This is a genomic window from Paracoccus alkenifer (genome assembly GCF_900108405.1).
Lineage (GTDB): Bacteria > Pseudomonadota > Alphaproteobacteria > Rhodobacterales > Rhodobacteraceae > Paracoccus > Paracoccus alkenifer.
The window spans coordinates 57,672-112,337 of sequence record NZ_FNXG01000002.1; the positions used below are offsets into that span (position 1 = coordinate 57,672).

At 67.8% G+C, this 54,666-nt stretch carries 56 protein-coding genes and 3 tRNA genes (2 of these 59 running past the window's edge); 30 read left to right on the forward strand and 29 right to left on the reverse strand.

The genetic code is table 11. From position 1 onward, the window contains the following. From BLW83_RS15810 to BLW83_RS04415, 3 genes are all read left to right on the forward strand, one after another. A protein-coding gene (locus tag BLW83_RS15810; protein WP_218139081.1) for an SDR family NAD(P)-dependent oxidoreductase crosses the window boundary here: on the forward strand, positions 1–341 show its 3' portion. It extends 73 nt beyond the left edge of the window; only the last 341 of its 414 coding nucleotides appear in the window; its start codon lies beyond the left edge, outside the window; its stop codon occupies positions 339–341. A 572-nt stretch (positions 342–913) separates the two neighbouring features. Further along, on the forward strand, positions 914–1,759 hold the full coding sequence (locus BLW83_RS04410) for an NYN domain-containing protein (RefSeq protein WP_090846052.1): 846 nt from the start codon (positions 914–916) through the stop codon (positions 1,757–1,759). A 223-nt stretch (positions 1,760–1,982) separates the two neighbouring features. Continuing rightward, positions 1,983–3,353: a plasmid recombination protein gene (locus BLW83_RS04415; protein ID WP_090846054.1), complete on the forward strand. Its 1,371-nt coding sequence runs from the start codon at positions 1,983–1,985 to the stop codon at positions 3,351–3,353. Here BLW83_RS04415 and BLW83_RS04420 read toward each other — a convergent pair whose 3' ends face one another. The 4 genes from BLW83_RS04420 to BLW83_RS04430 all read right to left on the reverse strand — a co-directional run bounded on the left by BLW83_RS04420 (position 3,354) and on the right by BLW83_RS04430 (position 6,262). Beyond that, positions 3,354–3,977 carry a helix-turn-helix domain-containing protein gene (locus BLW83_RS04420; RefSeq protein ID WP_143042744.1) on the reverse strand — a complete coding sequence of 208 codons (624 nt, stop codon included), beginning with the start codon at positions 3,975–3,977 and terminating at the stop codon, positions 3,354–3,356. A gap of 559 nt (positions 3,978–4,536) precedes the next feature. Next, positions 4,537–5,568, reverse strand: coding sequence for a site-specific integrase (locus tag BLW83_RS04425; protein WP_143042745.1), 1,032 nt, complete (start codon positions 5,566–5,568; stop codon positions 4,537–4,539). Between the two features lie 138 nt (positions 5,569–5,706). After that, positions 5,707–6,114: a hypothetical protein gene (locus BLW83_RS15400; protein ID WP_177172491.1), complete on the reverse strand. Its 408-nt coding sequence runs from the start codon at positions 6,112–6,114 to the stop codon at positions 5,707–5,709. Between the two features lie 73 nt (positions 6,115–6,187). After that, a tRNA-Gln gene (locus BLW83_RS04430) sits at positions 6,188–6,262 on the reverse strand. 123 nt (positions 6,263–6,385) lie between these two features. Here BLW83_RS04430 and BLW83_RS04435 point away from each other — a divergent pair. Continuing rightward, the gene (locus BLW83_RS04435) at positions 6,386–7,588 is read left to right on the forward strand and encodes a BaiN/RdsA family NAD(P)/FAD-dependent oxidoreductase (RefSeq protein ID WP_090846060.1); all 1,203 of its coding nucleotides are present in this window, start codon (positions 6,386–6,388) and stop codon (positions 7,586–7,588) included. Positions 7,589–7,664: 76 nt separating this feature from the next. Here the strand turns inward: BLW83_RS04435 and kdsA are convergent, their stop codons facing one another. From kdsA to BLW83_RS04450, 3 genes are all read right to left on the reverse strand, one after another. After that, the gene (gene kdsA, locus BLW83_RS04440) at positions 7,665–8,519 is read right to left on the reverse strand and encodes a 3-deoxy-8-phosphooctulonate synthase (RefSeq protein ID WP_245728633.1); all 855 of its coding nucleotides are present in this window, start codon (positions 8,517–8,519) and stop codon (positions 7,665–7,667) included. Continuing rightward, positions 8,516–10,120, reverse strand: a complete 1,605-nt coding sequence (locus BLW83_RS04445; RefSeq protein ID WP_245728634.1) for a KpsE/RkpR family capsule polysaccharide export protein — start codon at positions 10,118–10,120, stop codon at positions 8,516–8,518. The genes kdsA and BLW83_RS04445 overlap by 4 nt, the downstream gene beginning before the upstream one ends. A 145-nt stretch (positions 10,121–10,265) precedes the next feature. Further along, the gene (locus BLW83_RS04450; protein WP_090846064.1) at positions 10,266–10,919 is read right to left on the reverse strand and encodes an ABC transporter ATP-binding protein; all 654 of its coding nucleotides are present in this window, start codon (positions 10,917–10,919) and stop codon (positions 10,266–10,268) included. Between the two features lie 177 nt (positions 10,920–11,096). On the opposite strand from BLW83_RS04450, the gene BLW83_RS04455 reads away from it, so the two are divergent. After that, positions 11,097–11,714, forward strand: coding sequence for a uracil-DNA glycosylase family protein (locus BLW83_RS04455; protein ID WP_090846066.1), 618 nt, complete (start codon positions 11,097–11,099; stop codon positions 11,712–11,714). Continuing rightward, a complete protein-coding gene (locus tag BLW83_RS04460) occupies positions 11,711–12,517 on the forward strand; it encodes an SseB family protein (RefSeq protein WP_090846068.1) in 807 nt (268 codons plus the stop codon). The genes BLW83_RS04455 and BLW83_RS04460 overlap by 4 nt, the downstream gene beginning before the upstream one ends. Positions 12,518–12,595: 78 nt before the next feature. On the opposite strand, the gene BLW83_RS04465 is transcribed toward BLW83_RS04460, so the two are convergent. The 10 genes from BLW83_RS04465 to rlmB all read right to left on the reverse strand — a co-directional run bounded on the left by BLW83_RS04465 (position 12,596) and on the right by rlmB (position 23,425). Continuing rightward, complete coding sequence (locus BLW83_RS04465; RefSeq protein ID WP_090846070.1) at positions 12,596–13,516, reverse strand: 2-hydroxyacid dehydrogenase; 921 nt, start codon at positions 13,514–13,516, stop codon at positions 12,596–12,598. Then, positions 13,516–14,658 carry a rod shape-determining protein RodA gene (rodA, locus tag BLW83_RS04470; RefSeq protein WP_090846072.1) on the reverse strand — a complete coding sequence of 381 codons (1,143 nt, stop codon included), beginning with the start codon at positions 14,656–14,658 and terminating at the stop codon, positions 13,516–13,518. The genes BLW83_RS04465 and rodA overlap by 1 nt, the downstream gene beginning before the upstream one ends. Positions 14,659–14,704: 46 nt before the next feature. Beyond that, on the reverse strand, positions 14,705–16,651 hold the full coding sequence (mrdA, locus tag BLW83_RS04475) for a penicillin-binding protein 2 (RefSeq protein WP_090846074.1): 1,947 nt from the start codon (positions 16,649–16,651) through the stop codon (positions 14,705–14,707). A gap of 38 nt (positions 16,652–16,689) precedes the next feature. Beyond that, the gene (locus BLW83_RS04480; RefSeq protein ID WP_090846076.1) at positions 16,690–17,235 is read right to left on the reverse strand and encodes a hypothetical protein; all 546 of its coding nucleotides are present in this window, start codon (positions 17,233–17,235) and stop codon (positions 16,690–16,692) included. A gap of 3 nt (positions 17,236–17,238) precedes the next feature. Further along, positions 17,239–18,168 carry a rod shape-determining protein MreC gene (gene mreC / locus BLW83_RS04485; RefSeq protein WP_090846078.1) on the reverse strand — a complete coding sequence of 310 codons (930 nt, stop codon included), beginning with the start codon at positions 18,166–18,168 and terminating at the stop codon, positions 17,239–17,241. Between the two features lie 8 nt (positions 18,169–18,176). Next, on the reverse strand, positions 18,177–19,211 hold the full coding sequence (locus BLW83_RS04490) for a rod shape-determining protein (protein ID WP_090846080.1): 1,035 nt from the start codon (positions 19,209–19,211) through the stop codon (positions 18,177–18,179). A gap of 267 nt (positions 19,212–19,478) precedes the next feature. After that, a complete protein-coding gene (locus tag BLW83_RS04495) occupies positions 19,479–21,080 on the reverse strand; it encodes a 2-isopropylmalate synthase (protein WP_090846082.1) in 1,602 nt (533 codons plus the stop codon). Positions 21,081–21,386: 306 nt separating this feature from the next. Then, positions 21,387–21,824, reverse strand: coding sequence for a CoA-binding protein (locus BLW83_RS04500; RefSeq protein WP_090846084.1), 438 nt, complete (start codon positions 21,822–21,824; stop codon positions 21,387–21,389). A 196-nt stretch (positions 21,825–22,020) separates the two neighbouring features. Continuing rightward, the gene (locus BLW83_RS04505; RefSeq protein ID WP_245728635.1) at positions 22,021–22,482 is read right to left on the reverse strand and encodes a YHS domain-containing (seleno)protein; all 462 of its coding nucleotides are present in this window, start codon (positions 22,480–22,482) and stop codon (positions 22,021–22,023) included. Positions 22,483–22,615: 133 nt separating this feature from the next. Then, a complete protein-coding gene (rlmB, locus tag BLW83_RS04510; protein WP_090846086.1) occupies positions 22,616–23,425 on the reverse strand; it encodes a 23S rRNA (guanosine(2251)-2'-O)-methyltransferase RlmB in 810 nt (269 codons plus the stop codon). A 107-nt stretch (positions 23,426–23,532) separates the two neighbouring features. Here rlmB and BLW83_RS04515 point away from each other — a divergent pair. The 4 genes from BLW83_RS04515 to hisH all read left to right on the forward strand — a co-directional run bounded on the left by BLW83_RS04515 (position 23,533) and on the right by hisH (position 26,179). Further along, positions 23,533–23,616, forward strand: a tRNA-Tyr gene (locus BLW83_RS04515). A 50-nt stretch (positions 23,617–23,666) separates the two neighbouring features. Further along, a complete protein-coding gene (locus BLW83_RS04520; RefSeq protein WP_245728636.1) occupies positions 23,667–24,779 on the forward strand; it encodes a hypothetical protein in 1,113 nt (370 codons plus the stop codon). 131 nt (positions 24,780–24,910) lie between these two features. Further along, positions 24,911–25,537 (forward strand): imidazoleglycerol-phosphate dehydratase HisB, encoded by a 627-nt coding sequence (gene hisB, locus BLW83_RS04525; RefSeq protein ID WP_090846088.1) that lies wholly within the window; start codon positions 24,911–24,913, stop codon positions 25,535–25,537. 6 nt (positions 25,538–25,543) lie between these two features. After that, positions 25,544–26,179, forward strand: coding sequence for an imidazole glycerol phosphate synthase subunit HisH (hisH, locus tag BLW83_RS04530; RefSeq protein WP_090846090.1), 636 nt, complete (start codon positions 25,544–25,546; stop codon positions 26,177–26,179). A 150-nt stretch (positions 26,180–26,329) separates the two neighbouring features. Here the strand turns inward: hisH and BLW83_RS04535 are convergent, their stop codons facing one another. From BLW83_RS04535 to BLW83_RS04565, 7 genes are all read right to left on the reverse strand, one after another. Further along, entirely contained in the window at positions 26,330–26,860 is a 531-nt protein-coding gene (locus tag BLW83_RS04535; RefSeq protein WP_090846093.1) for an arsenate-mycothiol transferase ArsC, read from the reverse strand. Between the two features lie 5 nt (positions 26,861–26,865). Next, positions 26,866–27,348 (reverse strand): UPF0262 family protein, encoded by a 483-nt coding sequence (locus BLW83_RS04540; protein ID WP_090846095.1) that lies wholly within the window; start codon positions 27,346–27,348, stop codon positions 26,866–26,868. Positions 27,349–27,416: 68 nt separating this feature from the next. Then, positions 27,417–28,739 carry a histidinol dehydrogenase gene (gene hisD / locus BLW83_RS04545; protein WP_090846099.1) on the reverse strand — a complete coding sequence of 441 codons (1,323 nt, stop codon included), beginning with the start codon at positions 28,737–28,739 and terminating at the stop codon, positions 27,417–27,419. A 59-nt stretch (positions 28,740–28,798) separates the two neighbouring features. Then, a complete protein-coding gene (locus tag BLW83_RS04550; protein WP_090846101.1) occupies positions 28,799–29,302 on the reverse strand; it encodes a GNAT family N-acetyltransferase in 504 nt (167 codons plus the stop codon). Further along, a complete protein-coding gene (locus BLW83_RS04555; protein ID WP_425433935.1) occupies positions 29,292–29,774 on the reverse strand; it encodes a DUF2948 family protein in 483 nt (160 codons plus the stop codon). The genes BLW83_RS04550 and BLW83_RS04555 overlap by 11 nt, the downstream gene beginning before the upstream one ends. Beyond that, positions 29,764–31,050, reverse strand: coding sequence for a UDP-N-acetylglucosamine 1-carboxyvinyltransferase (gene murA / locus BLW83_RS04560; protein WP_090846103.1), 1,287 nt, complete (start codon positions 31,048–31,050; stop codon positions 29,764–29,766). The genes BLW83_RS04555 and murA overlap by 11 nt, the downstream gene beginning before the upstream one ends. Then, entirely contained in the window at positions 31,050–31,268 is a 219-nt protein-coding gene (locus tag BLW83_RS04565) for a hypothetical protein (protein WP_090846105.1), read from the reverse strand. The genes murA and BLW83_RS04565 overlap by 1 nt, the downstream gene beginning before the upstream one ends. A gap of 148 nt (positions 31,269–31,416) precedes the next feature. Here BLW83_RS04565 and BLW83_RS04570 point away from each other — a divergent pair. Continuing rightward, a tRNA-Thr gene (locus tag BLW83_RS04570) sits at positions 31,417–31,491 on the forward strand. On the opposite strand, the gene pdxR is transcribed toward BLW83_RS04570, so the two are convergent. Further along, on the reverse strand, positions 31,470–33,023 hold the full coding sequence (gene pdxR, locus BLW83_RS04575; protein WP_090846107.1) for a MocR-like pyridoxine biosynthesis transcription factor PdxR: 1,554 nt from the start codon (positions 33,021–33,023) through the stop codon (positions 31,470–31,472). The genes BLW83_RS04570 and pdxR overlap by 22 nt on opposite strands. Positions 33,024–33,192: 169 nt before the next feature. Between pdxR and BLW83_RS04580 the strand changes: the two genes are divergently transcribed. From BLW83_RS04580 to BLW83_RS04625, 10 genes are all read left to right on the forward strand, one after another. Further along, positions 33,193–34,206, forward strand: coding sequence for a TRAP transporter substrate-binding protein (locus tag BLW83_RS04580; protein ID WP_090846109.1), 1,014 nt, complete (start codon positions 33,193–33,195; stop codon positions 34,204–34,206). Between the two features lie 89 nt (positions 34,207–34,295). Continuing rightward, positions 34,296–34,838, forward strand: coding sequence for a TRAP transporter small permease (locus tag BLW83_RS04585; protein WP_090846111.1), 543 nt, complete (start codon positions 34,296–34,298; stop codon positions 34,836–34,838). Then, positions 34,839–36,179: a TRAP transporter large permease gene (locus BLW83_RS04590; protein WP_090846113.1), complete on the forward strand. Its 1,341-nt coding sequence runs from the start codon at positions 34,839–34,841 to the stop codon at positions 36,177–36,179. 12 nt (positions 36,180–36,191) lie between these two features. After that, positions 36,192–36,707 (forward strand): universal stress protein, encoded by a 516-nt coding sequence (locus BLW83_RS04595; protein WP_090846115.1) that lies wholly within the window; start codon positions 36,192–36,194, stop codon positions 36,705–36,707. Continuing rightward, positions 36,704–37,132 (forward strand): nuclear transport factor 2 family protein, encoded by a 429-nt coding sequence (locus BLW83_RS04600; RefSeq protein ID WP_090846117.1) that lies wholly within the window; start codon positions 36,704–36,706, stop codon positions 37,130–37,132. The genes BLW83_RS04595 and BLW83_RS04600 overlap by 4 nt, the downstream gene beginning before the upstream one ends. A 13-nt stretch (positions 37,133–37,145) precedes the next feature. Next, positions 37,146–38,534: an NAD(P)/FAD-dependent oxidoreductase gene (locus BLW83_RS04605; protein ID WP_090846118.1), complete on the forward strand. Its 1,389-nt coding sequence runs from the start codon at positions 37,146–37,148 to the stop codon at positions 38,532–38,534. Positions 38,535–38,546: 12 nt separating this feature from the next. After that, positions 38,547–40,328, forward strand: a complete 1,782-nt coding sequence (xsc, locus tag BLW83_RS04610) for a sulfoacetaldehyde acetyltransferase (protein WP_090846120.1) — start codon at positions 38,547–38,549, stop codon at positions 40,326–40,328. A 206-nt stretch (positions 40,329–40,534) separates the two neighbouring features. Then, complete coding sequence (locus BLW83_RS04615) at positions 40,535–41,548, forward strand: YeiH family protein (protein ID WP_245728637.1); 1,014 nt, start codon at positions 40,535–40,537, stop codon at positions 41,546–41,548. A 4-nt stretch (positions 41,549–41,552) separates the two neighbouring features. After that, entirely contained in the window at positions 41,553–42,515 is a 963-nt protein-coding gene (gene pta, locus BLW83_RS04620) for a phosphate acetyltransferase (RefSeq protein WP_090846136.1), read from the forward strand. A 93-nt stretch (positions 42,516–42,608) separates the two neighbouring features. Continuing rightward, positions 42,609–43,010, forward strand: coding sequence for a group III truncated hemoglobin (locus BLW83_RS04625; protein WP_090846138.1), 402 nt, complete (start codon positions 42,609–42,611; stop codon positions 43,008–43,010). Positions 43,011–43,080: 70 nt separating this feature from the next. Here the strand turns inward: BLW83_RS04625 and BLW83_RS04630 are convergent, their stop codons facing one another. Then, on the reverse strand, positions 43,081–43,767 hold the full coding sequence (locus tag BLW83_RS04630) for a M48 family metallopeptidase (protein ID WP_090846140.1): 687 nt from the start codon (positions 43,765–43,767) through the stop codon (positions 43,081–43,083). A gap of 307 nt (positions 43,768–44,074) precedes the next feature. Then, a complete protein-coding gene (locus tag BLW83_RS15670) occupies positions 44,075–44,245 on the reverse strand; it encodes a hypothetical protein (protein ID WP_177172492.1) in 171 nt (56 codons plus the stop codon). Between the two features lie 159 nt (positions 44,246–44,404). Between BLW83_RS15670 and BLW83_RS04635 the strand changes: the two genes are divergently transcribed. Both BLW83_RS04635 and BLW83_RS04640 read left to right on the forward strand, forming a co-directional pair. Next, positions 44,405–45,529 (forward strand): Ppx/GppA phosphatase family protein, encoded by a 1,125-nt coding sequence (locus BLW83_RS04635; protein ID WP_090846142.1) that lies wholly within the window; start codon positions 44,405–44,407, stop codon positions 45,527–45,529. Further along, the gene (locus tag BLW83_RS04640; RefSeq protein WP_090846144.1) at positions 45,529–46,329 is read left to right on the forward strand and encodes an RlmE family RNA methyltransferase; all 801 of its coding nucleotides are present in this window, start codon (positions 45,529–45,531) and stop codon (positions 46,327–46,329) included. The genes BLW83_RS04635 and BLW83_RS04640 overlap by 1 nt, the downstream gene beginning before the upstream one ends. A gap of 294 nt (positions 46,330–46,623) precedes the next feature. On the opposite strand, the gene BLW83_RS04645 is transcribed toward BLW83_RS04640, so the two are convergent. After that, positions 46,624–47,538: a helix-turn-helix domain-containing protein gene (locus BLW83_RS04645; protein ID WP_218139082.1), complete on the reverse strand. Its 915-nt coding sequence runs from the start codon at positions 47,536–47,538 to the stop codon at positions 46,624–46,626. A 180-nt stretch (positions 47,539–47,718) separates the two neighbouring features. After that, positions 47,719–48,663, reverse strand: coding sequence for a tRNA (adenosine(37)-N6)-dimethylallyltransferase MiaA (miaA, locus tag BLW83_RS04650; RefSeq protein WP_177172493.1), 945 nt, complete (start codon positions 48,661–48,663; stop codon positions 47,719–47,721). Between the two features lie 45 nt (positions 48,664–48,708). Between miaA and pyrH the strand changes: the two genes are divergently transcribed. From pyrH to bamA, 7 genes are all read left to right on the forward strand, one after another. Continuing rightward, positions 48,709–49,458 carry a UMP kinase gene (pyrH, locus tag BLW83_RS04655; RefSeq protein WP_090846150.1) on the forward strand — a complete coding sequence of 250 codons (750 nt, stop codon included), beginning with the start codon at positions 48,709–48,711 and terminating at the stop codon, positions 49,456–49,458. Between the two features lie 129 nt (positions 49,459–49,587). Beyond that, positions 49,588–50,151, forward strand: a complete 564-nt coding sequence (gene frr / locus BLW83_RS04660) for a ribosome recycling factor (protein WP_090846153.1) — start codon at positions 49,588–49,590, stop codon at positions 50,149–50,151. A 3-nt stretch (positions 50,152–50,154) separates the two neighbouring features. Continuing rightward, positions 50,155–50,895, forward strand: coding sequence for a polyprenyl diphosphate synthase (gene uppS / locus BLW83_RS04665; RefSeq protein WP_425433936.1), 741 nt, complete (start codon positions 50,155–50,157; stop codon positions 50,893–50,895). Further along, a complete protein-coding gene (locus tag BLW83_RS04670) occupies positions 50,892–51,695 on the forward strand; it encodes a phosphatidate cytidylyltransferase (RefSeq protein ID WP_090846155.1) in 804 nt (267 codons plus the stop codon). Before uppS ends, BLW83_RS04670 begins: the two co-directional genes overlap by 4 nt. Next, the gene (dxr, locus tag BLW83_RS04675) at positions 51,696–52,868 is read left to right on the forward strand and encodes a 1-deoxy-D-xylulose-5-phosphate reductoisomerase (RefSeq protein ID WP_090846157.1); all 1,173 of its coding nucleotides are present in this window, start codon (positions 51,696–51,698) and stop codon (positions 52,866–52,868) included. It begins immediately after the preceding gene. Next, on the forward strand, positions 52,865–54,199 hold the full coding sequence (rseP, locus tag BLW83_RS04680) for an RIP metalloprotease RseP (RefSeq protein ID WP_090846159.1): 1,335 nt from the start codon (positions 52,865–52,867) through the stop codon (positions 54,197–54,199). Before dxr ends, rseP begins: the two co-directional genes overlap by 4 nt. A 138-nt stretch (positions 54,200–54,337) precedes the next feature. Beyond that, positions 54,338–54,666: the 5' portion of an outer membrane protein assembly factor BamA gene (bamA, locus tag BLW83_RS04685; protein WP_090846161.1), read on the forward strand. The gene runs 2,041 nt beyond the window's last position; the window shows 329 of its 2,370 coding nt (coding positions 1–329); it begins with the start codon at positions 54,338–54,340; its stop codon lies off the right edge, out of view.

A 54,666-nucleotide genomic window follows, 5' to 3' on the forward strand; every position in this document is an offset into this window, starting at 1 on the left:
AGTTCGGCATCCGTGTCCACTCGATCCTCGCCGGTCTGTTCGGGACCAACTTTATCCGCAAAGGCCTGGTGGCGGACGCCGACACCATATCCGAGGCTTCCCCCTATCACCAGCCTGCCGGTCATTTCGCCCCGATCGTCGCCACCGCAATCAATGACGGCCCGTCGCCCGAACCCATCGCCGAAGCCGTCAAGGACATCATCGAGAACAAGGACAGTGATATTGACGTGCAGGTCGGAAAAGAGGCCGAGGGCTTTGTGCCGCTGGCTCGCACCCTGAGCGACCGCGCGTTCGAGGCGCAGGTTATCGAAACCTTCGGCTTGCCACCCATCAAGGGCTGAAGGCTGCGTCCCTGTGCTGCCAGTTCAATCCGAACTTGTCTCTGTTCTCCGGGAACGCGGCGACTGGCAAGCAGCGCCGAACTGCCGCCATTTGGTGAGGGCGAGGGCGCGATGTTCCTCGAAGTGGTGAAGGGCTGCGCCGTCTGGCACCGGACAACCAGCCACATCCCCCAGATGGGGCATATGCCGGGGCATTCCCGCGCAAATGCCAGCCCGGGTGTCCGGGTAAGCGGTCGAAATCCGAAAACTGGCTGGGGCGGTAGGATCCCCAGCTAAATCCTCGGAAACTCAACTAACATCAGGCGCTTCCGCGTCCCGCTCCGGCCTGCCAACCGGATACATGATGACACCGTGTAGCACTGCGGTGCGTCGATGTAAATTTCCGGCAGACTCACACATGACGCTTGACAGGTGGCGTGGGTAGCGCTACATAGCCCTTAGCCGAAGCGCGTATATGAGTGCGGAGGCGATACATAGAGGCGCCTGCGGGCGCCTCATTTACTTTGCGCATCGCCAAATGTATTGGTGCCCATCGGGGCCTTATATTATCTGGGGGATGCGAAGTGCTTTAAGTGGCTGTTTTTGTCGATGCGGGCTATTTGTTTGCCCAAGGGTCAGCACTTCTTGCCGGCCAGAAGCAGCCTCGCCAGAATATTCAACTTATTGCTGAGGAAGCGCTCTCCGCGCTCTGTCGGACTGCGGAGAGGGTTGCGCCAAACGCGCGCCTGCTGCGGATCTATTGGTATGATGGTCTGCTTCGCGGGAATCGCCCTACCGCGGAGCAGTCGACATTGGCGAATTCGCCAAGGACTAAACTTCGATTGGGCATGGTCAACAGTCAAGGACAACAAAAAGGAGTGGACTCACTCATCGTCACTGACTTGATCGACTTGGCTCGAAACAATGCCATATCGGATGCTCTTCTCTTGGCAGGTGATGAGGATCTGCGCATCGGCGTGCAAATTGCCCAAACCTTCGGGGTTCAAATTCATTTGCTTGGGATCAAACCCGCTCGCGGTTCTCAATCTCCCGATCTAATCCAAGAGTCGGACACGCATCAGGAATGGGATGAGGTGATTGTAACGCGCGTGATGAGCGTTACCCTTGGGGCGCCTACTGAGGTCGTGGCGCAGGCCGCTTCCGCTATGACAGAAGAAGGCGCCTCCGCCGAATTCTCGGACGACCTCATAAGGCAGGAAATCAATACAACGCTCGCGGCCGAATCGGAGGTTGTGCTGCATCAATATCTCACAGCCTATCGCGCCGCGCCGGGGACGGTGCCCGCAGAACTCGACCGGCCTACGCTGGGGCGCATTGGCGCCAAGGTGGGACGTAGGTTGGAGCGCGATGAGGTTCGCCATTTTCGAAAACTTTTCTGTGAGCGTCTCCAACAGGAGTGCGACAAGGTCGCCAAATAAGGTTCCCTGACGAGAGTAGCACAGAAAGCGCAGTCGCGTATTGGAGTTTGAGAGTGTGAAGTCTTTTGGTTGGGGTTTCCAAAGGGGCGGAAGGCCCCTTGGTCCCGCGGAAGGCCAGGGGGTTTCGAAAGGGGGAAAAAAGGCCGTTAGGCTTTTTCGCCCCTTCGCCGGATATCCATAACGATCCCCCTTGTGGGGTGAGTTATGGATAGTAGGTTATGCGATGGCGAAGCCACCACTTCCGGATGTTGCCAAAGGCAACCCCAAAGCAGCCTCTACGAGGCTCGAATTGCGAAGCGCCCACCGCCTTGGCGGTCAGCGCAAGCACGATCTGCGGATCGGTCGTCAGCCCGCCTATGTTGACCCTTTGCGCCGAGAGCACAACCGGGTTCTCGTGGCCCCAGCAACTCCAGCGTTGATGCGGCGCCTCTGCGCTGACCGCCGGGCCTTGCGGGACACGCAACGCGCGATGAAGCGGGATGCGGCCGTTGCGGCGTGCGGAGTCATCACCTTCGGGGCCGAGGCCGGCGGGTTGTTTGAGCGGCTCACGGCCGCGCAACAGGACGCGGCCTTCATGGACTTGTCGGAGGCGATAGCGGAGCGGCTGAACACAACCCTCCACGGCCTTGTCGTCCATCTGGATGAGACGACCATCCACGCGCATTATCAACTCGCGGCCTACAACCGGGAGGGCATTCCGCTGTCGAAGGCCACCAGACCCGCCGTAATGTCGGGGCTTCAAGACCTCACCTCCGAAATTATGGGCCGCCATTGCCCTGGGATCGAGAGGGGACACCGATACGGGGACCGGATCGCGGCGGGCGCGGCTTTCCGTGAAACGCTTCACCGCACGGTGCGGCAACTCCATCAGGATCTTCCCCGTGAGATGGACGAGAAGCGGGCGCAGGTGGCCGATGCTTCCGCGCGCGTTGACGAGATGCGGGCGAGAGTGGCCAAACTCCAAAACAAGGCGGACCTGACGGACAAAGAGACGAAGAGGCTCGCCACCTACCAGAAACGGTTGGAGGACCGGATAAAGGAGTTGGAAGACGCCAGGAGCGAAGAGATGCGGCTTGCCGGGATTGCGAGGGAGGAAGCGGAAGCGGCGGCCCGGCAGCGCGATGAGGCCCAGGGTCAGGAGACGGCCGCGCGAAACAAGGCCGCTCGGATAGAGGCGGCGATGAGGGTGTTGGCGGTAGAAATCCGCGACGAGACGATAATGCGCGACAATGCGGGCAAGGTGATTGCCGGAGACCCCTCAACTCTCAAAACCGGCTTCCCTGAATTGAAGCCCGCCGTCCAAGCAGCCGCAGATGCCATATCCGAAAAGAAGAGGATTGCCGCAAGAGCTGAACAGGACCGTCAAAAGGCGAAGAGGGCACTCGACGAAGCGAATGATGTCCTCCAGCAGGCATTGACCTTCCGGGAGGTGTTGCAGAAGACCATTGGCAGCCTGAAAACGCTTGCTTTCAGAGTCGGACTTACGGGCAAGCCTGGGGAGGCTGTTGAGAAAGCGATTGGAGAAGCTGAGGATCTAATCCGAATGACGAATCCAAAAAGCGAAAATCAGGAGCCGGAAGAGCCTGGGCTTTGATTACTCAGCAGCAATATTCTCCGCGAGATATTCCTCAAATGCGTCTACTGGCCCTTTGGCTGTTCTTGCGGCCTTGGCGCTCTTCGCGCGCCTCTTCGGAACGGGGCTCTTTTCTACGAGGACTGCGCCCAGATCTTGGACGGTCATCTCCGGCAATGCTTCCTGTCTTGGCTCTTTAAGCATTGTTCTTATCCGGCGATCAATCGTGCGGTTGAACTTGTCGGATGTGGATACGAGAGTGCGCGTTGTGAACACTGCATATTTCTTCGACTCGTGAAAGCTCTTCCAGACTTCATTGGGATTGAGCGCATAAGCGTATACGGACGTTCCCACCCGGACCCGGACCAGGTGCTTGCGATCTTCCAGCCACACGCTTGCGCGGCGGATGGTGATTTCTGCCACCTCCAGCGCCTCGGCCAGAACCTTCTGGGAGGCTACGAGGACACCGCCGTTCGGGTCCATATGGTTTGCGATAAAGGCAAAGAGACGGGCGGCATTGGCGTTCTTCGCCATCATCGTCATCATACCCTCCCATCCTTCTGGGTAGACTTGCGTGAAATGCGGATTCTTGGCTTTCTTCCGCTCGCTTTCTTGTTCTTCAAGGAAAATATCTTCTTCTGGCATATCCGCACCTCCCTGTGGGTGGGCGCACCTATGATCCGATCTGATTCGTGTCAAGAAAAAGACGAGGTAGATCAGAATCCTCTCTCTGGTGACCGAATCCGGTAAAAACACCGATCACCCCACTGATCGGTGGATCGATCACCCTATTGATCGATAGACGGATCACCCCACTGATCGGTAGTAGGCATATAAAGTATCCAATAACAAATACTTAGAGGTTTGCCTTCTCTATCTACTCTCACGGCCTCTTCGCGGCCGTTCGAGATAACCGGGGGCAAGCCCCCGACCCCCCCGCCTACGGCGTGCACAAAAGACGAATAGGGACCAGCGGGACAGAATCACCTTCACCACACCGGCGTCACAGAACGGATGCGAAGAGGCCGAAGAGGCCACGCTCGCGTGGCCGAGACCGCGCATACCTGCGCGGTCGAATCTGCCCGGCTACGCCGGGCAGATAACGTGTCGAAATTCGATCACAGATGATTGGTCTACCGATCACCAGCAAGGGGTGGGGAAGGCGTGAAAATCCGTCGAAAGTTCAAGTCCTCCTGATCGTTTCTCAAAAAACGCGTGGGAGAGTCTCTACTGCTGTTCGAAGCGCCTGGACGGGCGCGCGTGCGCCATAGCGGTCATCCTCGATATCTCCGACGAGGTGGCCAAACAACTCCGCGCGGATATGTTTCTCAACCTCGAACTCCGCCCGAAGGCCCTGAACTGCGTAATGTCGGAAAGAGTGGAAGGTCTTCCGAGGTTGTGCGCCGAGTCGGTCATTCTGGATGTTGCGCCACAAATAATCCATCGAGTCCCCGATTTGGGACGCGGCGCTCTTGCGGCGGAGGTTGTGAAAGAGGTCAGCGCGGCCCGCCGCGCGCTGACCCTGAACGAAGCCGAGAAAGCCGAGTTCGATGAGGTGCGAGTGGACGGGGACCACGCGCTCGGACTGTGGGTTTTTCAAGCCGCGCCGCGCGTTCGGGCGGATGCGGATGATGGGGACGCCCTCCGCCTCATCAATATCAGCGGTTTCCAAGCCGCAAATCTCTTCACGCCGCGCTCCCGTATAAGCAGCGATCAAGGGCACCCAGTAAAGCCAGTCCTGGACAATGATGGGGCCGGGCTTGCGGCGGCGCTTGGCGGTCTGGCAGCCCGTCCACACGGGGGCGGCGAAGATGTGCCGGACGTCGTCCGGTGTGAACGCCTCCCGGTCGTCCTTGGCGGCGCGTTTCGAGAAGTGGCGAAGGGGGGACGGGTTGACAGAAGGGTCCACCCGTAGCCCTTCCGCCTGCGCGGCTTTCAGCACCTTCCCGAGATGGACGAGGTTCCTGTTCACCGTGGCGACGGCAAGGCCAACCGGGATACTCGCTGCAGCGGCCTCGGACACGATTTGCACGATAGGCTTCTTCCGCTCTGTCGCACTCCGCCGGTAGGTAGGCGGCAACTGGTCAAGAGTGGCAACAAAATGCGCGAGGTGGTGCTGGCGCATATCGCGGACATCATCCAAGCCGGTGATTTCGCAAAACAGATCAGCGATGGCTCGCAGCTGTGTTAGCGTCTTCGCGTTGGCGCGCCCGGTGCGCGCGTGCATTGCGCTCATCCGGCTCACCACATCAGAGATCCGCGCGGAGAAGCCTGCGGCGCCGCCACGTGAGGGCGCGGGGCGCGGTCGGTGTGTAGCGGTCGCCCGCGGTGCACGTTGTGGCTGCGGGGGCGGTCCTGCGCGGCGCTCCGGCTTCTAGGGCGGTTCCGGCTCATCATCCGGTGCATCGGTGGGCGGGTCGAAAAAGAAAAAGAAAGTGGAGTCCTCCGGCAGATGGGCCGGGTCGCCGCCGGCCTGCTCGTAATCCATCGTCAACCGCTCGCGCCGAACGGCGCGGGCGATGGCTTCCCGGACAATCAACAGGTCGGCCTTTCCTCGGTCAAGGAGGTTCCAACCTAAAACCGCCGCGGTAGACGCGACGCAGGCGAGGCGCTTGGCCTCGAAAGGGTCGGCGGTGCCGAGCGGGATTTGAACCGCTTTCCCGCGATATAGCCGCCGCCAGACATAGAAGCGGCCTCGGCGAAAGACGTAATTTGCGATAGCCAATTGAGGCCCCCAGATGCGGGGTCGGCGGGCCTCGAAAACCTGATGACGCGATGTCATTGTGCTGACGCCGTGTCATCATCCCCAACGGGGCGGGGTCAACAGCCTGACGAATAATGAATTTTCAGAATTCTGGCTGGGGCGGTAGGATTCGAACCTACGGTGCGCGGTACCAAAAACCGGTGCCTTACCACTTGGCTACGCCCCAGCAGTGCGGCGCTATCTAGCCAAGGGGCCGCGGGGGTGCAAGGGGGTCGGGGCAAAAACTTGCGCCATTGCGGCGCCGGGGTTAACGCGCATCCGACACGGCACATCAGGAACGGGGCAGGGCATGGAACGGGCGGAAGTGGTCATCCTCGGCGCGGGGGGTGCGGGGCTGTTCTGCGCGGGCAGCCTTGCGGGGCGCGGGTTGCGGGTGGTGGTGCTGGATCATGCGCGCGCGCCGGGCGAAAAGATCCGCATCTCGGGCGGGGGGCGGTGCAATTTCACCAATCTCGGCACCAGCCACGAAACCTTCCTGTCGCAGGTGCCGCGGTTCTGCGCCTCGGCGCTGGCCGGTTTTCGCCCCGAGGATTTCGTGGCGCTGGTCGACCGCGCCGGCATCGCCTGGCACGAAAAGACCCAAGGCCAGCTGTTCTGCGACGGGCGCGCCAGCCAGATCGTGCAGATGCTGGTCGACCGCATGGGCGGGGCCGAACTGCGGCTGGGGGTGGCGGTCACCGCGGTGACGCGGCACGCCGAGGGGCTGCGGGTGGATACCTCGAAAGGGCCGCTGCTGGCCGCGCATGTGGTGGTGGCGACGGGGGGCAAGTCGATCCCCAGGATGGGCGCGACCGGCATCGGCTATGACATCGCCCGTGCCACCGGCCACCGGCTTACCGACACGCGGCCGGGGCTGGTGCCGCTGACCTTTGCCGAACAGGATCTTGGGCTGTCAGCGCCGCTGTCGGGGATCGGGATCGAGGCGAGGGCGGCGTTGCCCAAGGCGCCCGGCCGCCGCGCCGTCGCCTTTCAGGACCGGCTGCTGTTCACCCATCGCGGCCTGTCCGGCCCGGTGATCCTGCAAATTTCCAGCTACTGGCAACCGGGCGAGCCGCTGGCGCTGGACCTCGCCCCCGGCCACGACATTGCGGACCTGCTGAAACAGGCACGGGCCGAGGGCGGGCGCGCGCAGGCCGCCACGCTGCTGGCGCGGTATCTGCCCGACCGCCTCGCCGCCGCCATCGCGGCGGAACTGGGCATGACCGGCGCGCCGCTGGCCGCGCAGTCGGACGCGCGGATAAAGGGTTTGGCCCGCCGCATCCACGACTGGCGCATCCGCCCTGTCGGGACCGAGGGCTACCGCACCGCCGAGGTCACCGTCGGGGGCGTCGACTGCCGCGATCTCGACGCCCGTAGCCTGCGCTCGCGCCATGTGCCGGGGCTGTATTTCGTGGGTGAGGTGGTGGATGTGACCGGCTGGCTCGGCGGCTACAACTTCCAATGGGCCTGGGCCTCGGGCCACGCCGCCGCGCAGGCGATCCTGGCCGGCTGACCAGCTGCTTCTTTCTGGCTGAAATACCCTGGGGGGAGCCGGCCCGCGGCCGGCGGGGGGCAACGCCCCCATGCGACTACACCCGCAGGGGTTCCGCCTTGGCCAGCGCGTCGAACCGCATCAGACTGGCGATCAGGGCCGGCATCTGGTCCAGCGGGATCATGTTCGGCCCGTCCGAGGGGGCGCGGTCGGGATCCTCATGCGTCTCGATGAAGACGCCGGCGATGCCCAGCGACACCGCCGCCCGCGCCATCACCGGGGCGAATTCGCGCTGCCCGCCCGATGATCCGCCCTGTCCCCCCGGCTGCTGCACCGAATGGGTCGCGTCCATGATCACCGGCCAGCCGGTCCGCGCCATGATCGGCAAGGACCGCATGTCGGCCACCAGCGTGTTGTAGCCGAAACTGACCCCGCGTTCGGTCAGCAGGATGCGGTCGCTGCCGGTCGAGGCGACCTTGTCGGCCACATTCGCCATGTCCCACGGCGCCAGGAACTGGCCCTTTTTCACATTGACCACTGCGCCCGAACGCCCCGCCGCCAGCAGCAGGTCGGTCTGGCGCGACAGGAACGCCGGGATCTGGATGATGTCCACCACCTCGGCCGCGCGCACGGCCTGTGCTTCGTCATGGACATCGGTCAGCACCGGGCAGCCGATGCGCTCGCGCACGGTGGCCAGCATCGCCAGCCCCTCGTCGATACCGATGCCGCGCTTGCCCGACAGCGAGGTGCGGTTGGCCTTGTCATAGCTGGCCTTGAACACGAACCCCGCGCCGGCGTCGGCGCAGGCGCGCGCCAGCGGTTCGGCGATCGACAGCGCATGGTCCAGGGTTTCCAGCTGGCAGGGCCCGGCGATCACCACCAGCGGCAGGTCGTTGCCAAAGGTGACATTGCCCACGGCGACACGGGCCTGCGCCACGGGTGCCAAACTCACGACGACACCTGTTCGCGCAGGATCGAAACGGTCAGCGACAGCATCAGGTATATTCCCCCAAAGATCAGAAAGGCGACCAGCGTGTTCTGGAACGCCCTGGGATAGGTGGCCTCGTCCGGCGGGACCGGAGGCATCGACAGCGACAGGTAGCGCACCTGTTTGTTGGCCTCGACCCGCGCGGCCTCCATCTGCTGGGCGGCGCTGGCCAGCAGCTGCTGGCGCGTCCCCAGGTCGCTTTCGGCGATGCGCAGCTGCCCGGTGATCGCGGCCAGCGATCCGCGGGTGGTGGAATCGGTGGTCAACTGGGCGCGGGTCTCGGCGATCATCTGTTCCAGCCGGCTGATATCGCCCTGAACGCCCTGAACCCGGCTCTGGTTCGGGCGCAGGTTCGATTGCAGCTGCCCCAGCTCAAGCCGCTTTTCCGCCAGCTGCGTTTCCAGCGCGCCGATCCGCCCCATCACCGCACCGCTTTCCGCAGCCGGGTCCAGCACGCCCAGCTGTTCCTGCAATTCCTGAATTCTTGCCTGCGATTCCAGAACCTTGCGTTCGGCCTCGGCATAGTTTTCCATCGCGCCCCGCATCTGATCATCGCGCAGCCGCGCGCTCATCTGGTCGACCTGACCCTCGGCATAGGAAATCAGCGCCAGCGAGAATTGTTCCGACAGGGCGGGGTCGGGGGCAATCACCTCCATGTTGATGACGCCCTCGGTCGGGTCATAGCCGATCTTGACCGAGCGTTCATAAAGCCCATAGGCCTGTTCGTTCGTCGCGTTTTCGGGCAGGCGCAGCAGCGCGTCCACCGCCGGATCCTGAAAGGCCCGGGTAAAGCCCAGATCGTTGTCCAGCCGCAGCATCGCCGCGCGCGAGGTCAGATAGCTTTGCACCGATACGCTGTCGGGGTTGGTCGCCATGGGCGAGGCGCCCAGCAGCGCGCCGCCATCGCCGGAAAACCCGCCGTCGGCCTGCTGGATCAGAAACTGCGAATAGGTCGCATAAAGCGGGGTGGCCTGCGTGTGGTAATACCACCCCGCGATCAGCGTCGGCAGCCCGACGAAAAACGCCAGCCGCGCCAGCAGGAACCCCAGCCGCTTGCGCCGGCGCCGGGCGATATCCTGCTGGATGCGATAGATTTCGGCGGCGCGGCGTTCCTCGGTCAGCGCCTCGCGCGAGGGCAGGCCGGGCGCGCCGTCGCCCGGAGGCAGCGGCGCGATTTCCCGCCGGCGGGTGCGTGCGGGCAGGCCGGGCGCGGGCAGGGGCACGGGCGCGCGGGGCGACGGCGCGGCCTGCGCCTCGGCCCCGGCTTCGGACAGGATGCGCCCCAGTGCGCCGCGGTGGAACGGGTCGATGCCGCGCTGACGCAACAGCAGCACGGCCTCGTGTTCCGAAGCAGCCTCGATCCCGTGCATGGCGGCGATGCGCATCGCCATGCGCAGCTGGCGCGAGGTCAGGTTTTCGGCCCTTATCGCGGCCAGCGCCTGCGGATCGACGGGTTGGGCGGGATCGTGATCGGCGTTGGCGGCGTCGGCCCCCACCCCAGCGGGCGCAGCGCCCTCTGCCCCCGGAAAGCGGCGATCGCCGAACCCGTCGTCGGTATCGGGCAAGGCGCCGCCCTTGCGCAATTCGACCCGGACGGAGGGGCGCGGGGCCGCGGCGTCTGCACCCTCGGGGCGAGGGGTATCGCCCCAAGCGGCCCCGCGCGCGGCGGCGACAGGGGATTCGGATGCGCTCAGGTGAAACCGGCGGACCTTAGGTGGTGTAATCATAATACTGCTTCGCCTCATCCAGGCTGTCGAACATGTAAAGCCGCCCGTCGCGCAACACGCCCGCGCGACGGCAAAAACGTTCCAGCGTCGCCGGCTGGTGCGACACCACCACCACGGTCGAGGTCTTCAGCCGGTCGTAAAGCACGCTGCCGGCCTTGCGGTTGAATTCCACATCGGTGGTCGAGGGCATCCCCTCGTCGATCAGATAGATGTCGAATTCCAGCGCCAGCAGCAGCGCGAAGGTCAGCCGCGAGCGCATCCCCGAGCTGTAGACCCCGACCGGCTGGTCGAAATATTCGTCGATGTCGCACAGCCAGCGGCAAAAGGCCGACACGTAATCCGGGTCCAGCCCGTAGATGCGGGCGATGTAGCGCGAGTTCTCGTTTCCCGACAGCCGCGGGATCACGCCCCCCATGAATCCCAGCGGAAACGACACCCGGCAGGTGGCGCGGATATGGCCCTCGTCGGGTTTTTCCAGCCCGCACATCATGTTGATAAGCGTGGTCTTGCCGGTGCCGTTGGGGGCCAGGATGCCCAGCGATTCCCCCAGTTCGACCCGAAAGGACGCCTGGTCCAGAATGACCTTGCGCTGGGTGCCGGTCCAGAAGGACTTCGATACATTGTCGAATTCCAGCATGGTTGCAGTCGGCTTTCCGCGTCGGTGCCGGCAACCGGCAGTTGTTACTGCGGGATGGGATCGCCCGCATTTTCCGTGCCGAACATAGGCTTGTGCCCCGGTCATGTCCATTGCGCGCCGTCGGATCCTGAGAATGCAATCTGTTATCCCGGCAGGGTCGTGCCTATCTGTCACGGCATGAGCGATGTTTCCCGGCAGTTTCCAGCCTCTCAGCCGTCTGATCTGCCGGTGGCGGCCGAGCTGCGCGACTGCCGCCTGTGCGCCCAGCGTTTCGCCGCCACGGCAACCGCCCATGCGCCCCGCCCGGTGGTGTGGTTCGCCCCCGGTGCGCGGGTGCTGGTGGCCAGCCAGGCGCCGGGGATGCGGGTGCATCAGTCGGGACGGCCCTTTACCGACCGCTCGGGCGAGCGGCTGCGCGACTGGATGGGGGTGGACGAGGCCACGTTCTACGACCGCTCGCGCGTGGCGATCGTGCCGATGGGGTTCTGCTTTCCGGGCTATGACGCCAAGGGCGCGGACCTGCCGCCGCCCCGGCTTTGCGCCGAGACCTGGCGGGCGCGGATCATGCGCGATCTCGACCCGCAGGTGACGCTGCTGATCGGCGGCCATGCGATCCGCTGGCATCTTGGGCTGCGCGACGTGACTGCGGCGGTGGCGGGGTGGCGCGACCATGCGCCCCGGGTGTTCCCCTTGCCTCATCCCTCGTGGCGCAATACCGCTTGGCTGAAACGCAACCCGTGGTTTCAGGCCGAGCTGGTCCCGGAACTGCGCAAGACGCTTGCCGAGGTGCTGTGACCCCGCCCGAACCCGCCCCCGATTCCGACCTTACCGAGCTTGACCGGCTCTGCGCCGCCGTGCCCTTTCACGACGCCGACCCCGTGCAGCGGGCGGCGGTGCTGCGGCGGCTGGCCGATACGGAACTGCATGTCGCCCTGTCGGCGGACCCGGTGGACGACCGCGCCGATCTGCGGATGTTCGAGCTGCCGGGGGCCGAGGTTGCGCTGGCCTCGGACGATGCGGCGGCGCTGGCGGGGTTTCTGGGCGGGCCGGTCGCGCATCTGTCGCTGCCCGGGCGGGTGCTGGCGCGCGAACTGGCGCAGGCGGGGCGGGGGCTGCTGGTCAACCCCGGCCGCCCGTCCGAGATGCTGCTGGACGCGCCGGCGCTGGCGTGGCTGATCGCCGCGCTGGCCGAATCGCCCGCGGCGGCCGATGCCCTGCCGCGCGGCCTTGCCGCCCCCTCGCCGCAAGCCGTCGCGGTGCTGGCCGAGCCGCTGGCCACAAGGCTTGCCGACATGGCCGGCATGGTCGCCGGCGCGGCGCTGGTGGGCGTGGAATGGCAGGACGGCCGGCAGGGCCACCTGATCGCCGTGATGGGCGCCGCCGACGAACCCGCCGGCGCCGACGCCGGCCGCCGCGCCATCGCCAAGGCGCTGGCCGAGCTGGTGGCCTTTCTGCCGCCGGTCGAGGGCGGGGTGGACGTCACCTTTCAGCCCCTGCCGCTGCCCCCAGGCGCCGTGCGGATCGAGGCCACCGCCCCACCGGCCCCGTCGCCTCCGGAAAGGCCCCGCAAACCGGACGCCCCGCCCCGGCTGCGCTAGGCCCCCCGCTTCTTCCTTGTCCAAATATCCCGGGGGGCGGCGCATCGCGCGGCGGGGCAGAGCCCCATCGGCGTGTCCTCAATATCCGCGCGCGCGATCCACGAGATGTAGCAGCGGCCGGCCGTCCATGGCGCGGCGCAGGTTTTCGGCGACGACCGGGGCGGCGGTGGAGCGGCGGGTCTCGGCGGCGACATGCGGGGTCACGGTCACGCGCTGGTGGCGCCAGAACGGGTGCGCGGGCGGCAGCGGCTCGGCGCGGAACACGTCCAGCACCGCGTGCCCCAGGCGGTTGCTGTTCAGTTCGGCCAGCAGCGCGTCGTCGTCCAGCACCGTGCCGCGGCCGGGGTTCAGCAGCACCGCCCCGCGCGGCAGCATCGCCAGCCGCCGCGCATCCAGCAGCCCGCGCGTCTGCGGCGTGTCGGGCAACAGCGAGATCAGCACCTCAGCCTGTCCCAGCGCCTGCGCCAGCGCGGCCGCGCCCAGCATCCGCACGCCCGGAACCGCGCGCCCCGAGGCCGACCAGCCGGTCACGGCGAACCCCACGCCGCGCAGCGCCGCGGCGACCGCCCGGCCCAGCTCTCCCATCCCCAGGATCGTGACCTTGCGGCCGGACGCCAGCGGCGGCACCAGCGTATTGCGCCAGACGCCGTCCTGCCGGTAATGATCCATCCCCAGATGAAAGCGCATGGTCCAGCCCAGGCACCATTCCGACATGCCCTGCGCCAGTCCCGGATCGACCATCCGGCACAGCGGCTGGGTCAGGGTCTCGTTGCCCACGATCCGCTCGACCCCGGCCCACAGGCTTTGCACCAGCCGGGCGTTGGTAAAGGGGCGGAAATCCATCTCTTGCCCCCCCGCCGGATAGCCGGGCGCATAGATCACCGCGTCAAAGCCGGCCGGGTCGCCTTCGCGGCACAGCTCGATTTCCGGGCAGGCGGCGCGCAGGGCAGGGGCCCAGCGGTCCCAGGACGGCGGCGGAGCGGCAAAGAACACCCGCATCAGCGCGGCCTGTTCACATGCGCGGATTGCACGATGCCGAACGCCATCAGCAGGATCATCAGTTGTGTCCCCCCATAGCTGACCAGCGGCAGCGGTGCGCCCACCACCGGCATCAGCCCCATCACCATCCCCATGTTCACCGCGAAATACAAAAAGAACGTCCCCGCGATGCCCAGCGTCAGCAGGCTGGCGAAACGGTCGCGGTTGGTCAACGCCGAATACAGGCAAAAAGCGATGATCAGCGCGTAAAGCGACAGCAGCGTGATCGAGCCGACAAAGCCGAATTCCTCGGCCAGCGAGGTAAAGATGAAATCTGTATGCTTTTCGGGCAGGAAATTCAGCCGGCTTTGCGTGCCCTGCATGAAGCCGCGCCCCGACCAGCCCCCCGATCCCAGCGCGATCTGCGCCTGGGTGATGTTGTAGCCCGCGCCCAGCGGGTCGCTGCCGGGGTCCAGGAATGTGTCGATGCGGCGATACTGGTAATCATGGATCAGCTGCCAGTCGGTGCCGCGGCTTTTCAGCACCGCGAACACCAGCCCGGCCCCGCTGCCGATCACCACGGCGAAATACCACAGGCTGACGCCGGCCACGAACATCATCAGCGCGCCGCCCGCCACCAGCATCACCGAGGTGCCCAGGTCCGGCTGCGCCAGTACCAGCCCGGTCGGGATCAGGATCAGCAGCACCGGGATCAGCACCCACAGCGGCCGCGACACCCTGCTTAGCCCCAGCCAGTCGTAATAGGCCGCCAGCACCAGAACCAGCGCGATCTTGGTGATCTCGGAGGGTTGCAGCTTGACGGGGCCGATATCCAGCCAGCGCTGCGCCCCCATGGCGTGGTGGCCGAACACGTCCACCGCCACCAGCAGCAGCAGGCACACCACATAGGCCGCCACGGAAATCGAGCGCCAGAACCAGATCGGGGTGAACGCCAGCGCGATCATCGCCACCATGCCGACGACGAAACGTCTCATCTGCGGTTCGGCCCAGATCTCGGCCCGGCCGCCGGCAATGGAATACAGCATCAGAAAGCCGGTCGCCGCGACCGCGGCCAGCAGGAACACCAGCGGCCAGCTGAGATACAGGATCTTGCGCCAGCCGGTCGGGGTCTGTTCGGATTTATAGTCGAGATAGCCGCTCATCGTCCTGCCCGTTCCGCATCTGCCCGGATGCCGCCGCCCGCCGCCGTCACGCCCGCGCCCGCCCGTTGGTCTGCGGGGCAGGGGCCGGGGTCAGGTTCATCCGCGCGCGCATTTCCTCGATGGCGCCGCGCTGTCCCGCAGGATAGGCATCCAGCGGCGGCAGCCCTCCGGCCAGCGCGAACAGCAGGATGTCGCGGCCGATGGGGGCGGCCACGGTGCCGCCGCCGCCGCCATGCTCGACCACCACCGAAACCGCGTAGCGCGGCGCGTCAAAGGGCGCATAGCACACGAACAGCGCATGGTCGCGGCGATTCCACGGCAGCTGCTCGTTGCGGATCACGCCGCGGGCGCGTTCCGCCGCAGTGATGTTGCGCACCTGGCTGGTGCCGGTCTTGCCCGCCATGCGCCATTCCGGGGCCAGGATACGCGACCGCGCCGCGGTGCCGTGGCTGCCGTTCATCACCGCGTCCATGCCGGCGCGGGCGGTGCGCAGATTGGCCTCGCGCAGGCCAAGGTCGTTGAAATCCGTTTCCGGCACCGCGGCCCCGTTCACCGCCCGCACCAGCCGCGGCGCCACCTCGCGCCCCGTCGCCACGCGCGCGGTCATCACCGCCAGCTGCAAGGGCGAGGCCAGCACGTAGCCCTGCCCGATCGAGGCGTTGATGCTGTCGCCCACCTGCCATTCCTGATCGTGGCGGGCGCGTTTCCAGGCGCGGTCGGGGGCGATGCCTTCGGCAATCGCGGACATCGGCAGTTCGTGGCGCACGCCGATGCCAAGCCGGCGGGCCATTTCCGCCATCCGGTCGGCGCCGATCCTCTGCGCCAGCTCGTAATAATACACGTCGCAAGAGCGTTCGAGGCTGGCCACCGCCGCAACCGAGCCGTGGCCGCCCCTGCTCCAGCAGTGAAAGCGGCGGCCGGCGACGGTGGTGTGGCCGGGGCAGTAGAACCGCGAGCCGGCGTCGATCAGCCCCGATTCCAGCCCCGCCAGCAGCGGCACCATCTTGAAGGTCGAGCCGGGCGGATACACCCCCTGCACGGTCTTGTCGGCCAGCGGCCGGTGGTCGTGTTCCATCAGCGCGCGGTAATCCGGCCCGGAAATCCCCCGCACGAACAGGTTCGGGTCAAAGGTCGGGGCCGAGGCGCTGGCCAGGATATCGCCGTTCTGCACGTCGATCACCACGGCGGCGGCGCTTTCCTCGCCCAGCCGCTGCACGGCGAAATTCTGCAAGGCCGCGTCGATGGTGATCTGCACGGTTTCGCCCTGCTGGCCCTCGATCCGCTCCAGCTCGCGCATCTCGCGGCCGGCGCTGTTGACCTCGACCCGGCGGGTGCCGGCCTTGCCGCGCAGGCGTTCCTCAAGCCGGGCCTCGACCCCCAGCTTGCCCAGCTGGAATTCGGGCAGCATCAGCACCGGGTCGGGGTCTTCCATCCGCGACAGGTCGTAATCCGAAACCGGGCCGACATAGCCCAGCACATGCGCGAAATCGCCCGCCCGCGGATAGCTGCGCGACAGGCCCGATTCGGGGCTGACACCGGGCAGGGCGGGCGCGTTGACCGCGATCGAGGCGAATTGTTCCCATGACAGCCGGTCGGCCACCACCACGGGGGTGATGGCGCTGCGCTTGCCGATCTCGGCTAGGACCGCCTCGATGGCGGTGTCGGTCATCGGGATCAGCTGGCGCAGGCGGGCCAGCACCAGTTCCGGGTCGCCGGCCTCTTCGCGGGTGATGGTGGCGCGGTAATTGGCCTCGTTTCCGGCCAGCAGCACGCCGTTGCGGTCGTGGATCAGCCCGCGCGCGGGCGGCAGCAGCCGCAGCTTGATCGAGTTGCCGTCCGACAGCATCCGGAATTCATCGGCGCGGTCCAGCTGCATGGTCTTGAGCCGCCAGCCCAGCGTTGCCACCACCGCCGCCTGCACCGCACCCAGCATCAGCGCGCGACGGTTGATCGCGCGGTTGCTGTCGGTGATGTCGCGGGCGGATTTCTTCATCGCTTGGGGCTTATGGTTCGGGTTTCAGCGTGCAGGTTTCAGCGTTCGGGCCAGTTCAGTTCCGCGGGCGAGGGGCGACGCAGCCCCAGCGGGTGCAGCACTGCCACCACCAGCGGATAGGCCGCGACGGTGGCAATCAGGCGCAGTATATCCTGCCCCAAGGGCGGCAGCGGCGCCAGTGTCGGCGGGACCAGAAACAGCGTGCGCAGCGTCCGCTCGGCCAGCACCATCAGCGCCATCAGCGCCGCCACCCGCAGCCACTCGACCACAAAACCCTGCGTGCGGCCGCGATGGGCGCCGCGGCGCAGGGTCTCGGCCGCAAGCACGGTGATCGCGGCGCCAAGCCCGGGCGGGCGAAACAGCAGGATATCGGCCAGCAGCGCCACCGCACCGATGGTCAGCGGCGGCACCTGCGCCGGGCGGCGCACCACCCAGGCCAGCGTCATCGCGGTCAGCATGTCGGGGCCTGGCACGCCGATCCGCCCCGGCGCCAGCGGCAGCAGCGCCGCGACGATCAGCGCCAGCGCCAGCACCACATACAGCGACTGGCCGGCAAGCTGGCGCTGGCGGGCGGGGGACAGCATCGCCTAGTCCGCCTGCGCGCCAGCGGACTGAGCCGGCGCCGGGACCGGCGCCGCGGGTAGGCTGGGTCCGATAAGGCCCGGCTCGGGCGGGCGGATCAGCAGCCCGCTGTCGGCGATCTGTTCGGCCGGGTGGCTGCGCAGCACGCGCAGGAATTCAAGCCGCCCGTAATCCGCGGCCAGCCGCACCCGCATCCTGCGGTCCGAGGTCTGCACCGCCTGCCCGACCAGCAGCCCCGGCGGGAACAGCCCGCCGTCGCCGGATGTGATCACACGGTCGCCGGGCCGCACGTTTTCGGGGCTTTCCATGAAATCCAGATAGGGCAGGGCGGTGTTGTCGCCGGTCAGCAGCGCCTTTTGCCCCGAGGGCTGGATCGTCACCGGCAGCCGCGACGAAGGGTCGGTCAGCAGCATCACCCGGCTGGTCGTCTCGCCCACGCCGGAAATCCGCCCGACCAGCCCCAGCCCGTCCATGGTGGCCCAGCCGTCCAGAATGCCGTCGCGGGCGCCTCGGTTCAGCAGCACCGACTGGCGGAACGCGGTGCCGCTGTCGGTCAGCACCACCCCCGAGACGCTGGTCAGCGCCGGGTCCAGCCGCACGTTGTTCTGCGCCAGCAGCTTGGCGTTTTCCTGTTCCAGCTGCACCGCGGCTTCTTTCCAGGCGGTCATGCGCTGCAATTCGCGGCGCAGTTCCTGGTTTTGCGCGTAAAGCCGCCGATAGGACTGAAACCCGGAAACCATCCGGCTGGCCGCCGTCACCGGCGCCATCGCCCAGTCCAGCGAGGGCACGAAACGATCCACGAAAGCCGCGCGCATCCGTTCCGCCCGCGGGCTGTCGATGCGCCAGAACACGAACACCGCCAGCAGCGACAGCACCAGCAGCGCCACCAGCACCCGCCGGACCGGGGTCGCATAGTCATAGCTGCGGCGCGCCATTGGCCGCCTCAGCTGTCGTAGTCGATGACGTGGCGCAGCTGCTTTTCGTATTCCAGCGACTTGCCGGTGCCCAGAGCCACGCAGTTCATCGGCTGATCGGCAAGGCTGATCATCAGCCCGGTCTGTTCGCGCAGGGCCAGATCCATCTCGCCCAGCATGGCGCCGCCGCCCGACAGCATCACGCCGCGGTCCACGATGTCGGCGCCCAGATCGGGGGGCGTCGCCTCAAGCGCGATCATCACCGCCTCGCAGATCTGCTGCACCGGCTCGGCCAGCGCCTCGGCGACCATGGCCTGGGTGATCTCGACCTCTTTCGGGACGCCGTTCAGCAGGTCGCGGCCGCGCACCTGCATGGTGGCGCCGCGGCCGTCGTCGGGCATCCGGGCAGTGCCGATCGAGGTCTTGACCTTTTCGGCGGTCTGTTCGCCGATCAGCAGATTATGGTGGCGGCGCAGATAGTTGACGATGGCTTCGTCCATGCGGTCACCGCCGACGCGCACGCTGCGGGCATAGACCACATCGCCCAGCGACAGCACCGCGACCTCGGTCGTGCCGCCGCCGATGTCGACGACCATGCTGCCGGTGGGTTCGGTGATCGGCATCCCCGCGCCGATGGCCGCGGCGATGGGTTCGGCGATCAGCCCGGCCTTGCGCGCGCCCGCCGACAGCACCGACTGCCGGATCGCGCGCATCTCTACCGGAGTGGCCCCGTGCGGCACGCACACGATCACCTTGGGCTTGGAAAACGAGGTGCGCTTGAACACTTTCTTCATGAAGTGCTTGATCATCACCTCGGCGCTGTCGAAATCGGCGATGACGCCTTCGCGCATCGGGCGGATCGCCTCGATCGAGCCGGGGGTGCGGCCAAGCATCAGCTTGGCGTCCTCGCCCACGGCCAGCACCTGTTTCTTGCCGTCCTTGACGTGATAGGCCACGACCGAGGGTTCGTTCAGGATCACGCCCTTGCCCTTGACGTAGATCAGTGTGTTCGCGGTGCCCAGGTCGATCGCGATATCGGTCGAGAAAAGACCGAAGAATGCCATGTCAAATCCCTTCCGTGCCTGCCCGGTGCCGCTTGTGCCCGGTGCCGCTTGTGCTTGTGCCCGGCGATCCTGCCGGCGGGGCCGATTGCGGCTGCGCCCCCTATAGGCCCGGCGCCCCTTGGGGAAAAGCCGATTCTGGCGCCCTTGTCGGGGGCCGGACGCAGCGGACGGGCGGTCTTTCGCCGATGGCGATGCGCCCGTGCTGCCGGGCCGTGGCCGAAGGGGCCGACAAAAAAGGGGCGCATCGCTGCGCCCCCTTTGCGGTTCCTAGACCGTATACATGCTGATTGCCCTTGTGTCGGCATCGGGCGAGGTGCGTTCGCGGCGCACCTTGAGCCGGTTCAGCGCGCCCACATAAGCCTTGGCGCTGGCAAGGATCGTGTCCACGTCGGATGCCTGCCCGGTGGCGATGCGCCCGTCCTCTTCCATCCGGACGCTGACGGTGGCCTGGGCGTCGGTGCCCTCGGTCACGGCATGGACCTGGTAAAGCTGCAAGGTGGCGTGGTGTTCGAACATCGCATCGACCGCGTTGAAGGTCGCGTCCACGGGGCCGTCGCCCTGCCGGGTCTCGGTCAGCTCGGCATCGCCCACCACCATGGTCAGCGTGGCCATCGCAGGCTCGCCCCCGCCGCAGACGACGCGCAGCTTTTTCACCTGCAAATAGTCGCTGTCGGTGTTGGCGGCGCTGTCCTGCATCAGCGCGACCAGATCGTCGTCGTAGATTTCCTTTTTGCGGTCGGCCAGTTCCTTGAACCGCACAAATATATCCTTGAGCTGGTTGTCCCCCAGATCATACCCCAGATCGCCCAGCTTGGCGCGCAGCGCGGCGCGGCCGGAATGCTTGCCCATGGCGATATTGGCCTCGTTCAGGCCGATGTCGGCGGGGCGCATGATCTCGAAGGTCTCGACGTTTTTCAGCACGCCGTCCTGATGGATACCCGATTCGTGCAGAAAGGCGTTCTTGCCGACGATGGCCTTGTTGAACTGCACGGGGAAACCGGAAACCTGGCTGACCCGGCGGGAAATCCCCATGATCTTGCGGGTGTCGACGCCGGTGGTCCAGGGCATGATGTCGTGGCGCACCTTGAGCGCCATCACCACCTCTTCCAGCGCGGCGTTGCCGGCGCGCTCGCCCAGCCCGTTGATGGTGCATTCGATCTGGCGGGCGCCGGCCTCGACCGCGGCAAGGCTGTTGGCGGTCGCCATGCCCAGGTCGTTGTGGCAATGGGTGGAAAACACCACGCTGTCGGCGCCCGGCACCCGCTCGATCAGCATCCGGATCAGCGCCGCCGATTCGCGGGGCGCGGTATAGCCCACGGTGTCGGGGACGTTGATCGTGGTGGCCCCCGCCTTGATCGCGATTTCCACCACCCGGCATAGGTAATCATGTTCCGTCCGGGTCGCGTCCATCGCCGACCACTGCACGTTGTCGCACAGGTTGCGGGCATGGGTCACGGTCTGGTGGATGCGGTCCGCCATCTGGTCCATGTCCAGATTCGGGATCGCCCGATGCAGCGGCGAGGTGCCGATAAAGGTGTGGATACGCGGGCGGCGGGCGTGTTTCACCGCCTCCCAGCAGCGGTCGATGTCGGGGATCTGGGCGCGGGCCAGCCCGCAGATCACTGCGCTTTGCGCCTGTTTCGCGATTTCGCTGACGGCGGCAAAGTCGCCCTCAGAGGCGATGGGAAAGCCCGCCTCGATGATGTCCACGCCCATTTCGTCCAGCATCTGGGCGATTTCCAGCTTTTCGGCATGGGACATGGTGGCGCCGGGGGATTGTTCCCCGTCGCGCAGCGTGGTGTCGAAAATCAGCACCCGGTCGGAATCGCGGGCTGTCGTGGTGGCGGTGGTTGCGCTGGCAGAGGTCATGTCGCGTCTCTTGAATACTGTTGCTTCTGGGGTGGCCGGGCGCTGTGCCAGACTGAGCGGCGGCCCGGCGGACCCGCTCAGCGCAGCGTAAGAAGCAGCAGACCGCGGAGTTTCATCACCAGACGCCCGCCCGGCAGCGGGCAGGCGGCACGCGCAGACGCGCCCGGGCGATGGCCGGGGGCAGGGGGCGTGGCATGGTGCAGGGTCCGCGTCATGCGGCGACTATAACCCGAGTTTCATTCTTGAAAAGGGGGCGCGGGTGGAAAATCGGGGCAATACAGGCTTGCCCCGGATCGCGGTTGCGGATCAGGCCCCCTTGGGGCCGGCGGCGCCGACGCGGGGGAATTCGATCTTGGGGCACCGATCCTGCACCACGGTCTTGCCCGCCGCGCGGGCCTTGTCCGCGGCCTGATCGTGCATCACCCCGATCTGCATCCAGATGGTTTTCAGCCCCGGCAGCGCGGCCAGCGCCTCGTCCACCACCGCGGGCACGGATTCCGAGCGGCGGAAGATATCGACCATGTTAACCGCGGCATCGGCGGGAATGTCGGAAAGCGTGGCATAGGTGGTCTCGCCCAGGATCTGCTCGCCGGCGTGGCCGGGGTTCACCGGGATGATTCGATAGCCCAGATTTTGCAGGTAATGCGCGACCTCGTGGCTGGGACGCTCGGGCTTGGGCGACAGCCCCACCACGGCGATGTTGCGGGTTTGCGCGGCGATACGGGCGATATCGGGCTGGGTCATGCTGGTCTCCTCATCAGGGGTTCAGACAGAAAAAAGCGCCCGGTCGGGGACCGGGCGCAAGTCGCGGAACGAGGGACAGTGATCTGAACAAGACCGTTCCGTGGCCCTGTTCATGATGTAAATGTGCATCACTGCCCTTGGGTTCCATACGCATACACGCAAAAGTGAGGATTTTCCCGCGGCGTCCATCCGGCCCTCAGCGCGACTGGCGTTTCCACGCCCGCGCCGCAAGCCCGAGGATCGCGGGATCCTTGCGCAGGCGTTCGCGGGCCGAGGCCGAGCCGGCCAGATAGACCGTCCCGTTCAGCACCACGAAATGCTGCGGCTCGCCGGGGTGGCGTTCGCCCTCGGACAGCGCAACGGGGCAGTTGCCGCCGAAAGCGGGCGCATAGGCGCCGGGATTCGCCTCGAACGCGGCGCGGTTGGCGTCATTGGAAAACCGCCACTCGCGCCCCTTCCAGTGGGTCGAGATCGCCGCATCGCCCCCCACCGGCCGGCCCGCGTCGCGCAGGCTGACCGGATCCATGCCGCCCAGAGCCTGCGCCATCGCCGGTCCCGACAGCAGGCCCCACAGTGCCAGCGCCGCCAGCGCATGGCCGCGGGCCGCTGGACGGCGAAATGCGGCCAGGCGGGCCAGAATGCTTGTATCTCGAATCATCGCGTCCGTGCGGGCAAGGGGGGCTGCTGGCATCATGCGATCCTGTGTCGCATCACCGCCCGCCCCGTGCAACGGGTGGGCCAGAAAGATCGCCCCAAAGTGACCGCCAGTGTTCCGCCCGTGCCCCGCATGTTCACGCCCGGGTCGCCGCATACAGCGCCACTGCCGCCGCGTTCGACACGTTCAGCGACCCGAAATCCGCCGCAAACGGGATGCGCACCACCTGATCGCAGGTCTCGCGCGTGCGTTCGCGCAGCCCCGGCCCCTCGGCGCCCAGCACCAGGCAGATGGCGCGGCCGGGCAGGGCGGCCAGTGCCTCGGGAAGGGTGGCGGTGCCCTCGCCGTCAAGCCCCAGCACGGTGTAGCCCATCGACTGCAACTCGATCAGCGCATCGGCCAGGTTGACCACCCGCAGATAGGGCTGGCGTTCCAGCGCCCCCGAGGCGGTCTTGGCCAGCGCCCCGGTTTCCGGCGCGGCGTGGCGGGCGGTAGCGATGACCGCGCGGGCGCCGAACACCTCGGCCGAGCGCAGGATCGCGCCGACGTTATGGGGGTCGGTCACCCGGTCCAGCGCCACGATCAGCGGGCGCGAGCCCTCGGCCCCGGCTGTCGCGATGTCGGCCAGCCGGCCCCAGTCCAGCGGCCTGACCTCGACCGCGGCGCCCTGATGGACGGAATCGGGCGCCAGCGGCACCTCGCGGTCAAAGACGCGGGCGTCGACGATTTCCGGCTCCATCCCCGAGGCCGCGATGGCGTCCCCCAGCCGGTCGGCGGCGTTTTTCGTCACCACCAGCCGCAGCCGGCTGCGGGCGGGGTTGGCCAGCGCGTCGCGCACCGCGTGCAGTCCGAACAGCCAGACGGTTTCGGCGGCCGCGGCGCGGCGCGCGCGTTCCTTGTCGATCACCCATGCGGGCTTGCGGGTCTTTTTGGGCGGGGTGGTCATCGGTTCTCCTGTCACCTGCCTGATTGCGCCGGGCCGGCGCGGGGCGCAAGAGGCGGCGGGAAAGCGCTTGACCCTGCGGTGGGGCGGGGATAATCACCCCGGACGTCGGGCGACGTGCTGCAAGGTGCGGCAGCGGACTGTAACTCCGCCGGGGAGACCCATGCCTGGTTCGATTCCAGGGTCGCCCACCATTTTCCCCCACAAGGTCGATGGTGTTCGCCGCACAAGCGCAGGACGGCTGATGAACGACGCCCCGCATATCCCCCCACCGACCCGCGGTCAGGCCGAACGCGCCGCCCGCAAGGCGCAGCGCATGGCCGAGCGGCTGGCCCGCAGGGCGGCGCGGAATGCGGGCCGCGCGCCCGTTGCCCCTGAATTCGACATCTTGATCGTGGCGCAGCGCGGCGGCATCGACCGCGAGGCCGCGATTCTTGCCGCCAGCCTGCGCCTGAACACACCCGGTTTCCGCGGCCGGCTGATCGTGGCGGAACCCCAGCCCGGCGGTGCATGGGCGGGCACCGATCCGCGCATGTCGCCCCTTGCGCGTGAGGCGCTGGTCGCGCTGGGGGCCGAGATCCGGCCGCTGCACGCGCGCAGCTTTGGCCGCAGCTATCCGCATGGCAACAAGATCGAGGCGCTGGCGCTGCTCGACCCGGGCCGCCCGTTCCTGTTTCTGGACAGCGACACGCTGGTGACCGGCGATCTGGATGCGGTGGCGTTCGATTTCGCGCGGCCCTCGGCCTCGATGCGGCGCGAGGGCAGCTGGCCCGTGCCGCCGCCCTATCATCACGGCTACGATTCGATCTGGCGGTCGCTTTATGATCGTTTCGGGCTGGATATGGACGGCTCGCTCGACCTGTCGCAGCCGCCGGACCACTGGGAAAGGTTCCTCTATTTCAACGCCGGCTGGTTTTTCGGCGCCGATCCGGCGCAATTCCACCGCCGCTTTCACGACTGGGCGGTGGCGGTGCGCGCCGACCCGGGCGAGGCGCTGGCCTGCCAGTCGCTGGACCCGTGGCTGGATCAGGTGGTGCTGCCGCTGGTGATCCACAGCCTTGGCGGCGGGCGGCCGGGGCCGGAACTGGACGGGCTGGACGGCGACGTCACCTGGCACTGGCGCAACCCGGCCCTGCTTTACGCGCAGGCGCCCGACCCCGCGCTGACGACCTTTGAAACCGTTGCCGCGCTGCCGGAAATCGCCCCGCTGCTGGAGGGTTGGGAAGCGGCGGAACGGCTGCTGACCGGCGGCGAGGGGCGCCGCCTTGTCCGCCCCCTCGGTGCCGCCCACCCGCCGCAGGCCCCCGAACGCGCACTGCGCAAGCGCCTGAAACGCGCCGGGCTGTGGCTGACCTGAGGATTCGGGCGGTCCCAAATATCCCGGGGAGGGGCCAAAGGCCCCGGGGCAGAGCCCCAGCCGCACCCGCGCCGTTGCACCCGCGCCGCCATTTGCGCTAAGCGGGGCCGTTCCCAGCGAATGAGGCGCCCATGTCCGACACCGCCCCCGTTTCCGCCCGCCCCGTTTCCGCCCGTCACGCCGCGGTTGCGCGCAAGACCGCCGAGACCGACATCCACGTCAAGGTTGATCTGGACGGCTCGGGCCGTTCCGACAGCCGGAGCGGGGTCGGATTCTTCGACCACATGATCGACCAGCTGGCCCGGCATTCGCTGATCGACATCGAGCTGAAAGCAGATGGCGACCTGCATATCGACGACCACCACACGGTCGAGGATTGCGGCATCGCGCTGGGGCAGGCGCTGGCGCGCGCGCTGGGGGACAAGCGCGGCATCCGCCGTTATGGCAGCTTTCATCTGGCGATGGACGATGCGCAGGTCCGCGCGGTGCTGGACCTGTCGGGGCGGCCGTTTCTGGTCTGGAACCTGCCGTTCCCGGCGCAAAAGATCGGCAGTTTCGACACCGAGCTGGTGCGCGAATTCTTTCAGGCCCTGTCCACCCATGGCGGCATCACCCTGCATGTCGACCTGATCCACGGTTTCAACGCCCATCACATCGCCGAGGCGACCTTCAAGGCGGTGGCGCGGGCGCTGCGCGAGGCGGTCGAGCCGGACCCGCGGATCGGCGATGCGCTGCCCTCGACCAAGGGGGCGCTGTAGCACCCGATGCGCGTGGCGCTGATCGACTACGGCAGCGGCAACCTGCATTCGGCGGCCAAGGCCGTGGCGCTGGCCGGGCGCGATCTTGGCGCAACTGTGGCGGTGACCGCCGATCCGGTCGAGGTTGCAGGCGCCGACCGCATCGTGCTGCCGGGGGACGGGGCGTTCCCCGCCTGCCGCGCCGCCTTTGACGCGGTGCCGGGGCTGGCCGAGGCGCTTGAGGGCGCCGTGATCCGCCGCGGCGTGCCGTTTCTGGGCATCTGCGTGGGGATGCAGATGCTGGCCGACGAGGGGCTGGAATATCGCCCCACCCCCGGTTTCGGCTGGATCCATGGCCGGGTCGAGCGCATCACCCCCGCCGACCCCGCGTTGAAGGTTCCGCATATGGGCTGGAACGCGCTGCGGCTCCATCACCCGCATCCGGTGCTGGCAGGGGTGGCGCAGGGGGCGCACGCTTATTTCGTCCACAGCTGGCAGTTCAATGTTGCGCGGGCGCAGGATCTGGTGGCCTCGGTCGATCACGGCGGGCCGGTCACGGCGGTGGTGGCGCGCGACAATATCGTGGGGTTGCAGTTTCACCCCGAAAAATCCGGGGCGCTTGGGTTGCGGATCCTGCGCAATTTTCTGGGCTGGGCGGGGTGAAAGGGGGGGCTTTGCCCCCGGCCTGCGGCCACTGCCGTGGCCTTGCTTGCTGAAAACAGTCCACCGGACTGTTTTCCGGGCGCTCGCAAGCCCCCAGGATATTTCTCGACAGAAGATCGGACGCACCGAGGATCGGACGCTGGGTCTGCGTCAGGGCTGGGGGCGCTGGTCCTGCGGCAGGGCGCGGCGGACGGTGTCGATGCCGTCGGGTTCGGTGGGCGGGCCGAAGCGGTCGAGCATCCGGGTCAGGATCTGGTTGCGCGACTGCCGGTAAAGCCCCAGCTTTTCCGTGCGCGATTCGGCCAGCCCCGTGGGGTCCATGATCGGCCAGTATTCCACGTCGAGATGGCTGTGCCGGGTCAGCTCCAGCGCCTGATGCTTGCTGGCCGGCGACAATGCCACCACCAGATCGAACTGCCCCAGGTCGTCGCCCCAGTCGCGCATGTCGTCAAAACTGCGAGTGCGGTGGCGCGACAGCTCGATCCCCAATTCCTGGCAGACGGCGATGGTGAAGCCGTCGATTTCCATGTCGTTGTGCACACCCGCCGACTGCACATAGGCGCTGCGCCCGTAAAGCTTTTTCATCAGCCCCTCGGCCATGGGCGAGCGGATGGCGTTGTGGTCGCAGCAGAACAGCACCGACCCGGGAAAGCTGGCCGGAATGGTCTTGCCGGGCAGCATCCGGGTCAGTCCGATACCAGCGCGCAGAGCAGGGTGAAAAGCCGGCGCGAGGTGTCGATGTCGATCTCGGCCTTGCCTTCCAGCCGTTCCTGCAACGTCCTTGCGCCTTCGTTGTGGATGCCGCGCCGCGCCATGTCGATGGCCTCGATCTGGGCCGGGGGCAGGCGTTTCACCGCGTCGAAATAGCTTTGACAGATCTGGAAATAATCCTTGACCACCTGCCGGAACGGACCCATCGACAGGTGGAACTCGGCCACTTTTTCGCCCAGTTCCGAGCTGAGGTCGAACACCAGCCGCCGGTCGCGCACCGCCAGTTGCAGCGCATAGGGACCGGTCGGCGCGGCGTTGCCGGCGCGTCCGGGCAGGGCCAGGCTGTTGTCCTCGAGCAGGTCGAAGATGGCGACGCGGCGTTCCTGCTCCATCTCGGGGGTGGGCGGGGGCAGGGCGGAATCGTCGATCTCGACCCGGACAAGACGATCGGTGGACATCTTCGCTGTTCCTGTTCTGGCCGGACCACAGCCGGCGTGGGTCAAGATTCCCGCAAGCGGGCGATCATTCAAGCGTCAAAACCGTCTTTGCCGCGGTTGAGCGATTCCAGCCGCGCCTCGATCGAGCGGGCGTGCGCGGACAGCCCTTCGGACAGCGCCAGCCGCACCGCGGCCGGGCCGATGGCGGCAAGCGCGCCGGGCGACAGCGCCGAGACGGTGCTGCGCTTGACGAAATCCATCACCGACAGCCCCGACGAGAACCGCGCCGAGCGTGCCGTGGGCAGCACATGGTTCGGCCCCGAGACGTAATCGCCCGCGGCCTCGGGCGTCCACGCGCCAAGGAAGATCGCGCCGGCGTGGCGGACCTGTGCCGCCAGCGCGGCGGGATCGTCCACGCACAGCTCCAGATGCTCGGGGGCGATGCGGTCGGACAGCGCCGCGGCCTCGGACAGGTCGCGGGTCAGGATGATGGTGCCGTGGTCGCGCCAGCTGGCCCCGGCGATTGCGGCGCGGGGCAGGGTGGGCAGGATACGGTCCACCGCCTCGGCGACCGCCTCGGCCAGCGCCGGGTCGGGGGTGATCAGGATCGCCTGCGCGTCGGCGTCGTGTTCGGCCTGCGCCAGCAGGTCCAGCGCCAGCCAGTCGGGGTTCTGCGCGCCCGCGGCGATGATCAGCACCTCGGACGGGCCGGCGATGCTGTCGATGCCGACGCGACCGAACACCTGCCGCTTGGCCGCCGCCACATAGGCGTTGCCGGGGCCGGTGATCTTGTCCACCGCCCGGATGGATTGGGTGCCGTAAGCCAGCGCCGCGATGGCCTGCGCGCCGCCGATGCGCCAGATTTCGTCCACGCCGGCGATGCGGCAGGCCAGCAGCACCAGCGGGTTGATCTCTCCGCCCGGCGTCGGCACGCAGACCGCCAGCCGTTCCACCCCGGCCACGCGGGCGGGAATCGCGTTCATCAGCACCGAGGACGGATAGCTGGCCTGCCCCCCCGGCACATACAGCCCTGCGGCCGAAACCGGAGTCCAGCGCCAGCCCAGCGTGGCGCCGGTGTCATCCGTCCATTCCGCATCCTGCGGCAACTGGCGTTGGTGATAGGCGCGGATGCGGGCGGCGGCGAGTTCCAGCGCCTGGCGGTCATCCGCCGAGACCTGCGCGCAGGCGGCGTCGATTTCCGCGGCGGAAAACCGCAGCCCGGCGGTGGTCAGGTCGTTGTGGTCAAAGCGGTTGGTCAGTTCGACCAGCGCCGCATCGCCACGGGCGCGGACATCGGCGATGATCGTGGCCACCACCTGCCCGACATCGGCGGAATCCTCGCGCTTGGCGGACAGCATGGCGGCAAAGCCGCGCTCGAAATCCGGGTCGGCGGTGTTCAGCGTGACGGGCATGGTGCGGGTTTCCGAAAACTGGGGCGGTTGGGCGCTGTTACCCTGCGGCCCCCTGTTGCTCAAGCAGCCAGACGGGGGGCGAGGTCCAGCGCCAGCTCGATTTCGTCCAGCCCCAGCGGGTTGCGCAGGGGCGGCGTGGCGGTCGGCGCAAAGCCCAGCCGGCGGTAAAAGCGCAGCGCGCGCAGGTTGGTCGCGACCACATCCAGCTGGATGCGGTGGTGCCCCTGCGCCGCAGCCTGCGCGATCAACTGGCGCACCAGCGGCGCGGCCAGTCCCGCGCCGCGTGCCGAGGGCTGCGCATAGACGCCCATCAGCGTTGCGGTGTCGGGGGAATCAAGGGCCTCCCACCGTCCGACGGCCAGCGGCTGCCCCTGCGCCCAGCCGGCGGCCCAGCAATCCGCCCGCTCCAGCACGGCGCGGAAATCACATTCGGGACGGTCGATCCATTCCGCCCAGTCGCTGGCGAACAGCCCCTGCAATTCCGCCAGCGCGCCCCGCATGATGCGGTGCCAGGGGCCGGCGTCGGCCGGGGTCAGCCGCCACAGCAGCAGCCTAGGGTTCATGCCGGGGCAGATCCGCCGAGGCGGCGCGATGCGGCCGCGCCACGTCGCGCAGATCGACCGACAGGCATTCCGCGTCGATCACCACCGAGCCGTCGCCGGCGAATGCCAGCACCAGCCGCCCGGTGCCGTCCTCGCCCGGCTGCCAGTCCAGCGACAGCAGCGACAGCACCGTTTCGGGGTCGCCGCGGTCGATGCCGTCATGGCGCACCCGCAGCACATCCGAGATCACCAAGAGCGCCCGCACCCGTTCATATGGGCGCGATTCGAGGCGGGCGGAATCGGCGTCTTCCCACCGGAAACGGTTCAGCAGCAGGCTGAAGCGGCGCGATTTCGGGTCATAGCCCATGTCGGCGACGCTGAGCACCGCATCCTGCGCCAGCGCGGCCAGCACGGCCAGATCGTCCCCGTCCTCGGCCCTGATCGCCAGCGCCGCATCCGGCCCCGCATCTGCAAAACGCGCGTCATTCACCATGGGCAGGCTGCTCCTTGATGCGTTCGATATCTGCGCCGACACCGCGCAGCTTGCGCACGACCTTCTCATAGCCGCGGTCGAGATGGTAGACGCGGCTGACGATGGTTTCGCCCTCGGCCGCAAGCCCCGCAAGGATCAGGCTGACGCTGGCGCGCAGGTCGGTGGCCATCACCGGGGCGCCGCGCAGCCTGTCCACGCCGGTGACGCGGGCGTGGCCGCCGTGAACCTCGATCCGGGCGCCCATCCGCGCCAGTTCCGGCGCGTGCATGAAGCGGTTTTCAAAGATGGTTTCTTCCAGCTCGCTGACGCCATCGGCAGTGCAAAGCAGCGCCATCATCTGCGCCTGAAGGTCGGTGGGAAAACCCGGAAAGGGCTCGGTCACCACGTTCACCGCATTCACCCGGCCGTTCTTGCGCGAAACGGTCAGGCCGCGGTCGGATTCGGTGACGCTGATCCCGGCCTGATCCAGCGTTTCGCAAAAGGATTCCACCAGCTCGATGCGGCCGCCCAGACAGGTGACCTCGCCGCCGCAGATGGCGGGGGCCAGCATATAGGTGCCCAGCTCGATCCGGTCGGTGACCACCGGGTGGGTGGCGCCCGACAGCCGGTCGACGCCCTGAATGGTGATGGTGCCCGTGCCCTCGCCCTCGATCTGGGCGCCCATGCGGCGCAGGCAGCGGGCAAGGTCGACGATCTCCGGCTCGCGCGCGGCGTTTTTCAGCACGGTGGTGCCGCGGGCCAGCGTCGCGGCAAGCAGCGCGTTTTCCGTGGCCCCGACCGAGACCAGCGGAAACTCGATCACCGCACCGCGCAGGCCGCCCATCGGCGCCTTTGCGTGCACATAGCCGTCGCGCAGGTCCAGCTCCGCGCCCATCGCTTCCAGCGCGCGCAGATGCAGGTCCACCGGCCGCGCCCCGATCGCGCAGCCCCCGGGCAGCGAGACGATCGCCTGCCCGTCGCGCGCCAGCATCGGTCCCAGCACCAGAATCGAGGCCCGCATCTTGCGCACGATGTCGTAATCGGCGCGGTGGCTGCTGAGCGCGTGGCTGGACAGCGCCAGCACCCGGCCGTCCTGCAAATCCGCGACCTCGGCACCGAGAGAGCGCAGCAGCTCGGTCATGGTGCGGATGTCCGACAGCCGGGGCGCGTTGGTCAGGGTCAGCGGCTCGTCGGTCAGCAGGGTTGCGGGCATCAGCGTCAGGCAGGCGTTCTTTGCGCCCGCGATCTCGATCTCGCCGTTCAGCGGACCGTTGCCGCGCACCAGAATCGTATCCATCAGTCCTCGCTATCGCCCCGGGGTTCATCCCCTGGAATCGTTATGTTGCTGCCCGCCGTCACGCCGCCGCCGCCATTGCCGCCCGCCCCCTCGGCCCGGCTGCGCGCCTGCGCCTTGCGCCGCGCCAGGTTTTCGCGCAGCGCGAGCGCCTGCCGCGCGGCGCGGTCGTCGGCGCCGGTCTTGCGGCCGGTCTTGTCGGGGTGACGGTCCTTGTTCATCCGACCCAATTAATCGCCCCGCCCGCCCAGGTCCAGCCGCCGGCGCGCAGCTGCGGACAGAGAAACCTGGATTTCCGCCCATACCCCCTTGCACCCCTGCGCGCTTGCGTCTAAATCGCCCCGCACGGTCCCAGACGGACCGACCGGCGCTGTGGTAGCTCAGTGGTAGAGCACTCCCTTGGTAAGGGAGAGGTCGTGAGTTCAATCCTCACTCACAGCACCATCCTCCCCGATTCCGGACCCTGCCTGCGCGGACCCGCTGTCGTCCGGCTGCGATTCCATTTGCAGCGCCGCGCGGGCGATCAGCGAGACGCCCCGGGCGATGCGGTCCTCGGGGATCGAGGAATAGCCCAGCCGGAAATACGGGCACGGCCGGGGCGGGCGTTCGAAAAACGCCGCGCCCGGCTCGATCAGCACGCTGTCGCGTTGCAGGCGCAGCCCCAGCGCGTCGCTGTCGATCCCGTTCAGCGCCCGCACCCAGATGCTGGACCCGCCCTGCCGTGCGGCGCCGGCGATGCACAGATGCGGGACGTCCTGAAACGCCTCGACCAGCGCGGCGCGGCGCTGGCGAAAGACCTGCCGCAGCCGGACGATATGGGCGTCGTAATGGCCATAGGCCAGGAAATGCGCGGCAACGCGCTGCAAATGGCCGGGAACATGGCGCAGCATGATCGTGCGCAGCTCGCGGGCCTGGGCGATCAGCGGGGCGGGACCGACCATGTAGCCGATGCGCAGCCCCGGAAACAGCGACTTGGAAAAACTGCCGACATAGATCACCCGCCCGTCGCCATCCAGCGACTTCAGCGCCGGCTCGGGCGGGGCCAGATAGGACATCTCGAATTCGTAATCATCCTCGACGATCAGGAAATCACGCTCGGCCGCAAGGCGCAGCAGCTCGCGGCGCTGGGCCAGAGGCATGGTCACGCCGGTGGGGATGTTGTGGCTGGGGGTCACCATGACCAGCCGCGCCTCGGCCGGGATCTCTGACGGCTCAAGCCCGTGGGCCCGGATCGGCTGGAAATGCACCGGGCAGCCGGTGTGGCGCAGGATCTCGGCGAAATCGGGATAGCCGGGTTCCTCCATCACCGCCGGCCGCGCGGGACCGGCCAGCAGCTGCGCCAGCATGTAGAGCGCATTCTGGGCGCCGACGGTGATCAGCACGTTTTCCGGCTGCGCCATGATCCCGCGGCGGGGCAGGGTGTTGGCGCAGATGAAATCCACCAGCAGCGGGTCGTCCTGGCCGTATTGATCCGCGGCCAGATTGCCGAAATCGCGGCGCGAGGTGGACTGGCGCATGCATTCGCGCCACGCATTCAGATCGAACAGCGCCGGGTCCGCCTGCCCGTAGATGAACGAATAGCGATATTCCTGCCAGTTGGCAGGCTTGCGGATGACGCGGCGGCGGCGCGGGGCATCGCGCAGCCAGTCGTCCCAGTCCACGTTGCAGCGGCCCTGTCCCGGTTCGGGCTGGCGCAGCCGGCGGTGCGGCACGCTGTCGGCAACGACATGGCCCGACCGGGCGCGCGGCTCGACATAGCCGCCGGCGGTCAGTTCCTGATAGACCAGCGTCACCGTCAGCCGCGAGATGCCCAGATGCCGCGACAGCTGCCGGGTCGAGGGCAGATGCGTCCCCGGCGGATAGCGGCGGTCGAGGATCAGCCGCACCAGCGCCGCCGACAGCTGCCCCTGTAACGTCGCGGCGGCGGATTTTTGCAGATAGACCGATTCGGGCGGGATGCGGTGGCTCTGGACCATGTGGCTGCTGCGTCTTTCCCCTTGCTGCTGCTGCGCCCGGATGCGGGTTTTCGCCGCGACCCCGGCAACTGGACATATCGTTTGCATCAACTGGCGATATGCGCGGCTGCGTCAAGATGTCATCCCTGCGTCACGACCGGCCAGGGGAGTGGCCGGCATGGGAGGTAACATGACCTATCTGTCGAAAACGATGCGCGGCGCAGCCGTTGCGGCGCTGCTGGCGACGCTGACCGCCGCCCCGGCCGTGGCGACCGAATTCAAGGTGGCTGTCGGCGACGGCGCCGGCGGCACGCAAGAGGCGCTGGGCAAGACCTTTGCCGCGGCCCTGGCGGAAAAATCCGGCGGCAAGCACAGTGCGCGGCTGTTCCTGAACGGCCAGCTCGGCGACGAGCAGGACACCGTCGGCGCCGCCGCGACCGGCACGCTGGATTTCTCGATCCTTGCGATCAACAACATCACGCCGTTCTCGCCCGAGGTCGGCTCGCTGACCCTGCCTTATGTGATCCTGTCGCTTGAGGATGCGGAAAAGGTCACCCAGGGCCCGATCGGCCAGCGGCTGGTGGACAAGACCATCGAGAACGCCGGCGTCCGCATCATCGGCTGGGCCTATTCCGGCTTTCGGGTGCTGACCAATTCCTCGCAACCGGTGTCCACCGTGGCCGATCTTCAGGGGCTGGTGATCCGGGTTCCGAAGAACGAGATCATGATCGAGACCTACAAGTCCTGGGGCATCAGCCCCACGCCGATGGCATGGTCCGAAACCTTCGCCGCGTTGCAGCAAAAAGTCGTCCACGGGCAGGACAACCCGTATATGACCGTCAACGCGATGAAGTTCTACGAAGTCCAGAAATACATCACCGACCTGCGCCACATCTTTTCGATCGAGCCGCTGATCGTCAGCGAACAGCTGTTCCAGTCGCTGTCGCCCGAGGAACAGCAGCAGGTGCTGGATGCCGGGCACGAAGCGACGCTGGCCTCGGCCGAGTTCCTGCGCAACGAAGAGGCCCGGATCCGCGAAGAGCTGGTCGCCCGCGGCATGGAAATCACCGAACCCGCCGACGGCGAGAAAGAGTTCATGGACCGCGCCATCGCCGGCGTCTGGCCCAAGTTCTACGACAGCGTGGGCGGCAAGGACGAGGTCAACGCCGTCATGGCCGAACTGGGCCGGCCGGCGGTCGAATGACCCCGCGGGCGTTTCGCCGCTGATCGCGGGCGCCCCATGCGGCGCCTGCTGATTTTCCAACCGACCGACCCCTTCCCGGAGGCCGAACGATGACTGCTGCCCTGTGGCAACATCTCGACAAGCTGGAAAGCTATATCTGCCGGATCCTCCTGGCCGTGTTCGTGACGCTGCTGTTCGTGCAGATCGTCGCGCGTCAGGTGTTCGGGTTCTCGATCACCTGGATCGAGGAATTCTCGGTGATCCTGTTCGTCTGGTTCGCCTATTTCGGCGCCAGCTATGCCGCGCGCATGGCGGCCCACAACCGCGTCACCTTTCATATCAGGATGATGCCCCGCCAGCTGGGCCGGATGGTCGAGGCGGTGGGCGACCTGTTCTGGGTGATGTTCAATGTCATCTTCATCTTTTACGCGATCCGCTACATCGGCGCGCTGAAGCCCTTTGTTAAGGCGCAGACGCTGGGCTGGCCGATGAAATGGCTGATGGCGCCGATGGTCGTCGCCTTTGTGCTGATGACGCTGCGCATCCTGCAAGTGAATTATCTCAAGCTGGTTCTGGGCGTCGACCCGCGCGACCCCGACGAGGTCGAGATCGAGCTTGCCCAGCAGGAACTGCCCGAGCGGGGGAAATTCTGAATGGATAACGCAATCATTCTGGTCCTGTTCGGGACGTTCGGGTTCCTGCTGGTGCTGGGCGCGCCGATCTCGGTCGGGCTTGGGGTCTCGGCGCTGGCGGCGATGTGGTATCTGGGCGACAACCCGATCAAGATGGTCCAGATGGCCTGGTCCTCGGTGGGTTCGTTCCCGCTGATGGCGCTGCCGGCCTTTATCCTGGCGGGCGCGCTGATGGAGGCCGCGGGCGTCAGCCGCCGCCTGATCAACGTCGCCGAAAGCCTGGCCGGCCCCTTTACCGGTGGAATTTCCGCGGCGACGGTGCTGGCTTGCGTGTTCTTCGGCGCGATTTCCGGCTCGGGCCCGGCTACCACCGCCGCGGTCGGGATGCTGATGATCCCGGCGATGGTGCGCGCGGGCTACGACCGGTCCTATGCGGCCTCGGTCACGGCGGCGGCCGGCGGGCTGGGCATCGTCATCCCGCCTTCGATCCCGATGGTCATCTTTGGCATCTCGGCGATGGGCTTGCAGGCCCCGCCCGACGCGGTCGAGAAATTCGGCCAGTTCCAGACCGTATCCATCTCGAAACTGTTCATCGCCGGTTTCCTGCCCGGTTTCGTGATGGCCGGATCGCTGATGCTGGCCAATTACATCCGCTGCCGGCGGCTGGGCTATCACGGAGGCGCCGAGCCGCTGTCGGCCCGCGCGATCCTGCGCACGCTCTATCAGGGCTTCTGGTCGATCCTGGCGCCGCTGGTGATCCTGGGCGGCATCTACGGCGGGTTCTTTACGCCCACCGAGGCCGCGATCGTCGCGATCTTCTATACGCTGTTCGTCGGCATCTTCATCTACCGCGAGGTCAATCTCAAGGAAATCGTGGTCGCGCTTGAGGCCACGACCTGGCTGACCGGGCGGGTGCTGCTGGTGCTGTTCACCGCCACGATCTTTGGCCGCATCCTGGTGGAAAACCAGATCCCTGCGCATCTGGCCAACAGCCTGCTGTCGCTGATCGACAGCGTGCCGGTGATCTGGGCGATCCTGATCGTCTTTCTGCTGGTGGTGGGGATGTTCATGGAAACCCTGGCCGCGATCATGATCCTCGTGCCGGTGATGGTGCCCGTCGCCTATTCCGTCGGCATCGACCCGATCCATTTCGGCATCGTGATGATCTGTTCGCTGTCGGTCGGCTTTGTCACCCCGCCGCTGGGCGAGAATCTGTTCATCGCCTCGGGCATCTCGAAAATCGACATCGAAAAGATCGCGGTCCGCGCGCTGCCCTTCATCCTCGCCCTCGTGCTGGCCATCGCGGTGATCGCGGCCGTGCCCGGGATCTCGCTGTGGCTGCCCCGCGCGATGGGCTATTGACCGGAGTTTCCCATGATCGAGATCAGGCCGATCAAGACCCTGCTCTATGCCACGGACCTGTCCGAGGGCGCGATCTACGCCCTGCGCTACGCGGTGCGGATGGCCGAGCAGCTGGACGGCAGGCTGCATGTCGTCCACGCGCTGCGGCCGCTGTCGCAAGAGGCGCGGATCACCCTGCGCACCTATGTCACCGACCCCGAGATGCGCGATGCCGCGGTGCGCGACCGCCTGGCCACCGCCCGCGAGGTGATGGCCGAGCGCCAGCGCAGCTTCTGGGACGAGACCGACCCGCAGAAGGTCGCGCGCCGCGACCGCATCGCCTCGATCGAGATCATCGAGGGCCAGCCGGCCGAGGTGATCCTGACCCATGCCTCGGCGCTCGGCGCCGACATGATCCTGATGGGCAGCCACGAACACGGGCTGGTCCACACTTTCCTGGGAACAGTGGCGATGCGGGTCATGCGCCGCGCGCACATCCCGACCCTGATCATCCCCTATCCCGATGCTTCCGAAAGGCCGAACCGATGACCAAGACCCTGACCGCCGACGACCTCAAGGCGACTTTCGATGCCTTCAACCGACATGACATCGACGGCGTGATGACCCATTTCGACGAGGATTGCGTGTTCTATACCGTCGCCGGCGACGCGGAACACGGCACCGAGATCCGCGGCCGCGACGCCATTGCCCGCGCCTTTGAGGGCGTCTGGACCACCATGCCGGACGTGCAATGGGCCGACCACGAACATTTCATGTCGCAGGACGGCAGCCGCGGCGTCAGCCAGTGGACCTTTCGCGCCACCAACCCCGACGGCACCCGCACCGAGGTGCAGGGCGCCGATCTGTTTCGCATCCGCGACGGCCGGATCGTCGAGAAACAGGCGATCCGCAAGCAACGCCCGCCGGTGGCTGCTGCCGCCGGCACCGCCGCCACCGCCAACCCGGCCAGGTAGGACACCCACGACCATGCTGGAAACACCCAAGCGCGGCAACGCCGGATATGATCCGCTGTATGACCCGATGACCGCCCGCACCCTTGGCCGGGGCAGCGACTATGCCCCGACCTACTGGATCGGTACCGCCGGCGCCGCTCCGCCCGACGACGGCCCCGTGACCGGCGATTTCGACGTGGAATGCGCGGTCATCGGCTCGGGCTATACCGGGCTGAACTGTGCCATGGCGCTGACCCGCGACCTGGGCATCGAGACCGTGGTGCTGGAAGCGCATGGCACCGCCTATGGCTGTTCGACCCGCAATGGCGGGCAGGCGCAGTTTTCCGCCGGCCGGCTCAAGCGCAGCCAGTGGATCGACCGCTGGGGGCTGGACGTGGCCCGGCGCCTGCACGGCGAGATGCTTGAGGCATTCGACTATTGGCGCGCCCAGATCCGCGACCATTCCATCGACTGCGAGCCGCAGGACGGCGGGCATTACTATATCGCGCACAAGCGCTCGGTGATGCCGGGGCTGGAGGCCGAGGCGGCGCTGCTGCGCGACAGGTTCGGCTATGGCGCCCGCATGATGACGCGCGACGAGCTGCACGAGCAGGTGGTCCGCGACCACGAGGCCCAGGGCGCGATGTTCGAGCCCGACGGGGTGGGGGTCCATGCGGCCAAGCTGGCCTTTGGCTATTGCCGGGTCGCGCGCGAGAACGGCGCCCGCGTCCATGTCGACAGCCCCGTGGACGGCTGGGAATACCGCAACGGCGTCCACCACCTGCGCACCCCGGGCGGCACGGTGCGGGCGCGCCGGGTCGCGGTGGCGACCGCCGGCTATGCGCCGCGCAGCCTGCACGCCCGGCTGCGCGACCGGCTGCTGCCGATCATGTCGAACAGCGTGGTGACGCGGGTGCTGACCCAGGCCGAGCTGGCCGAGATCGGGGCGCAGGTGCATTCGCCGCTGACCGACACGCGCACGCTGCGCCATTACTATCGGCTGCTGCCCGACAACCGGTTGCAGATCGGCTCGCGCGCGGCGATCACCGGCCGCGACGCCGCCAACCCCCGGCACCTCGCCAGCCTGCGCGAGGGCATGGCCCGCAAGTTCCCCGTCCTGCGCGGGGTCGAGCTGGACTACAGCTGGTGGGGCTGGGTCGATGTCAGCCACGACATGATGCCCCGCATCACCGGGCTGCGCGACCTGCCGGGCGCCTATTACGCGCTGGGCTACGGCGGCAACGGCGTCATGTATTCCGCCATGGCCGGCCGCCGCATGGCGCAGCTGGTCGCCGGGCAACCCGTCCCCGACCTGCCCATCTTCGGCACCGAGCTGAAGCACGAGGGCTGGAAAACCCCGTTCCGCCGGCTCGGCCAGTGGGGCCTTTATCAACTCTATCACTTCCGCGACGAGCGCCAGTAAGGAGAAATGACCATGAAAATGACGACCGAAGAGGCATTCGTCAAAGTCCTCCAGATGCACGGCATCGAACATGCCTTCGGGATCATCGGATCGGCGATGATGCCGGTCAGCGACCTGTTCCCCAAGGCCGGCATCACGTTCTGGGATTGCGCCCATGAAACCAACGCCGGGCTGATGGCGGACGGGTTCACGCGCTCGACCGGCAAGATGTCGATGGCGATCGCGCAGAACGGCCCCGGCGTGACCGGCTTCGTCACTCCGATCAAGACCGCCTACTGGAACCACACGCCCCTGCTGCTGGTGACGCCGCAGGCGGCGAACCGCACCATCGGCCAGGGCGGTTTCCAGGAGATGGAGCAGATGCGCCTGTTCGCGGATGCCGTCTGCTATCAGGAAGAGGTGCGCGACGCCTCGCGCATCCCCGAGGTGCTGAACCGGGTCATCATGCAGGCGTGGCGCAACTCGGCCCCCGCGCAGATCAACATCCCTCGCGATTTCTGGACGCAGGTGATCGATGTGGAACTGCCGCAGGTGGTGGCGTTCGAGCGGCCCTCGGGCGGCGAGACCGCGATTGCCGAGGCCGCGAAGCTGCTGTCCGAGGCGAAATTCCCGGTGATCCTGTCGGGCGCGGGGGTGGTGCTGGCGGGGGCGATCCCCGATCTCGTCAAGCTGGCCGAGCGTCTGGATGCGCCGGTCTGTTCCAACTATCAGCACAATGACAGCTTTCCCGGCGGCCACCCGCTGGCGGCTGGTCCGCTGGGCTACAACGGATCAAAGGCCGCGATGGAGCTGATCTCGCAGGCCGATGTGGTGCTGGCGCTGGGGACGCGGCTCAACCCGTTCTCGACCCTGCCGGGCTACGGGATCGACTATTGGCCCAAGGACGCCAAGGTGATCCAGGTGGACATCAACGCCGACCGCATCGGGCTGACCAAGAAGGTGACGGTGGGCATCCAGGGCGATGCGGGCAAGGTCGCGCGCGGCATTCTGGCCGGTCTGGCGCCGGATGCGGGGGACTCGGGGCGCCAGCAGCGCCGCGACCTGATCGCGCAGACCCGTTCGCGCTGGGCGCAGGAGCTGTCCAGTCTGGACCACGAGCAGGACGATCCCGGCACCGAATGGAACGCCGATGCCCGCAGCCGCGACGCCGATCTGATGTCGCCACGTCAGGCGTGGCGCGCGATCATGCAGGCGGTGCCGGCGGATGCCATCGTCAGCTCGGACATCGGCAACAACTGCGCCATCGGCAACGCCTATCCCAGCTTTGAGCAGGGGCGGAAATATCTGGCGCCGGGGCTGTTCGGCCCCTGCGGCTACGGGTTCCCCGCGATTCTGGGCGCCAAGGTCGGCAACCCCGACACGCCGGTGATCGGCTTTGCCGGCGACGGTGCCTTCGGGATTTCCATGAACGAGATGACCGCCTGCGGCCGCGAGGACTGGCCGGCGATCACCATGGTGATCTTTCGCAACTACCAGTGGGGCGCGGAAAAGCGCAACACGACGCTGTGGTATGACAACAACTTTGTCGGGACCGAGCTGGACCGCGACACCTCCTATGCCGGGATCGCGCGGGCCTGCGGGCTGGAAGGCGTGGTCGTGCGCAGCCCCGAGCAGCTGACCGACGAGCTGCACAAGGCGGTCGAGCGGCAGATGGCCGAGGGGCGCACCACCTTTATCGAGGTGCTGCTGAACCAGGAGCTGGGCGAGCCCTTCCGTCGCGACGCGATGAAGAAACCCGTCGTCGTGGCCGGCGTCGACAAGGCCGACATGCGCCCGCAGCAAGGCGCGGTCTGAGCCGCGGCGGGGGTAGGGCGGGCCGGCCACGGCCGGACCCGCGCCCGCCCCGCGACCCGGCCTGCATCGGCTTTCGCCGGGCGGCCAAGGCTGCCTGACCATGGGCGCATCATTTTCCGGCAGGGCCGCGCAGGCCCCGCCCTTTTCCCCGGCCGCGCGCATGTCGTGGCCGGGGATCGGAACTGCACAGCCGAAAGACCCTCATCGTGGCCAGCCAATATCTTTCCCCGGGCTTTCTGTCCGACAATTTCCCCGGTTTTGCCGTGTCGGCGCTGGTCGCGGCGACGGCGCAATTCCTGTCGGAGCATTACGGCGCCCCGGCGATGCTGCTGGCGTTGCTGCTGGGGCTGGCGCTGAATTTCCTGGCCGACGACGGCACCCGCACCGCGCCGGGCATCGGCCTTACCGCCCGCACGGTGCTGCGGCTGGGGGTGGCGCTGCTGGGGGCGCGGATTTCCGTGGACATGCTGGCGGCGCTGGGCTGGCCGCTGATCCTGCTGGTGGTGGCGGGCGTCGTCGCCACCATCCTGTTTGCGCTGCTGGCGGCGCGGCTGGTCGGGCGGCGCTGGCGCTTTGCGCTGCTGACCGGGGGGTCGGTGGCGATCTGCGGCGCCTCGGCCGCCATGGCCATCGCCGCGGTGCTGCCCCGCCATGAGCGATCGGAACGCGACCTCGTGTTCACCGTGCTGGCGGTGACGGTGCTGTCCACGGTGGCGATGGTGATCTATCCGCTGCTGTCGGGCTGGTTCGGCTATGACGAACGCACCGCCGGGGTGTTTCTGGGCGGCACCATCCATGATGTCGCGCAGGTCGTCGGCGCGGGGTTTTCCATCGGCCCCGAAGCGGGCGAGACCGCCACGCTGGTCAAGCTGATCCGGGTGTCGATGCTGGCGCCGGTGGTGCTGGTGTTTTCGCTGGTGATCCGCGCCCGGGGACTGGCCGACAGCAGCGCCGGCGGCCGCCCGCCGCTGCTGCCGGGGTTCGTGCTGGGGTTCCTGGCGCTGGCCACGCTGAATTCGCTGGGGCTGATCCCGCCGGCGGTGTCCGCCGCGGCGGGGGCGTTTTCGCGCTGGTGCCTGCTGATCGCGATCGCCGCGGTCGGCATCAAGACCTCGCTCAGAAAGATGCTCGAGGTCGGCGGCGGTGCCATCGCGCTGATCGTCGCGGAAACGGTGTTCCTGGGCGGCTTCGTCCTTGTCGGCCTTCATCTCATCGGGTGAGCATATGAAACCTCTCGACCGTATCCTCGAAACTGCCGCGGCGCTGGACCGCCATATCGTGCTGCCCGAAGGCGACGACCCCCGCGTGCGCGAGGCCGCGACCGAGATCACCCGCCGCGGGCTGGCCCGCATCACCCTGATGACCGCCGCGTCGCTGCCGGGGGTGGCCTGCATCGACCCCGCGGCCGCGCCCGAACTTGAGATGCTGGCCGCGGAATATCACCGGCTGCGCGCCAGCCGCGGCGTCACCCCCGAACAGGCGCACGCGATCATGGCGCAGCCGATCCCGCAGGCGGCGATGCGGGTGCGGCTGGGGCTGGCCGACGGCACCGTCGGCGGCGCCGTCGCCACCACCGCCGACACGGTGCGCGCGGCGTTGCAGATCATCGGGCGGGCGCCGGATGCGCGCATCGTGTCCAGTTTTTTCCTGATGCTGTCCTGTGCGCCGGGGGCGCCGCTCAAGGGCGGGATGATCTTTGCCGATTGCGGGCTGATCATCCAGCCCTCGGCCGAAGAGCTGGCCGACATCGCCATCGCCTCGGCCGCATCCTGCGCGCAGCTGCTGCAAGAGACCCCGCGCGTGGCGCTGCTGTCGTTTTCGACCGCGGGTTCGGCGGAACATGAAAGCCTGGCCCGTATCCGCGCCGCGCTACAGATCGTGCGCGACCGTGCGCCCGGGTTGCAGGTCGACGGCGAATTGCAGTTCGACGCGGCGCTGGACGATTCGGTGCGCGCGAAAAAGGCGCCGGACAGCCCGCTGGACGGGCCGGCAAACGTGTTCGTGTTCCCCGACCTCGCCTCGGGGAATATCGGCTACAAGATCGCCCAGAGGCTCAGCGGCATTTCCGCCATCGGCCCGATCCTGCAAGGGCTGGCGCGCCCCGCCAACGATCTGTCGCGGGGCTGTTCGGTCGAGGACATCGTGTCCGCGGTCGCCGTCACCGCCGTGCAGGCCCGCAGCGACTGAGAGAGCGACTGGGGGGGGGGGCGACTGAGGGGGCGGCGGCTGCGGGCGGGCGCTGCGCTTGCGTCGGGGCGGCGTCGGGGCCACATAGGGGACATGAGCATCCCGCCGCGCTTTCCCGTCTCGCCCGAACAGATCGACCGCGTGGTCGCCGTATTCTATGCCGCCGTGCGCCGGCACGAGGTGCTGGGACCGGTGTTTGCCAATCACGTCGGCGACTGGCCGGAACATGAGGCCAGGATCGCGGCCTTTTGGCGCAATGCGATCCTGTTCCAGCGGGTCTATGACGGTAATCCGATGCGGGTGCATCGCGCTGCGGGCGATGTCCGGCCCGAGCATTTCCGCGACTGGCTGGCGCTGTTCGATGCCACGCTGCTGCGGGTGCTGCCCGACGAGACCGCGCAGGCATGGTCGGCGCTGGCGCATCGGATCGGCGCCGGGCTGCGGATGGGGGTCGAGGATCTGCACGCGCCGCCCGGGCCGCCGGTCCTGCGGTAAAGTGGGCAGGGGGCGCTGCCCCCGTCCCGTGCCGGGACTCCCCCGGGATATTTGGGTGATGAAGAAGCGCTCAGCCCTGCCGGTTTTGCCAGCGCTGCTCCAGCGCCTCGATGGCGGCGATGCGGGCTTGGGTGGGCGGGTGCGAGGCCAGCCAGGCGACGGGGGCGCCGCTGCTGCCGGTCAGCTGGCCCAGCCGCGCCAGCAGCGCCTTTTGCGGCGCGGTGCCGAAGCCCGACTTGACCATCAGCGCGGCGGCGAAGGCGTCGGCCTCATATTCGTCGTTGCGCGACAGGCGGGCGGCCAGCGCCGAGGCGACCAGCATTGCCAGCCATGGGCCGACGATGGGGATGAAGCGGCCAAACGTCCCCGCCAGCACCGTGCGCACCAAGTTCTGGCCGGCGAAATCCATCATCCGCCGCCGGGCGTGGCCGTGGGTGACGTGGCCCAGCTCATGCGCGATGACCGAGGCGAGTTCGGCCTCGGTGACCTTGCCGGCGTCGAGCTGGTCCAGAAAGCCGCGGGTCAGGAACACCCTGCCATCCGGTGCGGCCAGCCCGTTCACCGGCGCGATTTCATAGACATTGGCCCGGACCGGACCCAGCCCCATCGCCCGTCCCAGCCGGTCCAGCGCCGAGGCCAGCCGCGGGTCGTTCAGCGGCGTCGAGTTCTGCGTCAGCTGCTGGCGCAGCCGCCACGCCGAAAACAGCCACATGGCCACGGCGTAAACCACGACAAGGATAAGCGGCAGCAGTTTCATGCCGGCAATCTGGGCACTGGCCGCCGCGGGATCAAGCGGATCTGCACGGCACCCGCGCGGCCTGTGACGGCATGTGGCTTTCGAGGAACCGGGCGATTATCGGGATAAAGACGGCAGGGCACCGGGATCAACCAGAAATTTCCCGGGCCGGCTTTCGGGGGTCGGCGCCCATGGCGGTGCGGTTCTTGCCCTGGAAAAGCTTTCCGAAAAAGCGCGTCGAGCCCGTCCCCGGCTGCATCGCGTCCAGCGCTGCCGTCAACCCCACCCGTGGCAGCGCCGCGAATCGAGGAACGCGCGAAAGACCGCCCTAGACCCGCAGCCAGCGGTCGATCAGGATGGTCGCGAACAACCCCAGCACCGCAAAGGCGATCGCATGGGCTGCGGCATATTGCAGCCGGTCCTTGCGGTTGCCGCCGGCCTTTCGCGCGCGCATGTCGCCCAGAATGGCCCCCAGCACGAAGGCTGCGATGATGATCATGGGCCTTCTCCCGCTGGCTGTCCAAAGGATCAGCCGCTGGCTTAGGCGAATCGGCGCGGGGTGACAAGCAAGCGGCTGCGGCGCGGCGCCGATGCGCCCTTGATCCGATCCGGCCGGCCTATTAGGTTGAGATCAACACGATTTCGGAGGGCGTTGCAGATGGCGCCCAGGCGTCCCGCGGGTGCGGACGCAATCCCGGCCGCAAAGGCCCTGCCTGCCGACACCCGCAAGCCCGGCGACGGCGCGCTTTATGCCGCCCTCGATCTGGGCACGAACAGTTGCCGGATGCTGATCGCCCGCCCCTCGGGTGGTCAGTTTCAGGTGATCGACAGCTTCTCGAAGCCGGTCCAGCTGGGGCTTGGCCTTGAGGCATCCGGGCGGCTTTCGCGGCAATCCATGTCGCGGACGGTGCATGCCTTGCAGGTATGCCGGCGCAAGCTTGAACAGCACGGCGTGCGACGAATGCGGCTGGTCGCGACCGAAGCCTGCCGCCGCGCCCGCAACAGCCGCGATTTCATGCGGCTGATCCGGCGCGAGACCGGGTTGCCGCTAGAGGTGATCGCCGCCGAGGAAGAGGCCCGGTTGGCCGTGATTTCCTGCGCGCCGCTGGTCAATGTGCAGACTGAACAGCTGCTGGTCGTCGATATCGGCGGCGGCTCGACCGAGCTGGTCTGGATCGACCTGCGCGAGGTCGAGCCGGCGCAGCGCTCGCGCGCGATCATGCGGCTGACCAACGGTTTTCCCGATGGCGCGGCGGGTTCGGCGCGGGTGGTGGACTGGATCAGCGTGCCGCTGGGCGTCGCCACGCTGCGCGACCAGTTCGCCGATGTCAGCGACGACCCCGCCCGATTCGCGCTGATGAGCTGGCAGTTCGAACAGATGCTGGAAGATTTCGCCCCCTATATCACCGGGGTGCGCGCCGACGATGCGTTTCAGATCATCGGCACCTCGGGGACGGTGACCACCGTGGCGGCCAGCCACCTGGGGTTGAAACGCTATGACCGCACCAAGGTGGACGGGCTGTCCATGACCTCGGCCGAGATCGACCGGGTGATCCATAATTATCTGGCGCTGGGCCCCGAGGGGCGGCGCGCCGACCCCCGTATCGGCCGCGAGCGTCACGCCCTGATCATGTCCGGCGCCGCGATCTTGCAGACGCTGATGCGGGTCTGGCCGACCAGCCGCCTGTCGGTGGCCGACCGCGGCCTGCGCGAGGGGCTGCTTTATTCGCAAATGGTGCGCGACGGGGTATTGGCCTCGGACGGGCTGATGGGAGTGGCGTGATGACGGCGGGTTCGGGTGGTGCGGCAGGCGGGCGCGGCGGGGCCGGCAGCCGGGCGGGCAGGGGCAGTTCGGGTCGCGGGCAGCGCGACCTGCGGGTGCGGGTCAAGACCGCCAAGGGGCGCAAGATTTCATCGACCCTGTGGCTGGAACGGCAGCTGAACGACCCCTATGTGGTGCGCGCAAAACGCGAGGGTTACCGCGGCCGCGCTGCCTACAAGATCTTGGAACTAGACGATAAATACCGCTTTCTGAAACCCGGCGCCCGCGTCGTGGATCTGGGCTGTGCGCCCGGCGGCTGGTGTCAGGTGGCGGTGGCGCGGGTGAACGCGCTGGGCGAGACGCGCGGCAAGCCGCAGGGGCGGGTGCTGGGCGTTGACCTGCAAGAGGTCGAGCCGATCCCGGGGGCCGAGATCTACCAGCTCGACTTTCTGTCCGATGATGCGGATGCGCAGGTCAAGGAATGGCTGGGCGGCCGCGCCGATTTGGTGATGTCGGACATGGCGGCATCCGCGTCGGGGCACAAGGCGACGGACCACCTGCGCATCGTGGCGCTGGTCGAGGCTGCGGCAGAATTCGCCTTCGACGTGCTGGAACCCGGCGGCAGCTTTGTCGCCAAGGTGCTGGCCGGAGGGGCCGAGCAGGGGCTGCTGACCATCCTCAAGCGCAATTTCACCACGGTCGCCAACGTCAAACCGCCCGCAAGCCGACAGGATTCGTCCGAGAAATTCGTCGTGGCGCTGGGGTTCCGGGGGCGGCAGGCCCGGGATGAAAGCGGGGACGACGGCGACCCCCACGCCTGAGATGCAGGACATTCGCCCGGCCCCATAGCGCGTCAACGTGTCTCGCCCGGCTGCGCCCAGCCCCTGCGGCTGGGCGTGCGTGGTGCCGGACCGGCCGCGCGTGATGAAGGTTTTGTCGTTCGCCGTGCCGCCGGCCAAGGGGGATCGGCAGGGAAAGAGCCGCGGCCAATTTGCCGTCTGTGCGTGGTTTCTCGGGTTGTTGGCCGCCGCCGGCCGGGGGCGGCGCGCGGGCGGGTTTCGGCTTGGGGGACAAGGCCGCGGGCCTTGCGCAGCGCCGGCAGACCCCGCCGCGGGTCAGCCGACAGCATGGCGTGATTGCTGCATCAACTGCCGGTAATTTTCGGGGGTGCGGCCGGTGGCGGTGATAAAGCAGCGGATCAGATGGGCGGTGCCGGAAAATCCCAGCTCGATCGCGATGTCGCCAAGGCTGCGGGCGGTGCAGCGCAGCTGGGCCGCCGCGCGCTCGATGCGCAGCTCGTAAAGCAGCGCCAGCGCCGAACAGCCGCGATGGCACCGGCAGGCCGAGTCCAGCGCCGCCGCGCTGACCCCCAGCGCCTCGGCCAGATCGGCGAGCGTGCGGCCCCGGCCCAGTTCGCGGCCGGCCAGTTCGATATATGCGGCGACCAGCGGGCGGTTGTCCCCGCCCCGCGGCGACGGCGGTTCGGCGACAAGCCGCGGCGGGCTGTGCGTCGGCGAAACCATGCGCTGCAACGAGCCGGCGATCAGCCCCAGCCGCAAGCCCGTGGCGACGCCGGCCGGGTCGTCCAGCCGCTGCGCCAGCGCGTGCAGATCGGTCGACAGCACCGCACCTGTCGCTGAACCCGCGGGTTCGGATCCGGCCACGATCCGCTGCGGCAGCGGCAGATCCAGCCTCTCGCCCAGATCGCGAGGCATCAGCAGCACCTGACCGGCGACGCCCGGCTGCGGCTCGGCGGCAAAGGCGGTCCCGGCGGGGATAAAGACCACGCTATCCGGCCCGTGATCGACCGCACCCCCCGGCAGGATGATCCGGACCACGCCGGCGGTGACGCGGATCAGACAGTGGTCGCCGCGGGTGCGGCTGCGACTGCTGCGGGCGGGGCCGGTCGGTCCGCCCCATGTGAAACTGTCCAGAGGCAGCAGCCGCAGCCCGTTGTCCGGCAACGGCGGCCGCCCCGCATAGGGCCGCAGCGGAGCCGTTGCCCGCGCCAGGTTCGCGGGATCCGGCAAGACGGCGGCATCCTGCTGAATCGGCGCGGTGGGCCTGTGCTGCTGGTCTGGAATGGGTGCGTGAGCGAACATCGACTGGCCTGACTGACTCGCCCTGTCATAAAAGACAAAACTCTAATAAATGTTTAACAGCCCCGAGGAAAAACAAAAGCCGTCAAGCGGCGGAATTGGCAGTAAATGTCAGACCGCGACGGGGGTCCAGTCGCGCATCCGGTTGCGAAACCAGATGCGCTGCGACTTGGCGTATTGCCGCGTCGCGATCACTGCCCGTTCGCGCGCCTCGGCCAGGGTCAGGCGGCCGGACAGATGCTCGGCCAGCTCGGCCGCGCCGATCGCGCGGGCCCATTGCGTGCGGGGATCCCAGCGGGGCAGCATGGCGCGCACCTCGTCCAGCGCGCCCTCGTCCAGCATCGCGTCAAAGCGGCGGGCGATGCGGTCGGCCAGCAGGTCGCGGTCCATCTGCAACACGAAACGCTGCGCCTGTTCGGGCGCGACCAGCGGCGGCGGAGTGTCGGCCTGCCAGTCGGCCAGCCCGCGGCCGGTGGCGGTCAGAACCTCCCACGCGCGCTGGACGCGGGCGGGGTTGCGCAGGTCCAGCCCCGCGCGCGTGCGCGGATCCAGCGCGGCGATCATGCTGGTCAGCCCGCCGTCGCGCGCCAGCCAGGCGTCGCCCTGCGCCCGGATCTCTGCCGGGACGGGGGGAATCACCGCCAGCCCCCGGGTCAGCGCCGACAGATACAACCCGGTGCCGCCAGCGATCACCAGCCCGCGGCCGCTGTCCAGCAGCGCGGCCACCTCGGCCAGCCAGTCGCCCACCGAATAGCTGCGCCCCGGCTCGACATGGCCATAAAGCAGATGCGGCGCCGCGGCCTCGTCCCGGACCGAGGGGCGGGCGGTCAGCACCCGCCAGCACGACCAGACCTGCAACGCATCGGCATTGACCACCGCGCGCCCGGTTTCCTGCGCGATCCGCAACGCCAGCGCCGATTTTCCCGCGGCGGTCGGCCCCGCGATCAGAACCGGCCGGGCCGGCGTGATCCCTGCCAGCAGCCCGGCCAGCGCCTGAGGCGTCGTCGCGTCGATGGTGTCGGACCCGGTGTTGATCATGCGCCCTATCTGGGCCATTTTGCGCGCCAGTGAAACAGGGCGATGAAACGGGGAAAAAACCACATGAACGACACCGCAGGCAACACCCCCGACCAGCCCGCGACCCGCAGCTACAAGCGGGTGATGCTCAAGATCTCGGGCGAGGCGCTGATGGGCGACCAGGGCTACGGGCTGCATCCGCCCACCGTCGCCCGTATCGCCGACGAGGTGGAATCGGTCCACAAGCTGGGGGTCGAGATCTGCATGGTGATCGGCGGCGGCAACATCTTTCGCGGGTTGCAGGGCAGCGCGCAAGGGATGGAGCGCGCGACCGCCGACTATATGGGGATGCTGGCCACGGTGATGAACGCGCTGGCGATGCAGGCCGCGCTTGAGGCCAAGGGCCTGCATTCGCGGGTGATTTCCGCGATCCGCATGGATGAGGTGGCCGAGCCCTATATCCGCCGCCGCGCCATCCGCCATCTTGAGAAAAAGCGCATCTGCATCTTTGCCGCCGGCACCGGCAACCCGTATTTCACCACCGATACCGCCGCGACGCTGCGCGCCAACGAGATGGGCTGCGAGGCGATCTTCAAGGGGACCAAGGTGGACGGGGTCTACGACAAGGATCCGGCCCGTTTCCCCGACGCGAAACGCTATGACAACGTGACCTATGACGAGGTGCTGCAAAAGCATCTGGCGGTCATGGACGCCTCGGCCATCGCGCTGGCGCGCGACAACAACCTGCCGATCATCGTGTTTTCGCTGGACGAGCCGGGCGGATTCTGCGGCATCCTGGCCGGCAAGGGCACCTATACAAGGGTCCACGGCTAAGACCGGGGCCGGAAAATTCCTGCGATGCGGGTAATCATTCCGAAAGGAATCCCGTGGTAGAGGGGTGCAGAACTATACAAGCGCCCGTTGAAGAGGCTATAGCTCCGGGAAACGATTGAAGAGGGAACCATGGCCGACGAGATCGAGATCGACACCGACGATCTGGAGCGCCGGATGAAAGGCGCGATGGACAGCCTGCGGCACGAATTTTCCTCGTTGCGGACGGGGCGTGCCTCGGCCAGCATGATCGACCCGATCATGGTCGACGCCTATGGCTCGTTGACCCCGATCAACCAGGTCGGCACGGTCAACGTGCCCGAGCCGCGGATGGTCACGATCAACGTCTGGGACAAGGCGATGGTCGGCAAGGTGGAAAAGGCGATCCGCGAAAGCGGGCTGGGCATCAACCCGCAGCTGAATGGCACCATCATCATGCTGCCGATCCCCGAGCTGAACGAGGAACGCCGCAAGGAACTGACCAAGGTCGCCGCCGGCTACGCCGAAAGCGCCCGCGTCGCCGTGCGCAACGTGCGCCGCGACGGCATGGACCAGATCAAGAAGGCCAAGGCCAAGGGCATGTCCGAGGACGACCAGAAATTCTGGGAAATTTCGGTGCAGGAGCTGACGGACAAGATGATCGCCGAGGTGGACAAGGCGCTCGAAACGAAACAAGCAGAAATCATGCAGGTCTGATCCATGGCCGCCGAAGCCGTGATGGCCTGCGCGCCGCTGGCCGGGGGGACCGTGGCGCGCGCGCGCCATGTCGCCATCATCATGGACGGCAACGGCCGCTGGGCGACCGAACGTGGCTGGCCGCGGCTGGTGGGACATCGCCGCGGGGCGCAAAGGGTCAAGGAAATCGTTCGCGCCGCCCCCGATCTGGGGGTGGATTGGCTGACGCTTTATGCGTTCTCGACCGAGAACTGGAAGCGCTCTACCGAAGAAGTCCTTGGACTCATGGCGATTTTCGCCCGCTACATCCGCCGAGAGGCCGCCGCGATGTCCGCCGAGGGCGTGCGTCTGCGCTTTATCGGCGAACGGGCAAGACTTGACGACAAGCTGCAATCGCTGATGTCGGGGATCGAGGCGCGGACCGCATCGAACACGCGGCTGAACCTGACCGTGGCGATCAATTACGGCGGCCGCGACGAACTCGCCCGTGCCGCCGCACGTCTTGCAGCCCGCATCGCCAGCGGCGAGATTGCCCGACCGACCGAGGCGGATCTGGCCGCCTGTCTGGACACCGCCGGCCACCCCGACCCCGATCTGGTGATCCGCACCTCGGGCGAGACGCGGATTTCGAACTTTCTGCCGTTTCAGGCGGCCTATTCGGAATATGAATTCACCCCGGTGCTGTGGCCCGATTTCTCGCCCGCGCATCTGGCCGAGATCCTCGAACGGACCAGTCAGCGCCAGCGCCGCTTTGGCGCGGCATGAGCGTGCCGGCGGCGCAAGGGCGCTGGGGCGACCTGGTGGCAAGGGTGCTTTCGGGCGTGGTGATCCTGCTTGCGGGGGCGGCGCTGCTGCTGTTGCCGTTGCCGCTGGCCAAAATCGGCATCGCGGCGGTGGTCGGCGGGCTGATCTGGGAACTGACCCGGCTTGCCGTCCCCGCACCCGCGCCGCGGCTGGTCGCCGGTATCGCGCTGGCAGCCGCCGCGGCGATGGCGGCGGCGCTGTATCTGGGGTCGCCCGCTGCGCTGCTGCTGCTGGTGCCGCTGGCCGCCGGGACGGCCGCCGCCCGCCCCGGGCTGCGCGGACCCTATGCCGGCATGGCTCTTGCGATGATGCTGGCGGCGTTCGGCGTCATGTGGCTGCGCGCGATGGAGGGGCTGCCGGCGACGCTGTGGGTGGTTGCGATCGTGGTGCTGTCGGACGTGCTGGGGTATTTCGTCGGCCGCATCGTCGGCGGCCCCAAGTTCTGGCCCGCCATCAGCCCGAAAAAAACCTGGAGCGGCACCGCCGCCGGCTGGATAGGCGCCGCCGCGCTGGGGTTGGCTCTTGTGATCACAGGCACCGCCCCCGCCAGCGTCATCGTGATCGGCCCGATTCTGGCCTTTGCCGGGCAGATGGGCGACATTGCCGAAAGCTGGATCAAGCGGCGGGTGGGCGTCAAGGACAGCTCGCAGCTGATCCCCGGCCACGGGGGGCTGATGGACCGTTTCGACGCCATGACCGGATCGCTGGGGCTGGCGACGCTGTTGTCGCTGGCGGGACTGCTGCCGGCAATCGGGGGCTGAATGCGCAGCGTCTCGATCTTTGGTGCGACCGGCTCGATCGGGGAAAGCGCCTTTGACCTGCTGATCCGCTCGGGCGGGGCCGAGGCGTGGCGCACGGTGGCGCTGACCGGAGGGCGCAACGTCGCGCGGCTGGCCGAGATGGCGCGGGCGCTGCGGGCTGAAATCGCCGTGATCGCCGATGAAACCTTGCTGCCGGACCTGCGCGCGGCGCTGGCGGGCAGCGGCGTTCAGGCCGCGGCCGGCGCGCAGGCAGTTGCCGAGGCTGCCGACCGCCCCGCCGACTGGTCGCTGTCGGCCATTGTCGGTGCCGCGGGGCTGGCGCCCGGGCTGCGGGTGGTGGAGCGCGGCGGCACGCTGGCGCTGGCCAACAAGGAAAGTCTGGTCACCGCCGGGCGGCTGCTGATGGGGCACGCGGCGCGGACCGGCGCCACCATCCTGCCGGTTGATTCTGAACATTCCGCGGTATTTCAGTGTCTTGATAGTGAAAACCTCGATCGGGTCGAGCTGGTAACGCTGACGGCCTCGGGCGGGGCCTTCCGCGACTGGCCGCTGGAACGGCTGGCGGCGGCGACGGTGGCCGAGGCCTCGACCCACCCCAACTGGGCAATGGGGCAGCGGATCACCATCGACAGCGCCAGTATGTTCAACAAGGCGCTGGAAGTTATCGAGGCGCATGAATTCTTCGGCCTGCCCAGCGAGCGGATCGCGGTGCTGGTCCACCCGGAATCCATCGTGCACGCGCTGGTGTCCTATGCCGACGGCGGCACGCTGGCGCATCTGGGCCCGCCCGATATGCGCCACGCCATCGGCCACGCGCTGCATTGGCCCCGCCGGGAAAAACTGCCGCTGCCGCCGCTGGATCTGGCGCGGCAGGGCAGCCTGACATTCCGCGAGCCCTGCGCCGCGCGCTGGCCGGCGCTGTCGCTGGCGCGGCAGGTGATCGCGCAGGGCGGCGCTGCGGGGGCGGTGCTGAATGCGGCCAAGGAACAGGCGCTGGACGATTTCATCGCCGGGCGCATCCGCTTTACCGACATGGCCGGCGCGGTCGCCCATGCGCTGGACCGCGCCGCGGGGCAGGCGGGGTTCGGCCGCAGCCCGGGCAGCCTGGCCGAGGTGCTGGCCTGGGACGAGACCGCGCGCCGCGACGCCGCGGGCTGGCGGGCTGCGGCATGATCGAGGCTGTGATCACACAGACCGGCGGGCTCGCCTGGACGGTCGTCGCCTTTGTCGTGGCGCTGTCGATTATCGTCGGCGTCCATGAATACGGCCATTATATCGTCGGCCGCTGGTGCGGAATCCGGGCCGAGGTGTTTTCGCTGGGGTTCGGCCCCCGATTGGTCGCCTGGCGCGACCGGCGCGGCACGGTCTGGCAGATCGCGGCGATTCCGCTGGGCGGCTATGTCCGGTTTCTGGGCGACGCCGATGTTGCCAGCGCGACGCGCGACGGAACCGTGGACCCGGCGCTTGCTCGGCAGACGCTGGGGGGCGCGCCGCTATGGGCGCGCTTCGCCACAGTGGCGGCGGGGCCGGTGTTCAACTTTATCCTTGCTGCGCTGGTATTTGCGGGTGTGATCACATGGCAGGGGCTGGCGACCGAGCGGGTCGAGGTCGGCGAGATCCTGCAAGCCCCGCCCGGCGTCGTGAACCAGCTGCAACCGGGGGATCGGATCCTCGCCATCGCCGGCCACCCCGTTTCCGACTGGCCGGCGCTGTTCCGGCTGCCCGAAACGCTGCCCGCTGCGGCCAGCCACGACTGGACCGTGCTCCGGGGCGGCACGGAAATCACCGTGACCGCCCCCGACCCGGCGCCGCCCCGGGTTTCGGGGGTGTCGCCGCGCAGCGCGGCCTCGGCCGCGGATCTGCGCCCCGGCGACGTGGTGCTGGCGGTCGAGGGCCGCCCCATCGCCCGCTTTACCGAGCTGCGCCCCCTGGTCGAGGCCGCGGCGGGCCGCCCCGTCGCCCTGCGCGTCTGGCGCCCGGGCGTGGGCGAGGCCGATTTCGTCCTGATCCCGCGCGAACAGGATCTGCCAACCGCTGGCGGCGGCTTTGAAAAACGCTGGCTGATCGGGGTCACCGGCGGCGAGGGGTATTTCCGCCCCTCTACCCGCACCCCCGGCCCGGTCGAGGCGCTGGCCATCGGGGCCCGCCAGACCCGCGACGTGGTCTGGGGCTCTCTGACCGGCATCGTCGCCATGGTTACCGGGCAGATCGGGCGCTGCAACCTGTCGGGCGCGATCTCGATCGCCGAGGTCGCGGGGGACGCCGCCAGCGCGGGGGCGGGAAATTTCTTCTGGCTGGTGGCGCTGCTTTCGGCGGGGATCGGGTTCCTGAACCTGCTGCCGATCCCGGTGCTGGATGGCGGCCATCTGCTGTTCTACACATGGGAGGCCGTGGCCCGCCGCCCCCCGTCCGAGCGCGCGATGGACATCCTGACCCGCATCGGAATGGCGCTGGTGCTGACGCTGATGATCTTTGGCCTGACCAACGATATTGTCTGCCGCTGAGGAATCGGCGGGTTTTGCGGCCCGTTTGCGCCGCTTTTTGCCCGGATTGCTTTGACAGCTCCCCCCCGGCGGGGTTAATCCTTGCGGCAAATGGCGGTCCGGAAAACCGGCGCCGGGCGCTGACGCGAGGGGCAGGCGATGACGGATCGGATCAGGGGCGGGGCTTTGGCCCGTGCGCGGGCGGCGGGGACCATCCCGGCCGTGGTGCTGGCGGCGGTGATCGGCGCCTTGGGCCCGGCGCATGCGGCGGTCTATGACCAGGTGCGGCTTGAGGGTGCGCAGTCGGTCGATGCGGAAACCGCGCTGTCGCTGGCCAATCTGCGCCGCGGCGCAGATCTGTCGCTGGGGGATCTGAACGACGCCCAGCAGCGATTGCAGCAATCGGGGCTGTTCGAGGCGGTGGAAATCGTCCCGCAGGGCCGCACGCTGGTCATCAAGGTCAGCGAATACCCGATGATCAACATCGT

What these genes read in the sequence shown, in the direction of transcription:
- dxr (WP_090846157.1), top strand. Translation starts at nt 51,696, where the DNA reads ATGCGCAGCGTCTCGATCTTTGGTGCGACCGGCTCGATCGGGGAAAGC.
- mrdA (WP_090846074.1), bottom strand. Translation starts at nt 16,651, where the DNA reads ATGAAGAAATCCGCCCGCGACATCACCGACAGCAACCGCGCGATCAAC.
- BLW83_RS04585 (WP_090846111.1), top strand. Translation starts at nt 34,296, where the DNA reads ATGACTGCTGCCCTGTGGCAACATCTCGACAAGCTGGAAAGCTATATC.
- pyrH (WP_090846150.1), top strand. Translation starts at nt 48,709, where the DNA reads ATGAACGACACCGCAGGCAACACCCCCGACCAGCCCGCGACCCGCAGC.
- uppS (WP_425433936.1), top strand. Translation starts at nt 50,155, where the DNA reads ATGGCCGCCGAAGCCGTGATGGCCTGCGCGCCGCTGGCCGGGGGGACC.
- hisH (WP_090846090.1), top strand. Translation starts at nt 25,544, where the DNA reads ATGCGCGTGGCGCTGATCGACTACGGCAGCGGCAACCTGCATTCGGCG.
- BLW83_RS04490 (WP_090846080.1), bottom strand. Translation starts at nt 19,211, where the DNA reads ATGGCATTCTTCGGTCTTTTCTCGACCGATATCGCGATCGACCTGGGC.
- pta (WP_090846136.1), top strand. Translation starts at nt 41,553, where the DNA reads ATGAAACCTCTCGACCGTATCCTCGAAACTGCCGCGGCGCTGGACCGC.
- BLW83_RS04450 (WP_090846064.1), bottom strand. Translation starts at nt 10,919, where the DNA reads ATGCTGGAATTCGACAATGTATCGAAGTCCTTCTGGACCGGCACCCAG.
- BLW83_RS04415 (WP_090846054.1), top strand. Translation starts at nt 1,983, where the DNA reads ATGGCGAAGCCACCACTTCCGGATGTTGCCAAAGGCAACCCCAAAGCA.
- BLW83_RS04535 (WP_090846093.1), bottom strand. Translation starts at nt 26,860, where the DNA reads ATGCTGCCCGGCAAGACCATTCCGGCCAGCTTTCCCGGGTCGGTGCTG.
- BLW83_RS04590 (WP_090846113.1), top strand. Translation starts at nt 34,839, where the DNA reads ATGGATAACGCAATCATTCTGGTCCTGTTCGGGACGTTCGGGTTCCTG.
- BLW83_RS04625 (WP_090846138.1), top strand. Translation starts at nt 42,609, where the DNA reads ATGAGCATCCCGCCGCGCTTTCCCGTCTCGCCCGAACAGATCGACCGC.
- miaA (WP_177172493.1), bottom strand. Translation starts at nt 48,663, where the DNA reads ATGGCCCAGATAGGGCGCATGATCAACACCGGGTCCGACACCATCGAC.
- mreC (WP_090846078.1), bottom strand. Translation starts at nt 18,168, where the DNA reads ATGGCGCGCCGCAGCTATGACTATGCGACCCCGGTCCGGCGGGTGCTG.
- xsc (WP_090846120.1), top strand. Translation starts at nt 38,547, where the DNA reads ATGAAAATGACGACCGAAGAGGCATTCGTCAAAGTCCTCCAGATGCAC.
- hisB (WP_090846088.1), top strand. Translation starts at nt 24,911, where the DNA reads ATGTCCGACACCGCCCCCGTTTCCGCCCGCCCCGTTTCCGCCCGTCAC.
- hisD (WP_090846099.1), bottom strand. Translation starts at nt 28,739, where the DNA reads ATGCCCGTCACGCTGAACACCGCCGACCCGGATTTCGAGCGCGGCTTT.
- BLW83_RS04520 (WP_245728636.1), top strand. Translation starts at nt 23,667, where the DNA reads ATGAACGACGCCCCGCATATCCCCCCACCGACCCGCGGTCAGGCCGAA.
- BLW83_RS04630 (WP_090846140.1), bottom strand. Translation starts at nt 43,767, where the DNA reads ATGAAACTGCTGCCGCTTATCCTTGTCGTGGTTTACGCCGTGGCCATG.
- BLW83_RS04495 (WP_090846082.1), bottom strand. Translation starts at nt 21,080, where the DNA reads ATGACCTCTGCCAGCGCAACCACCGCCACCACGACAGCCCGCGATTCC.
- murA (WP_090846103.1), bottom strand. Translation starts at nt 31,050, where the DNA reads ATGGATACGATTCTGGTGCGCGGCAACGGTCCGCTGAACGGCGAGATC.
- BLW83_RS04600 (WP_090846117.1), top strand. Translation starts at nt 36,704, where the DNA reads ATGACCAAGACCCTGACCGCCGACGACCTCAAGGCGACTTTCGATGCC.
- BLW83_RS04420 (WP_143042744.1), bottom strand. Translation starts at nt 3,977, where the DNA reads ATGCCAGAAGAAGATATTTTCCTTGAAGAACAAGAAAGCGAGCGGAAG.
- BLW83_RS04455 (WP_090846066.1), top strand. Translation starts at nt 11,097, where the DNA reads ATGAGCGATGTTTCCCGGCAGTTTCCAGCCTCTCAGCCGTCTGATCTG.
- BLW83_RS04605 (WP_090846118.1), top strand. Translation starts at nt 37,146, where the DNA reads ATGCTGGAAACACCCAAGCGCGGCAACGCCGGATATGATCCGCTGTAT.
- pdxR (WP_090846107.1), bottom strand. Translation starts at nt 33,023, where the DNA reads ATGGTCCAGAGCCACCGCATCCCGCCCGAATCGGTCTATCTGCAAAAA.
- rlmB (WP_090846086.1), bottom strand. Translation starts at nt 23,425, where the DNA reads ATGACCACCCCGCCCAAAAAGACCCGCAAGCCCGCATGGGTGATCGAC.
- BLW83_RS04640 (WP_090846144.1), top strand. Translation starts at nt 45,529, where the DNA reads ATGACGGCGGGTTCGGGTGGTGCGGCAGGCGGGCGCGGCGGGGCCGGC.
- BLW83_RS04670 (WP_090846155.1), top strand. Translation starts at nt 50,892, where the DNA reads ATGAGCGTGCCGGCGGCGCAAGGGCGCTGGGGCGACCTGGTGGCAAGG.
- rodA (WP_090846072.1), bottom strand. Translation starts at nt 14,658, where the DNA reads ATGAGCGGCTATCTCGACTATAAATCCGAACAGACCCCGACCGGCTGG.
- BLW83_RS04580 (WP_090846109.1), top strand. Translation starts at nt 33,193, where the DNA reads ATGACCTATCTGTCGAAAACGATGCGCGGCGCAGCCGTTGCGGCGCTG.
- BLW83_RS04555 (WP_425433935.1), bottom strand. Translation starts at nt 29,774, where the DNA reads ATGGTGAATGACGCGCGTTTTGCAGATGCGGGGCCGGATGCGGCGCTG.
- BLW83_RS04540 (WP_090846095.1), bottom strand. Translation starts at nt 27,348, where the DNA reads ATGTCCACCGATCGTCTTGTCCGGGTCGAGATCGACGATTCCGCCCTG.
- BLW83_RS04635 (WP_090846142.1), top strand. Translation starts at nt 44,405, where the DNA reads ATGGCGCCCAGGCGTCCCGCGGGTGCGGACGCAATCCCGGCCGCAAAG.
- BLW83_RS04550 (WP_090846101.1), bottom strand. Translation starts at nt 29,302, where the DNA reads ATGAACCCTAGGCTGCTGCTGTGGCGGCTGACCCCGGCCGACGCCGGC.
- BLW83_RS15400 (WP_177172491.1), bottom strand. Translation starts at nt 6,114, where the DNA reads ATGACATCGCGTCATCAGGTTTTCGAGGCCCGCCGACCCCGCATCTGG.
- BLW83_RS04505 (WP_245728635.1), bottom strand. Translation starts at nt 22,482, where the DNA reads ATGATTCGAGATACAAGCATTCTGGCCCGCCTGGCCGCATTTCGCCGT.
- BLW83_RS04480 (WP_090846076.1), bottom strand. Translation starts at nt 17,235, where the DNA reads ATGCTGTCCCCCGCCCGCCAGCGCCAGCTTGCCGGCCAGTCGCTGTAT.
- BLW83_RS04435 (WP_090846060.1), top strand. Translation starts at nt 6,386, where the DNA reads ATGGAACGGGCGGAAGTGGTCATCCTCGGCGCGGGGGGTGCGGGGCTG.
- BLW83_RS04500 (WP_090846084.1), bottom strand. Translation starts at nt 21,824, where the DNA reads ATGACCCAGCCCGATATCGCCCGTATCGCCGCGCAAACCCGCAACATC.
- BLW83_RS04565 (WP_090846105.1), bottom strand. Translation starts at nt 31,268, where the DNA reads ATGAACAAGGACCGTCACCCCGACAAGACCGGCCGCAAGACCGGCGCC.
- BLW83_RS04595 (WP_090846115.1), top strand. Translation starts at nt 36,192, where the DNA reads ATGATCGAGATCAGGCCGATCAAGACCCTGCTCTATGCCACGGACCTG.
- frr (WP_090846153.1), top strand. Translation starts at nt 49,588, where the DNA reads ATGGCCGACGAGATCGAGATCGACACCGACGATCTGGAGCGCCGGATG.
- rseP (WP_090846159.1), top strand. Translation starts at nt 52,865, where the DNA reads ATGATCGAGGCTGTGATCACACAGACCGGCGGGCTCGCCTGGACGGTC.
- BLW83_RS04425 (WP_143042745.1), bottom strand. Translation starts at nt 5,568, where the DNA reads ATGAGCGCAATGCACGCGCGCACCGGGCGCGCCAACGCGAAGACGCTA.
- BLW83_RS15670 (WP_177172492.1), bottom strand. Translation starts at nt 44,245, where the DNA reads ATGATCATCATCGCAGCCTTCGTGCTGGGGGCCATTCTGGGCGACATG.
- BLW83_RS04465 (WP_090846070.1), bottom strand. Translation starts at nt 13,516, where the DNA reads ATGCGGGTGTTCTTTGCCGCTCCGCCGCCGTCCTGGGACCGCTGGGCC.